This window comes from Nostoc sp., assembly GCF_036917435.1.
In the GTDB taxonomy this organism is placed as follows: Bacteria; Cyanobacteriota; Cyanobacteriia; order Cyanobacteriales; family Nostocaceae; genus Nostoc.
This window is the reverse complement of sequence record NZ_JBALDM010000045.1, coordinates 1-57,671: the sequence shown is the minus strand read 5'-3', so window position 1 is coordinate 57,671 and position 57,671 is coordinate 1. Positions and strand designations below refer to the sequence as shown.

The 57,671-nt window shown below is 41.0% G+C and carries 20 protein-coding genes and 1 tRNA gene; 18 read left to right on the top strand and 3 right to left on the bottom strand.

Annotated features, from left to right (window positions below; genetic code table 11):
• Nucleotides 1-310 precede the first annotated feature (310 nt).
• Both ctpA and V7K98_RS21870 read left to right on the top strand, forming a co-directional pair.
• Nucleotides 311-1,555, top strand: coding sequence for a carboxyl-terminal processing protease CtpA (gene ctpA / locus V7K98_RS21875; RefSeq protein WP_335025617.1), 1,245 nt, complete (start codon nt 311-313; stop codon nt 1,553-1,555).
• A 346-nt stretch (nt 1,556-1,901) separates the two neighbouring features.
• Nucleotides 1,902-2,363, top strand: coding sequence for a hypothetical protein (locus tag V7K98_RS21870; protein ID WP_335026058.1), 462 nt, complete (start codon nt 1,902-1,904; stop codon nt 2,361-2,363).
• Nucleotides 2,364-2,596: 233 nt separating this feature from the next.
• On the opposite strand, the gene V7K98_RS21865 is transcribed toward V7K98_RS21870, so the two are convergent.
• Nucleotides 2,597-3,400: a prohibitin family protein gene (locus V7K98_RS21865; RefSeq protein WP_335025615.1), complete on the bottom strand. Its 804-nt coding sequence runs from the start codon at nt 3,398-3,400 to the stop codon at nt 2,597-2,599.
• A gap of 379 nt (nt 3,401-3,779) precedes the next feature.
• On the opposite strand from V7K98_RS21865, the gene V7K98_RS21860 reads away from it, so the two are divergent.
• The 3 genes from V7K98_RS21860 to V7K98_RS21850 all read left to right on the top strand — a co-directional run bounded on the left by V7K98_RS21860 (nt 3,780) and on the right by V7K98_RS21850 (nt 5,346).
• Nucleotides 3,780-3,864: transfer RNA gene (locus V7K98_RS21860), tRNA-Ser, on the top strand.
• Nucleotides 3,865-4,023: 159 nt separating this feature from the next.
• Complete coding sequence (locus V7K98_RS21855) at nt 4,024-4,704, top strand: HEAT repeat domain-containing protein (protein ID WP_335025613.1); 681 nt, start codon at nt 4,024-4,026, stop codon at nt 4,702-4,704.
• Nucleotides 4,705-4,779: 75 nt separating this feature from the next.
• A complete protein-coding gene (locus tag V7K98_RS21850) occupies nt 4,780-5,346 on the top strand; it encodes a phycobiliprotein lyase (protein WP_335025611.1) in 567 nt (188 codons plus the stop codon).
• Between the two features lie 69 nt (nt 5,347-5,415).
• Here the strand turns inward: V7K98_RS21850 and V7K98_RS21845 are convergent, their stop codons facing one another.
• Entirely contained in the window at nt 5,416-6,939 is a 1,524-nt protein-coding gene (locus tag V7K98_RS21845; RefSeq protein ID WP_335026056.1) for a site-2 protease family protein, read from the bottom strand.
• Between the two features lie 274 nt (nt 6,940-7,213).
• Between V7K98_RS21845 and V7K98_RS21840 the strand changes: the two genes are divergently transcribed.
• The 4 genes from V7K98_RS21840 (at nt 7,214) to V7K98_RS21825 (ending at nt 25,698) form a co-directional block, all read left to right on the top strand.
• Nucleotides 7,214-7,948, top strand: a complete 735-nt coding sequence (locus tag V7K98_RS21840) for an MBL fold metallo-hydrolase (protein WP_335025609.1) — start codon at nt 7,214-7,216, stop codon at nt 7,946-7,948.
• Between the two features lie 365 nt (nt 7,949-8,313).
• Nucleotides 8,314-14,268 (top strand): trifunctional serine/threonine-protein kinase/ATP-binding protein/sensor histidine kinase, encoded by a 5,955-nt coding sequence (locus tag V7K98_RS21835; RefSeq protein ID WP_335025607.1) that lies wholly within the window; start codon nt 8,314-8,316, stop codon nt 14,266-14,268.
• Nucleotides 14,269-14,341: 73 nt separating this feature from the next.
• Entirely contained in the window at nt 14,342-20,188 is a 5,847-nt protein-coding gene (locus tag V7K98_RS21830) for a trifunctional serine/threonine-protein kinase/ATP-binding protein/sensor histidine kinase (protein WP_335025605.1), read from the top strand.
• A 125-nt stretch (nt 20,189-20,313) separates the two neighbouring features.
• Entirely contained in the window at nt 20,314-25,698 is a 5,385-nt protein-coding gene (locus V7K98_RS21825; RefSeq protein ID WP_335025603.1) for a trifunctional serine/threonine-protein kinase/ATP-binding protein/sensor histidine kinase, read from the top strand.
• Nucleotides 25,699-25,766: 68 nt separating this feature from the next.
• Here V7K98_RS21825 and V7K98_RS21820 read toward each other — a convergent pair whose 3' ends face one another.
• Nucleotides 25,767-26,483 (bottom strand): Uma2 family endonuclease, encoded by a 717-nt coding sequence (locus V7K98_RS21820; RefSeq protein WP_335025601.1) that lies wholly within the window; start codon nt 26,481-26,483, stop codon nt 25,767-25,769.
• Between the two features lie 85 nt (nt 26,484-26,568).
• On the opposite strand from V7K98_RS21820, the gene V7K98_RS21815 reads away from it, so the two are divergent.
• The 9 genes from V7K98_RS21815 to V7K98_RS21775 all read left to right on the top strand — a co-directional run bounded on the left by V7K98_RS21815 (nt 26,569) and on the right by V7K98_RS21775 (nt 57,535).
• Complete coding sequence (locus V7K98_RS21815) at nt 26,569-32,037, top strand: trifunctional serine/threonine-protein kinase/ATP-binding protein/sensor histidine kinase (RefSeq protein WP_335025599.1); 5,469 nt, start codon at nt 26,569-26,571, stop codon at nt 32,035-32,037.
• 121 nt (nt 32,038-32,158) lie between these two features.
• On the top strand, nt 32,159-38,059 hold the full coding sequence (locus V7K98_RS21810) for a trifunctional serine/threonine-protein kinase/ATP-binding protein/sensor histidine kinase (protein WP_335025597.1): 5,901 nt from the start codon (nt 32,159-32,161) through the stop codon (nt 38,057-38,059).
• A 73-nt stretch (nt 38,060-38,132) separates the two neighbouring features.
• Nucleotides 38,133-43,544 carry a trifunctional serine/threonine-protein kinase/ATP-binding protein/sensor histidine kinase gene (locus tag V7K98_RS21805; protein WP_335025594.1) on the top strand — a complete coding sequence of 1,804 codons (5,412 nt, stop codon included), beginning with the start codon at nt 38,133-38,135 and terminating at the stop codon, nt 43,542-43,544.
• Between the two features lie 265 nt (nt 43,545-43,809).
• Nucleotides 43,810-45,378: an ABC transporter substrate-binding protein gene (locus V7K98_RS21800; RefSeq protein WP_335025592.1), complete on the top strand. Its 1,569-nt coding sequence runs from the start codon at nt 43,810-43,812 to the stop codon at nt 45,376-45,378.
• 6 nt (nt 45,379-45,384) lie between these two features.
• Nucleotides 45,385-47,172 carry an ABC transporter substrate-binding protein gene (locus V7K98_RS21795; RefSeq protein ID WP_335025590.1) on the top strand — a complete coding sequence of 596 codons (1,788 nt, stop codon included), beginning with the start codon at nt 45,385-45,387 and terminating at the stop codon, nt 47,170-47,172.
• Between the two features lie 125 nt (nt 47,173-47,297).
• Nucleotides 47,298-49,580 carry an ATP-binding protein gene (locus V7K98_RS21790; protein WP_335025588.1) on the top strand — a complete coding sequence of 761 codons (2,283 nt, stop codon included), beginning with the start codon at nt 47,298-47,300 and terminating at the stop codon, nt 49,578-49,580.
• A gap of 67 nt (nt 49,581-49,647) precedes the next feature.
• Complete coding sequence (locus V7K98_RS21785) at nt 49,648-51,456, top strand: hybrid sensor histidine kinase/response regulator (protein WP_335025586.1); 1,809 nt, start codon at nt 49,648-49,650, stop codon at nt 51,454-51,456.
• A 156-nt stretch (nt 51,457-51,612) separates the two neighbouring features.
• Nucleotides 51,613-57,102 (top strand): trifunctional serine/threonine-protein kinase/ATP-binding protein/sensor histidine kinase, encoded by a 5,490-nt coding sequence (locus V7K98_RS21780; protein ID WP_335025584.1) that lies wholly within the window; start codon nt 51,613-51,615, stop codon nt 57,100-57,102.
• Nucleotides 57,103-57,262: 160 nt separating this feature from the next.
• Nucleotides 57,263-57,535, top strand: coding sequence for a hypothetical protein (locus tag V7K98_RS21775; protein ID WP_335025582.1), 273 nt, complete (start codon nt 57,263-57,265; stop codon nt 57,533-57,535).
• Nucleotides 57,536-57,671 lie beyond the last annotated feature (136 nt).

The following is a 57,671-nucleotide window of genomic DNA, read 5'->3' as shown; positions in this document are numbered from 1 at the left end:
TTTGGGATTTTAGTAAAGGCGAGTTTTTTCGTTTGCTTGTCAGCTTTCAGCGTGCTAAGAGTCTTCAGAAACTTTACACTCTGTAAAGAAGGAATATATTGCGATCTCTTTACGCCCCTGCACACAAAATGGTGGACACAAAGTAGATTTTATCCTTTCGTGAGTGGATACAACCCATCAGTTGACTGAACAACTTGATGAGAGAAATGCACCACTTCTATAAAAAAAGTAACATAATCGAGAGATAGATTTCATCAACAACAGGGCAACTGAGCATTTCTAGGCAATTTCGGTTGAGGTGGAATTGATAATGGGGTTCATGAATAAACAAGTCTTTCGGGTTGGATTTTCATTGTTAATGGCGTTTTGGTTGGCGTTTGGTACGCTTACCCAGCCTGCGATCGCTTTGACAGGCGAACAAAAGCTGGTTTCGGAAGTTTGGCGAATTGTTAATCGCACTTATCTAGATGAGACTTTTAATCATCAGAACTGGGCGGCTGTAAGACAAAAGGTTTTAGAGAAGCCTCTGTCAGACTCAAATGCTAGTTATGCGGCTATTGGGAAGATGCTCAAGAGTCTTGATGACCCTTTTACCCGCTTTTTAGACCCAGAGCAGTACCGCAGCTTACAAGTTAATACTTCTGGGGAATTGACTGGAGTAGGATTACAAATTGCCCTGAATGCTGAGAGTGGGAAGTTGGAAGTAGTGGCTCCTATAGCGGGTTCACCAGCAGATAAAGCGGGGATTAGACCACGCGATCGCATTCTTAAAATTGAAGGCGTTCCCACAAAAAATCTTACCCTAGATGAAGCTGCAACTAAAATGCGCGGGCCAAGTGGCAGCCTGGTAACTCTCCTGATTGAACGGGACGGAGAGGCAGAAGCAGAAATTAGACTAACGCGCGATCGCATTGCTCTTAACCCTGTAGTTTCCGAATTGCGTGTTTCCACAGAGGGTACGCCCATTGGCTACCTACGCCTCACTCAATTTAATGCCAACGCTTCAACAGAATTGGCACACGCTATTTCTAGTCTAGAAAAAAAAGGCGCTGATGCCTACGTTCTAGATTTACGAAATAATCCTGGGGGGTTATTGCAATCAGGAATTGAAATCGCCCGTCTGTGGTTAGATTCTGGTACTATTGTTTACACTGTGAACCGACAAGGTATTCAAGGTAGTTTTGAAGCCTTTGGGCCAGCCCTGACGAAAGATCCTCTAGTGATTTTGGTGAATCAAGGAACTGCCAGTGCTAGCGAAATTCTTGCCGGCGCACTCCAAGATAACGGTCGTGCCCAGTTGGTAGGTGAAACCACCTTTGGTAAAGGTCTAATTCAATCTTTATTTGAATTATCAGATGGTTCGGGTTTGGCGGTTACAATTGCTAAGTATGAAACTCCTCAACACCGGGATATTAACAAATTAGGTATTAAGCCAGATAAAGTGATTTCCCAAGACCCAATTAACCGCGAACAGATTGGTACGGAAGCGGATTTGCAATATCAAGCAGCAGTGCAACTTTTGCAGAAAGATTCGGTTGTGGCGGGAAAGGTTTAAAAGGTTAGAAGTGAGGAGTTTTGAGAAACCTCACCTGTCTTGAACTTTTGTTCAAGTCTGTCCCTCTCCGAGTCGGAGAGGGATACTTTTGCGTAGTAAAACCAGTGAGAGGTTTGAATATTTACGCTAATTAGGCGGTTACTATTAAGTACTAAAACAAAATTAATTAAACAAAAGTTAGACTGCACATTAGCGATCGCTTCCTCGGCTGTAATTTCGTATTTGCTGAAACTATGTATTGGTAAAACTTTCAGCAGTCAAAAGCTCAAGTTACATCATGACTGTACTAGACTTTGGCTTAGTTTATATATTAAAATACAGTAAGCCGATAGGAATAGTGTTTTTTATGGAAAGCATCCAAAACGTCAGTCAAGAATTGAATGTAACAGGAGAAACAGTCTTAGAGGATTTAAAACAATCTACACCACAAGAGTTTAAAAAAGACATTTTCAAAAAACTCAGAGGTGGATTTTTTCTGGTATTGGGATATTTATTGTCACCACTATGTTGGTGGAATGACCTACTATTCAATTTGCCAATAGCTTATGGTTTTGGGTATGCATGTAGTTTTCTTTCCCCAAAATTACTTCTACCTTGTTCAATTATCGGATACTGGCTCTCTAATATTGTGGGAATTCTCTTGATGCAATTCGGTTCTAAAGACATTTTTCAGAAAGAACCTCAAGAGCATAACCTCAAAAAAGAATTATTCACTGGTCTAATTTCTTCAACAGCTTATACCCTGCTGATTATACTACTTATTCAGTTGAAGATTCTCGATTCTCCTATTTTATTCTCTAACGGTTAATTTAGTCGCTCGAATTTCTACAGAATAAATAAGATACTCAGCTTCTTCAAGAAGCTAGGTATCTCAGTCTTTAGGTATAGAGCAAATTATTGAACTAAGTAGAGCGGCGTAAATAATTAAAGGTTTGTAGTGAGGACTTTAGTCCTAAAATGAGGGCTTCAGCCCTCACTAAAAACTAATTTCAAGATTTTTTACATTACTTAATTTAGTTTGATTTATTCTCGCATACTTACTTAGTCAAATTTTAAAAGTTCACTTAGATTCAACAATTTTGGAGTCTCCTTACTTACAATCAATGGTAGTTTCCCATTCCATTTTTCTATTGCTTGCCTTTGCAGGATTTCAGGAGTTAAACCATCACGTAATAATCTGTGAGCCTCAGCTTCTCCTTTGGCTAAATTAACTTTTGCTTCAGCCTCTTTTGTTGCTTTTAGCGCAATAAACTCTGCTTGTTTTGCTTCTTGTTCAGCAATCTGCTTCGCCTCTACCGCCTCACCAAATCTTTCTGAAAAATGGACATGAACTAGAGAAATATCATCCACTGCAACGTGATAGCTACCTAGTCGTATAGACAATGCATCATCTACTCCACCTTTGACTTCACCTCGTTTAGTAATAATTTCTTCAGCAGTATACTTTGCCATTATTGCTTTTAGTACTTCTTCAACTGCTGGGTTAATAATCCGCATAACTACAGCTTGTTCATCTCCAATTTCTTGGAAAATGACATTTGCTTCCTGGGGAATAATATGCCAATTGAGAGCTACATCTGTGAAAACATTTTGCAAATCTTTTGAAGAAGCCTCAGCCGAAATTTCCTGTTTTTGGACTCGAATACTCAACTTTTTTACAGTATTGACTACAGGAATAATTAAGTGAAGTCCTTCTCCTAATATCTGGTTTTGTACTTCGCCAAATTTCATCAATACACCACGTTCGCCTGCATTGACAATCACACAAGGCGTTAGGAAGAGAGTTATCAAGAATAAAAGAGCAGTTAGTTTACCGGCACTGTTAAAAGTTGTATTTTTTATCATCTGTGTGAAACATTAAACAAGGTAAAAAATCAATAGCAAGTTACTCAATGAGCCAGCATACAGGCATATAGGTAAGTCAAAAATGTGTAATTGACTACCTAAACTTGGAGATAGTAAAGGTTTGGATAGCTTTAGGTAATCGTAAATTACTGTAATGGTATCGAAAAGCAGTAGTATTTTAAAAGGTAAGTTTGCCTCACCGAAAAAAAGTAGAGGCAGTTTTTGCAGGAGAGACTAGTGAAGGAAGGGGGCGAAAATCAGGGTGAAGCGATCGCGTGATTGAGAGTAATGTTATAGTAATCTTGGCAATGCAGTAACATTTGCGTTAATTCACAACATTTGAATATAGAATAAATACTCAAATGTGTGAAAAATACCTGGAGAGGTGTCCGAGTGGTTCATGGTGACGCACTCGAAATGCGTTTTGGGGAAACCCAACGGGGGTTCGAATCCCCCCCTCTCCGTTAAACATAATCAAGTCAAGATAATCAGGTCAAGGCTTTTTAGTTTTCACTCATAATTGAGCCATTTTGTAAAGTCGCCAAACTCCTACTTCACTATGGCGACAGCCTGATGAACGGATCGGGTACATTAAGATAAGTAAAGAAAATGCTTTGAACTACATGACAGCTCTCAGCTTACAAGAAATTTCTACTCAGTTAGAAAGTCCGAACTTACGCGATCGCATGGTAGCTCTTGCTAATCTGCGTAATGTTTCTCCTGAAGATGCAGTCCCTTTGATTAAAAAGGTACTAGACGACGAATCTTTGCAACTGCGATCGATGGCAATATTTGCCCTTGGAATCAAGCAAACGCCAGAATGTTATTCAATTTTGGTCAGAATTCTCGAAAATGACCCTGATTATGGCATCCGGGCTGATGCTGCTGGTGCTTTAGGATATTTGGGTGATGCCAGAGCCTTTGAAGTGCTTTCACGGGCGTTTTATGAAGATACTGATTGGCTGGTACGCTTTAGTGCAGCCGTTTCTCTAGGTAATATTAAAGACCCTCGTGCCCGTCAAATTCTTCTTCAGGCATTGGATAGCAAAGAAGTTGTGTTGCAACAAGCTGCAATTTCGGCGCTAGGAGAAATTAAAGATATTGAATCTGTCGATCAAATTCTGCGCTTCGCCCAATCAGATGATTGGTTAGTCAGGCAGCGTTTGGCAGAAGCTTTGGGAAATCTCCCTACTCCCAAGAGTGTCTCAGCTTTAAAATACTTAGAAAAAGACAATCATTTCAACGTTGCTGAGGCAGCCAGAATTGGCCTCAAGCAGCTTGAGGAAATAGGCAATCAAGGTTAATAATATTAGAGCCTCCTGCTACCTTTTAATAATTAAGTGGCAATTTTAGCATTTTGATGCAGGGTAATTTCATTCATGAATATTGAAGAGTTTTTTCAGTTAAGTACTGGTAAATGGTTTTCTCATCGGACTAGTCAACATTTAGATTTTAATGAATCTGAAAATAGTAAATCAGATATCATCATTGAGACGCTGGCAGTAGATCATCCAGAAACGATTAAAGTATGTCAACAGTACAAAATTAATCCTAGTTCCGCCTCTTGTGCGATCAAAATTAACTGGAATGGCACAATGGAAAAGGATCAATCAAAACATAGTGGTTCATCTGTGTTAGTTTCAGTACCTGATGCAGATAATCCAGAACAAGGTAAGTTACTGCGGGAAACACTTGATGCCAAAAAGACTCCAGTTGCCGGAGACTATAAATTTGACAGTGATGGTGCATTGATTATAACTATAGAAGATGAAAACATTTGGTCAGAGGAGCGTCTGTGGTTTGCTAGCCCCAATTTGCGAATGCGGGTAAATGTCCTCAAGAGTTTTGGGGGATTTAGTATTACTTCTTTCACTTCTGAGATTCGTATGGGTGGTTTTCCACCTGCGGCGAAGGCTTCCGAGGCGGCTAATTCGGTATCCAGTTAGTTGTGAATAATGAGATACCCGACTTCTTAGAGAAATCGGGTATCTGAACTCTTGCTATTTTGATAGTTTTTAAATTTGTAAAAAGTTAGCGATCGCTTGCGGTAATGGCAAAATAATTACAATCAACAAAGCCATTGCCAGTAATCCCCAAACATCACGTTTGTTATCCAATTCAGTGACATCATTCAGGGCAGGTTCATCAATCAAGGGCATAAATAATAAGAGAATCGCCCACATCAAAAATTCTTCTCGAACTAACGAAAATAATAGCAAGAGGACGCGAGTAACTTGACCAATAGCGATCGCAGTTCGTTGTCCAAACATCGCATGGACAATATGACCTCCATCTAATTGTCCCACAGGCATTAAATTTAAGGCAGTGACAATTAGTCCCAGAAAACCAGCTACTGCAACCGGATGCAAATCAAGGGCTGATTTTGCCGTTAACTGACTTCCCAAAGCTAACTTCGACAGTAGCGCTAGTAAAATGGAATATTTGGGATTAACGGCATCAGGATTTAAAAATCGGGCTTTTTCTTCAATCAGGGGAACCACATCAGAATGAGCCAAGCCCCATATTAGTAATGGCAAGGTAACAACAAAGCCTGCAATTGGCCCAGCGATACTAATGTCAAATAAAGCTTTGCGGTTGGGAATCGGACTACGCATTTGAATAAATGCACCAAAAGTTCCCAAGAAGAAAGGTATGGGAATAAAGTAAGGCAACGTTGAGCGAATCTTGTACGATTTAGCTGTCAAATAATGTCCAAGTTCATGAATTCCCAAAATAGTCATCAGTCCTAAAGCATAAGGTAATCCTTTGAATAGGACATCTGGGTTAGATAGAACTTTAAACAAAGAGCCAGTTTTCCATAGAGGCGGAAGAGAAACACCAGCAATTCCCACTCCCACCAAAGTAGTAGTCATCAAAGTAACTAATACTAGTAGAAGTGCTAATCCTGGTCGAGTTAAGCGTTCTTGATTGTGTCGTGGTGTATTTTTCTCTTTCGCAGCTTGAGCGTTAGGAACTAGGACAAAGAAAGGTTTGCCGTTAAAACCTTCTTGAAAGATCAACACGAAGCGATCGCCAAATTGTGCTTCAATATTAGTCTTAATCTGCTGGTAGGCGTTGCTGGCTTGAGTTCGCAACTGACCACGGCAAATTACAGCTTGTGGTCGATATTCAATATTTTGAACGTAGTATACAGACCAAGGGAAACAATTTCGCAGTTGCGTTTCTTCTGTTGGCTCAATGTGACGCACTGTTGCTTCTGTGGTGGGTTGGATAGTCGGCTGTGATTCTGAAGCTTTGGCTTGGGCTTCGGTCTGTGTATCTGTTGGTACTCTCCTTCCCCATTGAAACAAGATCCAGTATAAAAGTGTGCAAACAAATAACGACGAGATGAACAGCGCTGGTGGTGGAGGTATTTTAGTCCCGTATCTCAACGTCCATCCACTCAACAGCAATGCTGGTGTCATTAAAACTAGCCATAACAACCATACTGGCGTGCGGGTGATGTTAGCGACGCTTTGCTGCACCATTAGATAAGTAGCAAGCCCCAGTAGGAGGAGAAACAAAAACCAAAATCCCATATTATCTTCAGTAATTTTGACAGAACGCCCCACCAGTAGCTTTAGCACCATAGCATTAACTACAAAGCAGACCTCAAACCCCAATTTTTCCGAACAGTTAACAGTGCTATAGAATTTAGGACTTACGCAAAACTACACGAGGTAGGGGCAATTCATGAATTACCCCTACCAGATAATCAAGGTTTGGGCTATTTTTTGGCGTAAGTCCTGGAATTTTTGAGAATTTTCCCACTGTAACTAGATTATCCACAACTCCTCAGTCGGTTCTTTTATTATGTGCCCTTTACCTGAACAGCCAAGTCATACAACTAAGCTACCAAGGACTGTGTTTGCTGACGAAGTTCGTTGCGGAAGTTCTCTGCAATCGGAATTCGCATCAGAGAGCATTTTTGCTTTTCCACCTAATCGGGACACATTAGGAGGAACCTCTTATTTCATTGTAAGAAACGAAGGCAATATCCTGATAGATTGCCCTGCATTAGACCAAACAAATCAAGATTTTTTAGCCGCGTCTGGAGGTGTGCGTTGGTTATTTCTTACCCATCGAGGCGCTATTGGCAAGGCTGCTGAAATCCCGCAAACCTTTGGCTGCGAAGTGCTGATGCAAGAACAAGAAGCTTATTTATTACCAGGCTTAACCGTAACTACCTTTAGTCGGGAATTCACTCTTGATGCTGCAACACAAGTGATTTGGACACCAGGGCATTCTCCCGGCTCATCTTGCCTATACTACAGTGACCTTGGAGGTATATTGTTTTCTGGCCGCCATTTAGTTCCTAATCAGCAGGGTGAGCCGATACCATTACGGACAGCTAAAACTTTTCACTGGCGGCGACAAATTAAGAGTCTTCAGTTCTTATTAGAACGTTTTACACCTGAAACTCTCAAATACATTTGTCCGGGAGCGAATACAGGCTTTCTTAGAGGTAAGCGATTTGTAGATAAAGCTTATAAACAGCTTGCATCTCTAGATTTATCAACTTTACTGCAAATACAGCTTTTACTGTGACGTAAGCTGTCGCGTATTTAATTTGCACAACCAGGGCGGGCAAGATGCCCACCCCACAAGAGATTCATTTTTTTGAGGATGCAAATTAAAATATTTTTAGCTTACCTACACTGATGCAAGCATACAGTGTAGGCTTCTGTGCGACTCTTCTATGAAGACATTGACTGAACTATGTTCAATACCAATACAAATACAGCGTATTGCGGGTAAATGAAGTACACGGGTAGGGGCACAACATGTTTTGCCCCTACGATGATCTGTACCTCACGCCTGTTGCAATCTGCTGTAAATTTATCTAGGGCTTGTTAAGCAAGATGTTTTATAGGGAATTCTAAGCCTGAGACAAGGAATTATGGTACAAAATTATGAGCGCAAAAGTTGATGAAACTTTAAATATTGCTGGCTACCACATTATAGAGCAACTTTATTCAGGTTCTCGGACTTATGTGTATCGGGCAGTAAGAGAACGCGATACCTTCGGTGGGCTTCGCCAACGCCAACCAGTTGTCATCAAGCTCTTAAAACGAGAATATCCTAGTTTTAGCGAATTAGTCCAGTTTCGCAACCAATATGCGATCGCCAATAACCTAGATATTCCTAGTATCATTAAACCTTATAACTTAGAACCTTATCATAATGGTTATGTCATGGTAATGGAAGACTTTGGTGGCATTTCCTTGCGACAATTTACCCAAGGACAACCACTAGCCTTAGAGCAATTCCTTCCTATTGCCCTGCAACTACTAGACACCTTACACCAGTTACATCAACAGCGTGTCATTCACAAAGATATTAAACCAAGCAACATCCTGATTCATCCTGATACCAAAGAAATCAAGCTGATTGATTTCAGTATTGCCTCACTCCTACCACGAGAAACCCAGGAGATCCAAAATCCCAACGGACTGGAGGGAACCCTCGCATATCTGTCGCCAGAGCAAACTGGACGGATGAACAGGGGCATTGACTACCGCAGCGACTTTTATTCATTAGGTGTAACTTTCTTTGAATTACTCACTGGAAAATTGCCCTTTGATTCCCATGAACCGATGGAGTTGGTGCATTGCCACATTGCAAAGCTTCCACCCTTTATCTGCGATTTCAACCCCGATTTGCCTTTAATGCTGGGGGAGATTGTCCGCAAACTGATGGCAAAGAATGCCGAAGATCGGTATCAGAGTGCGATGGGAATTAAACACGATCTATTGACTTGCTTAGAACACAGACAAGAAACAGGCAAGCACACCTGGTTTGATTTGGGACAGCGAGATATTAGCGATCGCTTTCTTATACCCGAAAAACTCTACGGACGGGAATCAGAAGTGCAAACGCTACTGGAGGCATTTGGCTATGTTGCCAATGGTGGCTCCCAATTGATTCTGGTGGCAGGTTTCTCTGGCATTGGCAAAACCGCAGTCGTCAATGAAGTACATAAGCCGATTGTCCGGTGGAACGGCTACTTTATCAAGGGTAAGTATGACCAATTTAACCGCAACATTCCTCTATCTGCTTTTGTGCAAGCCTTTCGTGATTTGATGGGGCAGTTACTCAGTGAAAGTGATACTCAACTTGAGCAATGGCAGAGAAAGATTTTAGCGGCAGTTGGAGAGAATGGGCAAGTTTTAATCGAGGTGATTCCTGAACTTGAACAGATGATCGGCAAACAGCCTGCGATCGCTGAACTATCGGGTGGTGCAGCACAGAACCGTTTCAATTTGCTGTTCCAAAAGTTTATTCAGGTGTTTACAACAAGAGAGCATCCCTTGGTGATGTTTCTCGATGATTTGCAGTGGGCTGATTCGGCATCGCTCAATTTGCTGAAGTTGTTGATGAGCCAGAGTGATAGCGGCTATCTATTGATTATTGGCGCATACCGCGATAACGAGGTATTTGCCGCTCATCCACTGATGTTGACAATAGATGAAATTGAAAAAACATCCTCCTGTGTCAGTACTTTGACTCTAGTTCCGTTGAGTCAAACAGATGTCAACCATTTAATCGCAGACTCCCTTAGTTGTACAACAGAAGAAGCATTACCGTTGACAGAGTTGGTTTATCAAAAAGCCAAAGGCAATCCCTTTTTCACAACTCAGTTTCTGAAAGCGCTGCATGAGGATGGGCTGATTACCTTTGATTGGGAAGTGGGTTTTTGGCAGTGTAATGTAACCCAAGTCAAAGCTTTGCTTCTCACCGATGATGTGGTGGAATTTATGGCCCAACAACTTCAGAAGTTGCCCGACATCACTCAAAATATTTTAAAATTGGCAGCCTGTATTGGCAATCAGTTTGATTTAGCGACATTAGCGATCGTTTCTGAAAAGTCGCAGACTCAAGCCGCTTCGGACTTGTGGAAAGCATTGCAAGAAGGATTTATCATTCCAACTAATGAAGTCTACAAGTTTTATCAAACTGAAGCTTCAGCCGCCACTATCCAAACCTCAACACAGAAGGTTGACACCTGTGTTTATAAATTTTTACACGATCGCGTCCAGCAAGCTGCCTATTCCTTCATCGCAGAGGAACAAAAACAGGCAACTCACCTAAAAATTGGGCAGTTACTCTTGAGTAACATCCCCGAAAGCAATCGGGAAGAACGTATTTTTGAAATAGTTAGTCAACTCAATGTTGCAGTTGAATTGATTGCCCAACCAGCAGAACGTCAAGCATTGGCGCAATTTAATTTGATGGCAAGTCGCAAAGCGAAAGCTGCAACCGCCTATGCTGCTGCTTGCAAATATGCCCAGGTGGGTATAGGGTTACTGTCCCAAAACAGTTGGCAGCATCAGTATGAGTTGACTCTAGCACTCCATCAAGTCGCTACAGAAGCGGCTTATCTGAGCGGTGATTTAGAACAGATGCTAGCCTTTGCGAACGTAATCCTAAATCACGCCAAAACTCCATTAGATCAAGTCAGCGTCTATGAGGTGAAGATTGAGGCATTCACCGCCCAGGGTGAATTTACCCAAGCGATCGCGGCAGCACTTACCATTTTAAAGCAATTAGGAGTGGAACTGCCCATAGCGCCAACTCAGGATGATATGGATGCTGCCTTTAGTACCGTCTCAGATGCAATTGGAGAGCGATTACCTGCTGAGTTACTCAACCTCAGCGAAGCGATGGATGCAAGCATTGTGGCAGCAGCTCGAATTTTGACATCAGTAGCACCCTGCGCTTATCTGTTCCGTCCACAACTGTATTTACTGGTGATTTTAAAAAAGGTTTATTTGTCTGTCGTCTATGGCAATGAATCAACCTCGACTTTTAGCTATGTCTCTTATGGAATATTGATGTGTGGTGTGTTCGGAAACGTTGAATTAGGTTATGAATTCGGTCAGTTAGCCCTCGATCTACTTTCACGCTATCAAAATTCTGAATTGAAAGGGAAAACTTTATTACTAGTTTATTTGTACACAAGACATGGGAAAATGCACCTGCGTGAGACATTACAGCCCTTGCAGATAGCCTATTGTAGTTGTTTAGATGTGGGCGATTTAGCTTTCGCGGGCTACTCTGCGTATAACTACGGTTTTTATTCCTATTTTGCCGGACAGAATTTAACGAAATTAGAGTCGGAAGTTGCCGGATATTGTGAAGCACTCAAGCATCTCAAGCAGAATACCAATCTCACTTATTCCCAGTTGATTCAACAAATTCTGCTCAATTTAATGGGGGATGCAGATAACGTGGTGGTATTGAGCGGTGCAGCCTACAATGAACAGCATCAACTTCCATTAAGTGAAGCAGCAGGCGATCGCACCGGACTAGCATTGCTGTGGATTAACAAACTGGTTGTGTCTTATCTATTTTCATTTGAACAAGCTGTACAAGAAGCTGTGCAGGCAAGACAGTATTTGGATGCTATCCTGGCTTTTTTCTATGTACCAATCTTTCATTTTTATGAGTCTTTAGCCTACTTAGCATGGTTTGAGCAACTTTCAACCCCAGAACAGCAGCAAAAAAAAGAATGCATCGCTGCCAATCAAGAAAAACTCAAATATTGGGCAATTCATGCGCCGATGAATTTCTTACACAAGTTTCATCTAGTTGAGGCGGAACGAGAGCGAGTGCAAGGCAACAAAGCCGAGGCAATAGATTTGTACGATCGCGCGATCGCTCTTGCTAAAGAACACGGCTATATCCAAGAAGAAGCACTTGCCAATGAACTAGCTGCTAAATTTTACCTCGACTGGGGCAAAGAACGCATAGCTGGGGAATACATGACGAACGCTTACTATGGCTATGCTCGTTGGGGTGCAAAAGCAAAAGTCGCCGATCTGGAAAAACGCTATCCCCGATTACTCGCCCCTATCCTCCAGCAAACCTCTTCTTCTCTCTCAACCAACGAAACTATCTTCGCCTTGGAGAGTGTCACGTCCACAAGTTCTGCCACTTCCAGCAGTAGTAGCACCTCTGTTGCTTTAGATTTAGCAACCATTCTCAAAGCTTCTCAAACCCTTTCTGGCGAAATCGAACTCGAAAAACTGCTCTCGGTATTGCTGCATATTGTCATTGAAAATGCGGGGGCTGATAAGTGTGTATTTATGCTTTTGGAATCAGGCCGTTTAATGATTCAGGCGCTAGCACAGCTTTCCTTTAGCCCTGTAAATAACAAGGAAATTGCTCATGTTAATTTTTATTCAATGTTGCTCAATCCAGAACCTGTTGAAGATTCTCAGGATCTGCCAATTGGCTTAATTAATACAGTTAAACGCAGCTTACAACCAGCAGTGATTGTTGATGCCACGATGCATCCGCAATTAATCAACGATTCTTACATTCAACAACAAAAGCCCAAAAGTATCTTGTGCAGCCCAATTTTGCATCAAGGTAAATTGCTTGGCGTGTTGTACTTAGAAAATAATTTAGCAACTGGAGCCTTTACCAGCGATCGCGTCGAACTACTTAATCTCCTCTGTGCCCAAGCAGCCATTTCTCTAGAAAATGCGCGACTTTATGAGCGAGAACAGGAAAAATCCCAATCGTTAGAAGCATCACTAATACAATTAAAACGGAGTGAAGCATCTTTAGCTAAAGAAAGAGAGTTCTTAAATGCCATCATTGAAACTATTACCGATGGAATTGTGGTTTGTGATGCTAGTGGCAAATTGACTTTATTTAACAAAGCAACTCATGAGTTTCATGGCTTACCAGTAGAATCATTACCACCAGAACAATGGACAGAACACTTCGATCTCTATCAGCCTGATGGACAAACACCCCTAGCTGTAACAGAAATTCCTTTATTTCGCGCTTTTCAAGGGGAAATAGTCGAAAATGTCGAAATGATCATTGCACCGAAGCATGGTTCTAAGAGAATTTTGTTAGCAAGTGGACAAGCAATCATTGATGCTTCGGGTAACAAACTTGGTGCAGTGGTTATAATGCGAGATATTAGCGATGCTCATCGGCAAGCTATGGAACGCAAACAATCAGAACTTGCTTTACAGCAAAAGTCAGTTGATTTGCAACAAGCGCTAAATGATCTACAAAATGCCCAATTACAAATAGTTCAAAGTGAAAAAATGTCTGCCTTGGGTAATTTAGTTGCTGGGGTAGCTCATGAAATGAATAATCCTTTAGGTTTCATTGCTGCTAGTCTTAAACAAGCTAAACCCACAGTTGCTGATATTGTTAAGCATCTCAGGTTATATCAAGAAAGCTTCCCTAATAAAAGTGATGAAATCGTTGAACATGCTGAAGATATTGATTTAGATTATAGCTTAGAAGACTTGCCAAAAGTGATTGATTCTATGTCTATGGCGTGCGACAGACTCAAAAATATCAGCACCAGCTTAAGAACTTTCTCCCGTGCTGATAGAGATTATAAAGTACCGTTTCATATCCACCAAGGCATTGATAGCACAATTTTAATTTTGAAACATCGTTTGAAGGCAAACGAACAGCGTCCCGCAATTGAAGTAATCAAAAACTATGGAAATCTACCTCAGATTGAATGTTTTCCTGGACAATTAAATCAGGTGTTTATGAATCTTTTTGCTAATGCTATTGATGCCTTAGAAGAATCGAATCATGGACGTACATTTGAGGAGATTCAGCTAAATTGCAATTGCATTACAATTACAACTTCAGTAGAAGATAAGTGTGTAAAAATTATCATTACTGACAATGGTAACGGAATTAATGAATTAGTTCAACAAAAGATTTTTGACCATCTATTTACTACAAAAGCTGTCGGTAAAGGGACGGGTTTAGGGTTAGCGATCGCTCGGCAAATTATCGAAGAAACTCACAACGGCAAATTGAGTTTTAATACTGTTTTAGGTGAAGGTACAGAATTTATTATAAAAATACCAGTATAATTTCTGTCTTGAATGTTAAACGGCTTCAGATATCTGGGAATACTAAACCTGGAAATCTTCAGCATTTAGCAATATGGTTAGCACAAGAGCCAATATTCCCGGATATCGCATCAGCGAAGAACTCTACAACGGTTCCAGAACCCTAGTTTATCGTGGTTATCGAGATAATGACTCATTACCTGTAGTTATTAAACTGCTGAAAAATCCTTATCCGGCTTTGGGCGAATTGGTGCAGTTTCGCAATCAGTACACCATTGCCAAAAATCTTAACTCGCCTCTAATCATCGCCACCTATAGCCTAGAACCCCATCAAAATGGCTATGCACTGGTGATGGAAGATTTTGGGGGGATTTCTTTAAAAGAATATTTCACTCGTGTAGAGACGTTACGCGCAACGTTTCTACACGAGTTTTTAGAAATAGCGATCGCACTCTGCAATGCCTTAGACATACTCTATCGAGAGCGGATTATTCATAAAGACATCAAACCCAGTAATATTTTAATTCATCCCGAAACCAAACAAGTTAAATTAATCGACTTTAGTATTGCATCTTTACTACCACGAGAAACGCAAAGCATCCTCAGCCCCAATATTTTAGAAGGAACAATCGCTTATATTTCTCCAGAACAAACTGGCAGAATGAATCGTGGAATTGACTATCGGACTGACTTTTATTCTTTAGGTGTAACCTTCTACGAATTACTCACTGGAGTTTTACCATTTCTATCAAATGATGCGATGGAATTGGTACATTATCATATTGCTAAATCAGCGCCTTTGGTTCATGCAGTTAACCCAAAAGTTCCATCTATACTCTCAGAAATCGTCAGCAAATTGATGGCGAAAAATGCAGAAGATAGATATCAGAGTGCATTAGGACTGAAATTTGATTTAGAAAATTGTTTACATCAGCTAAAAGAAACTGGTACGATAAATGACTTTGAGATTGCGCGAAGGGATCTGTGCGATCGCTTCATCATTCCTGATAAATTATATGGACGAGAAACCGAAGTAGAAACGCTACTCCAAGCATTTGAAAGAGTCAGCCTTGGTGCAACAGAAATGATGCTGGTTGCTGGTTTTTCCGGGATTGGTAAAACAGCAGTTGTCAATGAAGTTCATAAACCCATTGTTAGACAACGCGGTTATTTTATCAAAGGGAAATTTGACCAATTTCAACGGAATATTCCCTTTAGTGCATTTGTGCAAGCATTTCGGGATTTAATGGAGCAATTATTAACTCTAAGCGATCCTGAAATTAAAAAATGGAAAAGTAAAATATTGTCGGCTGTCGGTGAAAACGGACAAATAATTATTGAAGTCATCCCCGAATTAGAAATAATTATTGGTCAACAATCACCAGTACCAGAATTATCAGGAAGTGCCGCCCAAAATAGATTTAATTCATTGTTCCAAAAGTTTACACAAGTCTTTACCAGTGCTGAACATCCATTAGTAATATTTTTAGATGATTTGCAATGGGCAGATTCGGCATCGCTGAATTTAATACAATTATTAATGGCTGATACAAGTCATCTTCTTTTCATAGGTGCATATCGTGATAACGAGATCAATCCAGCCCATCCCTTAACCTTGACTTTGAGTGAAATTCAGAAAACAAATGCAACGATAAATACAATTATTTTAGCTCCACTCAGTCAAATACAAATAAATAAATTAGTTTCTGAAAGCCTGAAATGTTCAGAAGATTTATCCCTGAGTTTTTCTAAGTTAATATATCAAAAAACTCAAGGCAATCCATTTTTTGCTACCCAGTTTCTTAAAGCCTTACATCAAGATGGACTGATTCTATTTGATTTTGAATTAGGCTGTTGGGAATGTGACATTGCACTCGTAACTCAGCAAGCCGTTACAGATGATGTTGTTGCTTTTATGGCATTTCAATTACAAAAACTGCCTTCCTCAACTCAAAATATATTGCAATTAGCTGCTTGTATTGGCAACCAGTTTGATTTAATAACTTTGGCAATTGTTTCAGAACAACACCAAATCAAAACGGCGACTGATTTATGGAAAGCTTTACAACAAGGGTTGATTTTACCAATTAATGATATTTATAAATATTATCAGGAAGAGAGTAATGATAAATTGGTGCAGGAAAATGATAACTATGGTAAACAAATAGCTAAATATAGATTTTTACATGACAGAGTACAGCAAGCGGCTTATTCCCTGATTCCTGAGCATCAAAAAACAGCAACGCATCTGAAAATTGGACAGCTACTCGTCGAAAATTACTCTTTGATAGAACAAGAAGAAAAACTGTTTGATATCGTCGAGCATTTGAACAAGGGACAGGAATTAATTACTCAAGCAAATGAACGAGAAGCATTAGCAAAAATTAACTTAAGAGTTGGTCATAAAGCTAGAAATTCCACAGCCTACGCAGCAGCAAGAGATTATCTACAAACAGGAATTGAGCTACTAGATAGTAACTGTTGGGTTCATCAGTATGAATTGACTCTAAACCTCTACATAGCAGCTACTGAAGCTGCTTATTTGAATAAAGAATTTGACAAAATGGAACATCTAGCAGCAGAGGTGTTGCAATCAGCGCAGACAATTTTAGACAAAATAAAAATTTATGACTTAAAGATTCAATATCTTGTGCTACAAAACCGATTGTATAATTCCCTGGAATTAGGATTACAAATTCTAGATGAATTAAACGTTGAGATTACCAGTCCAGAATTAGTGAAAAAAGGCGTTAAATTACCTACACTATCTGATGTTGAAAGTATGCTAGAAATGAGCAATCCCTATAAAATTGCTGCAATGCAAATGTTGATCAGTGTTTTGCCAGCAGTATTTTTAACTACGAACAGATTTGAAGAATTTGTTCTCACACTGATTAACCTGTCTTTAAAATTTGGCAGATCAGAGCTTGCTTGTTATGTCTATGTTGCTTACGGTTGGCTCAAGTGTGGTCAAGGGGAGATCAAAGATGGCTATCATGCTGGGAAAATTGCCTTAAAACTCCTAGAAATTTATGAGAGTCGGGAGTTTAAGTGTAAAGTTCATCTCCTCTTTGCCGCTCATATACAGTATTGGAAAGAGCATTTCAATAACACATTACCATCATTATTAGAAGCATTAAAAGATGGATTAAATAATGGTGATACTGAGTACGCTGGCTATGCTGCAATGCATTTATGCCATCATCTGTTATGGGTAGGTGAATACTTACCAGAAGTTCATGTAAAACAAGAGAAATACATTCACATTGCTGGTAAAGAAATCGCACATGAGTTTTGCAGAGAATTCGGAAGCATTTGGAAACAGTTAACGGAAAATTTATTGAATATCGGGAAAGAACGAGTGTATTTGATCGGTGATAGTTTTGATGAACATCAGAGACTATCTAAACTAATCCACGACAATAGTCATAATCCTTTAGTTGCTGTTTATGTGTCCAAACTAATTCTTCACTATCTTTATGGTGAATATAGTCAAGCTCTCGAAAATGGGAATTTAGCATACCCTCATACCTTGGCAATTCCTGGGGTGTTTTCAGTATTTATCCACAATTTATATTGGTCATTGTCATTATTAAAATGTTCTGAAAATGCTGATGAAGATACACGACAAAATTACTATCAGCAAATAGATCATAATCAGCAAAACCTACGCCTTTGGGCAAATTATGCCCCGATGAACTTTCTGCACAAATTTCATTTGGTAGAAGCAGAACGACACCGCGTATTAGGTAACAAAGTAGAAGCAATAGACTTATACGATCGCGCCATATCAGGAGCCAAAGAAAATGGCTACATCCAAGAAGAAGCACTTAGCAATGAACTGGCCGCTACATTCTACCTGGATTGGGATAAAGAAAAAATAGCTCAACTATATATGCAAGAAGCATATTACTGCTATGCTCGATGGGGTGCTAAAGCCAAAGTCACCGATTTAGAAAAACGCTATCCCCAATTGCTTGCTCCCATCCTCCAGCAAACCCGTTCTCGTTTCTCTACTAATGAAACTATCTTTACTTTAGAGAGTGTCACATCCACTAGTTCCGCCAGTACCAGCAGTAGCGTCTCTGTGGCTTTAGATTTATCTGCCATTCTCAAAGCTTCTCAAGCTATCTCTTGCGAAATCGAATTTGAAAAACTGCTTTCATCGTTGCTTTCTATTCTCATCGAAAATGCTGGTGCTGATAAGTGTGTGTTAATGCTGATGGAGTCCGATAATTTACTGATTCGGGCATTGGCGGGGCTTGAGCTAAAGAACAATGGAAATACCAAAGTTGATTGTTCTTCAATGCTGACGAATCCACAGCCGGTTGAAGAGTCAACAGATATACCAGTTGGCTTAATTAATACCGTTAAACGCAGCTTAAAACCAGCCGTGATTATTGATGCTAGCGTACATCCGCAATTAATTAATGACCCCTATATTCAACAACAGCAGCCCAAGAGTATCTTGTGTAGTCCGATTTTGCATCAGGGTAAGTTGCTTGGTGTGTTGTATTTGGAGAATAACTTAGCCACTGGAGCCTTTACAAGCGATCGCGTGGAACTGCTAAACTTACTCTGCGCCCAAGCTGCCATTTCTCTAGAAAATGCTCGACTTTATGAGCATTCTCAGCAATATGCTCAACAGCTACAAGAGTCTTTTGCCCAATTGAGTGCGAGTAATTCTCGCTTTGAAAAACTTGTAGACAATGTTCCTGGCGTTGTTTATCAATACCAGATATCTGCTGATGGTGTCATGTCTCTGCCGTATATCAGTGCAGACTGTTATGAAATATACGAAATTACAGCCGAGCAAGCGATCGCTAATGTCCACTTTCTCGTCAAAGCGATACATCCAGATGATATCGCAAATCACCAACAGTCCATTCAGGACTCAATACAAACACTAACTCCTTTTGAGTGGTCAGGGCGAATTATTACACCATCTGGAATCATCAAGTGGATTCGCATTGAAGCTCGAATTCAAAAGCTTGCCGATGGAACTCTGGTTTGGGATGGATTAGTATTGGATATTAGCGAACGCAAAGAAGCAGAACTTGCCCTACAGCAGAAATCCTTTGCCTTAGAAAATGCCTTAAACAATCTGCAACAAGCCCAACTCCAAATAGTCCAAAGTGAGAAAATGTCAGCACTGGGCAACTTAGTCGCCGGAGTTGCCCACGAAATCAACAATCCCGTCGGCTGCATTATTGGCAACGTTGGTGCTGTCCAAAATTCTATCAATGACCTATTTGGGTTGATTGACCTCTACAACGATAAATTCCCTCAACCTGGGGCGGAAATTAAAGAGGAATTAGAGACAATCGACCTGGAATATTTACGAGATGATTTACCCAAGTTAATTAGAGCCATGAAAGATGGCGGCGATCGCATCAAATCCATCAGCAAGAGTCTTCGCACCTTCTCCCGTGCCGATAGCGACCAAAAACAAACCTTCAATCTTCACGAAGGCATTGATAGCACGATCTTGATTTTACGTCATCGCCTCAAAGCAAATGAGACTCGTCCGGCCATTGAAGTTGTCACCAACTATGGTAATATCCCGGCGATTAATTGCTTTCCCGGTCAGTTAAATCAGGTATTTATGAATCTTCTTGCTAATGCTATTGATGCATTAGATGAATCTAATCATGGACGTAGTTTTGAGGAAATTCAAGCCAATCTTAACTACATTACCATTCAAACATCGGTCGAAAATGAAAAGGTAAAAATTGCCATTCTGGATAATGGTAAGGGGATGAGTGAATCAGTCAAACAAAAGATTTTTGAGCATTTATTTACTACTAAAGCTGTTGGTAAAGGGACGGGTTTGGGGTTGGCGATCGCTCGTCAAATTGTCGAAGAAACTCACGGCGGAAAATTGAGTTGTAATTCGGTTCTAGGTGAAGGTACAGAATTTATCATTGAAATTCCGGTGTAAATTATTGAACAAAAAGATCCCCGACTTCGTAAAAGTTGTCGAGGATCTGAACCTCTCACAAATGATCAAGTAGGGCTATATCTGGGAATACTAAATCTAAAAGTCTTCAGGATTTAGCAGTATATATGATTAACCCTCTTGTCAATATTCCCGGATATCGCATCAGTGAAGAACTCTACAATGGTTCTAGAACCCTGGTTTATCGAGGGTATCGAGAGAATGACTCATTACCTGTAGTCATTAAACTGCTGAAAAATCATTATCCTGGTTTCAGTGAATTGGTGCAGTTTCGCAATCAGTACACCATTGCCAAAAATCTCAACTCACCTTTGATTATCAGCACTTACAGCCTGGAAGCCTACCAAAATAGCTATACCTTAGTGATGGAAGATTTTGGCGGGATTTCTCTAAAAGATTATTTTACCCATGTAGAGACGTTGCATGTAACGTCTCTACAGGAGTTTTTAGAGATTGCGATCGCACTTTGCAACACCTTAGATATTCTCTACCGGGAGCGAATTATTCATAAAGATATTAAACCCGCCAATATTTTAATTAACCCCCAAACTAAACAAGTTAAATTAATTGACTTTAGTATTGCATCTTTACTACCACGGGAAACCCAAACACTAATCAATCCCAATGTCTTAGAAGGGACACTTGCTTATATATCCCCAGAACAAACAGGAAGGATGAATCGCGGGATTGACTACCGCACAGACTTCTATTCTTTGGGTGTAACTTTTTACGAATTACTCACGGGGGAATTACCGTTTAAATCAAATGATGCTATGGAATTGGTGCATTGTCACATTGCTAAACCAGCACCGAATTTGACCAAAAAAGAGATTCCCCAAGTCCTTTGTGATATTGTCAGCAAGCTGATGGCAAAAAATGCGGAAGATAGATATCAGAGTGCATTGGGACTGAAATTTGATTTAGAAAATTGTTTACATCAGTTACAGGAAACTGGTAGGATTGAGCGTTTTGAGATTGGGCGAAGGGATCTGTGCGATCGCTTCATTATCCCCGACAAACTCTATGGACGAGAAGCCGAAGTAGAGACTTTACTCCAAGCATTTGAAAGAGTCAGCCTTGGCGCAACAGAAATGATGCTGGTAGCTGGGTTTTCGGGAATTGGTAAAACAGCAGTTGTCAACGAAGTTCATAAACCAATTGTGCGGCAACGTGGTTATTTTATCAAGGGAAAATTTGACCAATTCAATCGCAATATTCCCTTAAGTGCTTTTGTGCAAGTATTCCGGGATTTGATGGGGCAGTTGCTTAGTGAAAGCGATCGCGAATTACACATCTGGAAAACTCAGATTCTTCAGGCTCTAGGGGACAATGGGCAGGTAATTATTGAGGTGATTCCCGAATTAGAACGCATCATCGGTAAGCAAGCACCCGCGACAGAATTATCAGGAACGGCGGCACAAAATAGATTTAATTTACTGTTCCAAAAATTCATTCAAGTCTTCACAACTCAAGAACATCCCTTAGTGATGTTTTTAGATGATTTACAGTGGGCTGATTCTGCCTCACTCAATTTGATACAACTTTTGATGAATGAGTCGGAAAGTCGCTATTTATTGATGATTGGGGCTTACCGAGATAATGAAGTTTCACCGGCGCATCCCTTAATGTTGACCTTGGATGCTGTAGCCAAAGCCAAGGCTACAATCAATACCATTACTTTACGTCCCCTCAGCCAAGGTAGCTTAAACCAGCTAGTCGCTGACACCCTCAACTGCCATATTTTGACCGCTCAAACCTTGACAGAACTGATTGGCCTCAAAACAAAAGGTAATCCCTTTTTTGCCACCCAGTTCCTCAAAGCATTGTATCAAGATGGATTGATTCAGTTCGATCTCAACTTGGGACATTGGCAGTGCGATTTGGGAGAGATTCGCACTGTCGCCATATCCGATGATGTCGTGGAATTTATGGCATCACAGTTACAAAAACTGCCCTCTGATACCCAAGATATTCTCAAATTAGCCGCTTGTATTGGCGCACAGTTTGATTTGAAGACGCTGGCGATCGTCTCTCAGCAATCTGAATCTGATGCCGCCGTCGCCCTCTGGAAAGCCTTGCAGGAAGGATTAATCCTCCCCCAAAGTGAACTTTATAAGTTCTATGTGGGCGAACTGGATACAGCCCAAAACACACAAACTGAAACGCTCAATTATAAGTTCCTCCACGATCGCGTCCAACAAGCGGCCTCTTCTCTGATTCCCAAAGAACAGAAACAGTTGACTCATCTCAAAATCGGGCAATTACTTTTACAGAATACATCATCAGCCCAGCAAGTAGAGCAAATTTTTGAGATTGTCGGTCAGTTAAATTGTGGAATCGCACTCATTACCAAGCCAGATGAACGTCAACAATTAGCTCAACTAAATCTCAATGCTGGTCGCAAAGCTAAAGAAGCGATCGCTTATAGTGCGGCTCTACAATATTTCAATTATGGTATTCAGTTAGTCATTGATGATGGCTGGGAAAATGCTAATGATTTGACGCTAGATTTATATCAGTCTGCCGCCGAAGTTGCCTTTTTAAATCATGAATTTGAGCAAATGGAATCGCTGATTAGTATTGTTATTCAGCAAGGAAAAAGTTTCTTAGATAAGGTGAAGGTTTATGAGATTAAGCTTCAGTATTATCAAGTGCAAGGGCAGTTGCTTAAAGCAGTCGAGATTGGGTGTAAAATTCTCCAACATCTTGGAATATCCTTATCTGAATCTGTTACCCCTTCAGAAATTCATCAAGCTATAGAAAATACGTTGTCAATATTGGGAGAGCGCGAGATTGAAAGCTTAATTGATCTACCTTTGATGACTGATCCTCAAGCTTTAGTTGCTCTGAAAATTATGATCAGTCTCACTCCTTCTGTACATCAGTCGTCTCCTCACTTATTTCCAATTATTGCCTGCGAACAAGTTAATTTATCGCTTAAATATGGTAATACATCACTATCAGCACCAGGATATGCTGACTTTGCTATTGTTTTAAATGCAGTATTAGACCAGTTAGAAAAAGGCTATCAATTTGGGCAGTTGGCTTTGAAAATTATAGAAAAGCTGGAAGCAAAATCTGTTCAAAGCATGACTAATTTTAAAGTAGCTACATTTAATAAGTTTAACAATGCATCTGTTCGAGATGCTATCAGCTTATTAAAGGAATCTTATAATATTGGACTAGAAGTTGGAGATTTTGTCCATGTAGTTGTATCAAACTTTTTTCGCTTTTTTTACACCTATTTAAGTGGAGCAGAGAATTTAGAAATATTGCTAAAAGAAATCAAAATATCAGAGTCTAGCTTTGCAGATAGCAAATCTTTCTCGGTTCGATTTAGTATTCTTCGAGTAGCCATTGAACTGATCGCTGAATCTAATAGAAATTCAGATTTAGTGATTGATGAATCCTGGAATGAGGAAAAAATTGTAGCTGCTCTAATCAAAGAGAATGATGAGTTTACACTCCATGAATTTTACCTAATTAAGTTAATTTCTAGCTACTTATTTGATGATGCTCTAGCGGCAGTTAGCAATGCAGATAAAGGAGAGCGCCACCTCAAAGGTGGTACAGGAATGCTATCGGTGTCAGTCTTCTATTACTACGATTCTTTAGCTCGTCTATCTATCTATTCTCAAGTTGAACCTTCTGAACAAGCAAAATTGCTCTTGAGGGTTGATGAAAATCAGAAACACCTAAAAGTTCGGGCCACAGTTGCACCGATGAATTTTCAGCATAAGTTTGATTTAGTAGAAGCAGAGCGTTGTTGGGTTTTAGGTCAGCGATTTGAGGCAATTGACTTATACGATCGCGCGATCGCTGGAGCCAAAGCCAACGAATATATCCAAGAAGAAGCCTTAGCTAACGAACTAGCAGCTAAATTTTATCTTGACTGGGGCAAAGAGAAAGTCGCCGCAGGTTATATGCAGGAAGCCTATTACTGCTATGCTCGATGGGGAGCCAAAGCCAAAACTGATGATTTGGAAACCCGTTATCCCGAATTGCTACGCCCGATTTTGCAGCAGTTTGAACCCTCGGTGACAATGTTAGGCACACTAACAACGATCGCATCTCCCGCTTATTCCCTTCATTCCAGCACTCGCAACAGTTCTTCTAGTTCCAGCATTAATACAACCCTCGATTTTGCTGCCATTATCAAAGCCTCTCAAGCACTTGCGAGGGTGATTCAATTAGAGGATCTGCTCTGCCAACTGACGCAAATTATTCTCCAAAATTCGGGTGGCGATCGCTGTGCGTTAATCTTACCTAATGAGAATCAAGTTTGGGAAGTGCGGGCGATCGCCACACCCACCGCCACCGAACTGTACACCGAACCCCTGGAAAACAACCCCAATATCCCCGTCAAACTGATTCAATATGTCAAAAACACTCAACAAATCGTGGTGATTGACGATTTAGAAACCGATTTACCCGTAATTGAGGATTATTTGAGACTACGCCAGCCTAAAAGTATCCTGTGTTTACCCATTCTCAATCAAGGACATTTGGTTGGTATTTTGTATCTCAAGAATCGTTTAACCAGTGGTGTGTTTACCAGCGATCGCATCATTATTCTTGACTTTCTCTGCACTCAAGCGGCTATTTCTCTAGAAAATGCCCGGCTTTACAATCAAGTCCAACAGACTCTCACCGACTTGCAACAAGCTCAGTTGAAAATTATCCAAAGTGAAAAAATGTCGGCGCTAGGTAACTTAGTCGCTGGGGTAGCTCACGAAATCAACAATCCCGTCGGCTGTATTATTGGCAACGTTGATGCTGTCCAAAATTCCATTAATGACCTATTTGGACTGATTGATCTCTACAACGATAAATTCCCTCAACCTGGGGCGGAAATTGCAGAAGAATTAGAGACAATCGACCTGGAATATTTACGGGATGATTTACCCAAGTTAATCAGAGCCATGAAAGATGGCGGCGATCGCATCACATCCATCAGTCATAGTCTTCGCACCTTCTCTCGTGCTGATAAAGATTACAAAGTAGCTTTTAATATCCATGAAGGTATCGATAGCACGATTCTAATTCTCAAACATCGCCTCAAAGCTAATCAACAACGTCCCGCCATTGAAGTGATAACAAAGTATAGTAATTTACCCCAAGTTGAATGTTTTCCTGGACAATTAAATCAGGTATTTATGAATATTTTGGCAAATGCGATTGATGCTTTAGATGAATCAAATAATGGTCGAGATTTTGCAGAAATTAAAGCCAATCCTAACTGCATTACCATTCAAACATCGGTCGAAAATGAAAATGTAAAAATTGCCATTGTGGATAATGGTAAGGGAATGAGTGAATCAGTAAAATCAAAGATTTTTGAGCATTTGTTTACTACTAAAGCTGTTGGTAAAGGCACGGGGTTGGGGTTAGCAATCGCTCGGCAAATTGTCGAATCAACCCACGGCGGTAAATTAAGTTGTAACTCTGTTTTGGGTGAAGGTACAGAATTTATGATTGAAATTCCGGTGTAAATTTATTGAAAAATAAGATCCCCGACTTCTTCGAGAAGTCGGGGATCTGGACACCGCAGATTTTCACGTTACAAATTATCTGGATCGATACCTCGCTGTTGAAGGCGATCGCGCAAGTCTTGTAGCGCTTCTTGAGCCTGTTGAGTCTGTTGCCCTGCCTGTTCTATGCGTTCATCGGGGGTAAGAAAGCGATCGCCATCTCGATCAAACCAAAATAACCAGTCTCGCTCCCAACCTTTATGAATCCCCGCAGCTACCCCAATTCCCAACTGCAACTCCGGTATCCAAAACTGATCTTGCGACTGCAACACAAATTCATCATCAACCCGTTGATACACTTCAAAGGGAGCGTGATTATCTCGTTGCGAATATTCTGGATTGTAGATGACGTAATACAATACCCCTAAATCCAAATATTTGCCCATTTTAATATCGTATTCTCCACCGTATGTTTGAGAGACGATTTCGACAACCAAAATGGGTGGTGTCCAATTTTCTTCCCAAAGCACATAACTGAGTCTTCCATTCGGCGGTCGTCGCCGTCGTTCTACACCCAAGCTCAAAAAGCCATCGGGGACAATGGATTTTCTTGGTGCAGTTGGGAGGTAGTAGATACCCATGTCTACACCAAAGAACCAATCGGTGCGATCGCTCCAAATTGCGGACAAAATAGATAACAGTAAGTTAGGAATCAGGTTTTGGAGTTCGTTATCCACAGGAGTATCATCAGAATCGGGGAGTTCAGCCGAAGTTGGGAGCAGGGGTAAGGGAATGGAGTATTCCATAGGATAAATTCCCTCGCAACAATAAACCCATTTTACGATCTGGGAATACTAAATCCAGAATTGTCAAGATTTTGGTGGCTGAACAATGACTCTAGTTAGTATTCCCGGATATCAAGTTAGTGAAGAAGTCTACAATGGTTCTCGCACTGTGGTTTATCGTGCAGTTCGAGAAATCGATACCTTCGGTGGGCTTCGCCAACGAGAACCTGTAGCGATTAAACTGCTGAAAAATTCTTATCCTAGTTTCTCGGAATTAGTACAGTTTCGCAATCAGTATACGATCGCCAAAAATCTCAACTCACCCCTAATCATCGCCACCTATAGCCTAGAACCTTTCCAAAATGGCTATGCATTGGTGATGGAAGACTTTGGGGGAATTTCCTTAAAAGAATATTTTGCTGCTGTAGAGACGTTACATGTAACGTCTCTACAAGAGTTTTTAGAGATAGCGATCGCACTTTGCAACACCTTAGATATCCTCTATCATCAGCGAATTATTCATAAAGATATTAAACCCAGCAATATTTTAATTAATCCTGAAACCAAACAAGTTAAATTAATTGACTTTAGTATTGCATCTTTACTACCACGGGAAACCCAAACACTCATTAATCCTAATGTCTTAGAAGGGACACTTAGTTATATATCCCCAGAACAAACAGGGAGGATGAATCGGGGAATTGACTACCGCACTGACTTCTATTCTTTAGGTGTCACTTTCTACGAATTACTCACTGGAGAGTTACCATTTCCATTAAATGAGCCGATGGAGTTATTACATTGTCACATTGCCAAAGCAGCGCCTTTAGTATCTGAAATTAACCCACAAATACCGCCTGTACTCTCAGAAATCGTCAAAAAACTCATGGCGAAAAATGCAGAAGACAGATATCAGAGTGCGTTAGGACTGAAATTTGATTTAGAAAATTGTTTACATCAGCTAAATGAAACTGGTGAAATTCAGAGTTTTGAAATTGCACAAAGGGACGTGTGCGATCGCTTCATTATCCCTGACAAACTCTATGGACGAGAAACCGAAGTATTAACCCTACTCCAAGCATTTGATAGAGTCAGTCAGGGTGCGATAGAAATGATGCTGGTAGCTGGGTTTTCTGGTATTGGCAAAACAGCAGTTGTTAACGAAGTTCATAAACCCATTGTTAAACAACGCGGTTATTTTATCAAAGGCAAATACGATCAATTTCAACGCAATATACCTTTCTCTGCCTTTGTCCAAGCATTTCGAGATTTAATTGGGCAATTGCTCACAGAAAGCGATGCCCAAATTCAGCAATGGAAAAATAAGATATTAGCTGCTGTTGGTGAAAATGGAGAGGTAATTATTGAAGTCATCCCCGAATTAGAAAAAATTATTGGAGAACAGCCACCAGTACCAGAATTATCAGGAACGGCTGCACAAAATAGATTTAATTTATTGTTCCAAAAATTTACTCAAGTATTTACAAGTTTTGAACATCCATTAGTGATTTTTTTGGATGATTTGCAATGGGCAGATTCAGCTTCCCTAAAGTTAATACAGTTATTAATGGCTGATACCAGTTATTTGTTCTTAATTGGTGCATATCGTGATAATGAAGTCAACTTAGCACACCCGTTAATGTTGACTTTGAGTGAAATTGCTAAAACACAAGCACCGATTAATACGATTACCTTAACTCCACTCATTCAAAAGCAAGTGAATCAGTTAGTTGCTGATACACTTAAATGTTTAGATAAATTGGCATTACCTCTTTCTCAATTAATCTATCAAAAAACTCAAGGTAATCCATTTTTTGCTACGCAATTCCTCAAAGCATTGCATCAAGATAGGCTGATTAAATTTAACTTTGACTCAAGCTGTTGGGAATGTGACATAACACAAGTAAGTCAGCAGGCGCTTACAGATGATGTAGTTGAATTTATGGCATTGCAATTGCAAAAGCTACCATCTTCTACACAGAATGTTCTCAAGTTAGCAGCTTGTATTGGCAATGAGTTTGATTTAGTAAATTTGGCAATTGTTTCCGAAAAATTGGAGCTAGAAACAGCTACTAATTTATGGAGAGCCTTGCAAGAAGGGTTAATTTTACCGATTAGTGATGTTTATAAGTTTTATCAGGGAGAGAATCGGCAAGAATCGTTAATGGAAGGTGGGAATAGCCATAAAAAAATAGCTAAATATCGGTTTTTACATGACAGAGTTCAACAAGCTGCTTATTCCCTGATTCCTGATGAGCAAAAAACAGCAACACATCTGAAGATTGGACAGTTACTTTTGCAAAATTTCTCCGAGATAGAACTTGAGGAAAAAGTATTTGATATTGTTGGGCATTTGAATTTAGGACAAAAGTTAATTACTCAACCAAAAGAACAGGAAGAATTAGCTCAACTGAACCTAAAAGCTGGAGTGAAGGCGAGAAATGCTACAGCTTACGGGGCTGCAAGGATTTATTTACAAACAGGGATTGAGCTATTACAGCCAGACTCCTGGCAACATCAGTACAAATTAGCTTTGAATCTCCATGTAGCAGCAACAGAAGCTAGTTATTTGAATGGTGATTTTGAGGAGATGCAACAGCAAGTTGATTTGGTATTGCACGAGGCAAAGACAATTTTAGATAAAGTGAAAATATACGAAATTCAAATTGCCGCACAAACGGCTCGTAGCCAAATATTAGCAGCGATCGCAGTGGGCAGAGAAGCACTGAGTCAATTAGGGGTAGATTTACCCGATGCAACCGATGCAGCCCAAATCGGCAAAGCCCTGCAAGACTTGAAAGAGCAACTCCAGGGCAGAGAAATTTCTGGGCTAATTGATTTACCTGCCATGAGCGATCCCACAGCGATCGCTGCCATGCCACTGTTAGGAATGTTATTTGCCCCAGTGCTTCTGGGAACGCCAAGTTTAATGCCTTTTTTGAGCGCCACAATGGTGAGGTTGTCGCTCCAGTTTGGTAATGCCCCCGCCTCGACAGTAGGATATGCAATTCATGGCATGGTGCTGTGTGCCTTTTTGGGCGAAGTCCAAACTGGCTATGGATTTGGTCGATTATCACTCTTGTTGGTGGAAAAATTGAATGTTCAGGAGATGAAGTGCTTCACTCTCAACCTGTTTGGGGGTTTCATCCAACATTACCAGGAAGCTTTCAGAGCAGTACTTCCGACACAGAAAGAAAGCTACACAGTTGGGATGGAAACCGGCGATTTCCTCTACGCTGGCTACAGCATCCAAGGGTATGCCCATACAGCGCTATTCGCAGGAGTAGACTTGGACACATTATCAGCCGAATTACCTGCTTACAGTGCTGCTCTGGCGCACGTGAAACAAGATTCGTCGCGGATTTATTTGGATATGGAGCGGCAAACGGTGCAGCAGTTGCGGGAACCAGTGAGCCAACCCCATCGCTTAATTGGCCAACTCTACGATGAAACAGTGATGCTGCCGAAGCACCAGCAGGATAACGATCTCACGGGCATGGCCTTTGCCTACAGTGATAAACTACTGCTTGCATATCTCTTTGGCAATTATCCGGTTGCCCTCGACTACATCACCAAACTCAAGTCCTATTTCATGGCCATATCGGGAATGGTTCATATTCCCGTTTTCCATTTTTATGCTGCCCTTACCCACCTAGCACTATTGCCCAGTCAGCCAGAACCAGAACAACGAGAACTGCTAGCCCAAGCCGAAACCCATCAAACTATTCTGCACCAGTGGGCGCAAGATACCCCGATGAACAACTTGCATAAATGGTATTTAGTGGAGGCTGAAAAGCATCGAGTTTTGGGGGAAAAAGCTGGCGCTATTGATTGTTATGATCAAGCTATAACTCTAGCTAAGGACAATCAATTTATCAACGAAGAGGCGTTAGCGCACGAACTCGCAGGTAAATTTTATCTTGATTGGGGTAAAAAGCAATTTGCTCAAACTTACATCACAAATGCTTACTACGCTTATGCTCGTTGGGGAGCAAAAGCTAAAGTTGCCGACTTAGAACAACGCTATCCCGAACTATTAGCAAGCATACTTCAGCAACCACAAATCAGCCGAAATCTAGATAATTCCATTGGAACCTTGTCTGATAAAACTGTCTTTTCTAGTGGTACAAGTATTTCAAATATCCTAGATTTGACAACTGTTTTTAAAGCTTCTCAAGCCTTATCAAGTGAGATACAGTTAGAACAATTGTTATCAACTTTGATGCAAGTAGTAATTGAAAATGCTGGTGCAAACAAATGCGTTTTAATTTTATCTAAGAATCACAAATTAACTATAGAAGCAATTGCCATATCAAAAGCAAGTAATACAAAAATTGACACCAATTCACAGCCATTCTTACCCGTAGAATTAAGTCAAGATATTCCTGTGAGTGTAATTAACTATGTCTCTCGTACCAGTGAAAGCTTAGTCATCGATCATCCCATAGTTCAAACTTCCCTAGCATCTGATCCTTATTTTGAGAGGGAGCAACCCCAGAGTCTTTTGTGTACCCCCATCATCAACCAAGGAAAATTGATTGGTATTCTCTATTTAGAAAATAACTTAACCGCAGAGGCATTTACCAGCGATCGCCTACAAGTTCTCAATCTCCTCACGACTCAAGCTGCAATTTCTTTAGAAAATGCCCAACTTTATGGCAAATTAGAAGATTATTCCCATACTCTAGAGCAAAAAGTTCAAGAACGCACCCAGGAACTAAACCATTATTGCACTGAATTAGAATCAACACTAGAACAACTTTATTCTACTCAAGCCCAACTAATTCAATCTGAGAAAATGTCTGGATTGGGACAGTTAGTTGCTGGTATTGCTCATGAAATTAATAATCCTATTAATTTTATCTATGGCAACTTAGAACCAGCGAGTGAATATGTTGCATCCTTAATTGAATTAAATAATTTATACCAGCAATTATATCCCGAAGCATTGCCAGAAATTGCCGAAAAAATTGCCGATATGGAACTAGAGTTTCTATTGGATGATTTACCAAAACTGCTGTCATCGATGAAATCAGGAGCGGATCGGATTCGTAAAATTGTGCTGTCACTGCGGAATTTTTCCCGCCTGGATGAATCCGAAATCAAAACAGTAGATATTCATTCTGGGATTGATAGCACTCTGTTAATTTTACAGCATCGACTGAAAAATAATAGCAAACATCAAGAAATTCAAGTCATTCAAGAATATGGTCAATTACCTTTAGTTAATTGTTATGCTTCTGCTCTCAATCAGGTATTTATGCATATTATCAATAATGCCATTGATGCCTTAGAAGAAGTAGATGTTAATCGTCAAATTACGATTGTGATTCGGACTGAATTTCTCAAACCACAAAAGGTACTTATCCGCATTGCAGACAACGGTTTAGGGATAAGTGAATCCGTAAAAAATAAGATATTTAATCCATTTTTTACTACGAAATCTATAGGTAGTGCTACAGGTTTGGGATTGTCAACTAGCTATTCAATTGTGGTAGAAAAACATGGGGGACAGTTAAGCTGCATTTCTGTTCTCGGAGAGGGAACAGAATTTATCATTGAAATTCCAGTATAAATTATTGAACAACAAGATCCCCGACTTCGTAAAAGTTGTCGGGGATCTGAATCTCTTACGAATGATGAAGTAGGGCTATATCTGGGAACACTAAATCTGAAAGTCTTCAGAATTTAGCAGTATGGTAAGCAATCTAGCCACTATTACCGGATATCGCATCAGTGAAGAACTCTACAACGGTTCCAGAACCGTGGTTTATCGTGGTTATCGAGATAATGACTCATTACCAGTAGTCATTAAACTGCTGAAAAACCCTTATCCCACTTTCAGCGAATTGGTACAGTTTCGCAATCAATACACCATCGCCAAAAATCTCAACTCACCTTTGATTATCAGCACTTACAGCCTGGAACCCTACCAAAATGGCTATGCGTTGGTGATGGAAGATTTTGGGGGGATTTCTCTTAAAGATTATTTCACCTCTGTAGATCCGCGATATATCGCGTCTGTTCAAGAGTTTTTAGAGATTGCGATCGCACTCAGCAACACCTTAGATATACTCTATCGGGAGCGGATTATTCATAAAGATATTAAACCCAGCAATATTTTAATTAACCCCGAAACCAAACAAATTAAATTAATTGACTTCAGTATTGCATCTCTGCTATCACGAGAAACCCAAGCATTCATCAATCCCAATGTCTTAGAAGGAACACTTGCTTATATATCCCCAGAACAAACAGGAAGAATGAATCGGGGGATTGACTACCGCACTGACTTCTATTCTTTAGGTGTCACCTTTTACGAATTACTGACAGGAGAACTACCATTTTCATCAAAAGATCCGATGGAGTTGGTGCATTGTCACATTGCTAAACCAGCACCCAATTTAAGAGAAAGGGTCAAGAGAAAAGAGATTCCTCAAGTCCTTTGCGATCTTGTCAGCAAATTGATGGCGAAAAATGCTGAAGATAGATATCAGAGTGCATTGGGACTGAAATTTGATTTAGAAGATTGTTTATATCAGTTACAAAAAACTGGTAGAGTTAACGGTTTTGAGATTGCGCGACGGGATCTGTGCGATCGCTTCATCATCCCTGATAAACTCTATGGACGAGAAACCGAAGTATCAACTCTACTCCAAGCCTTTGAAAGAGTCAGCCTTGGTGCAACAGAAATGATGCTGGTAGCTGGTTTTTCGGGAATTGGTAAAACTGCGGTTGTCAATGAAGTTCATAAACCGATTGTCCGACAACGGGGTTATTTTATCAAAGGTAAATATGACCAATTTCAACGAAATATCCCTTTCAGTGCCTTTGTGCAAGCATTCCGAGATTTAATTGGACAATTATTAACTGAAAGTGATGGACAAATCCAGCAATGGAGAAACCAAATATTAGAGGCAGTTGGAGAAAATGGACAAGTAATTATTGAAGTTATCCCCGAATTATCAAGAATTATTGGTGAACAACCAGCCGCCATAGAATTATCAGGAACGGCGGCAGAAAATAGATTTAATTTATTGTTTCAAAAATTTATCCAAGTTTTTACCAGCTTAGAACATCCATTAGTGATGTTTTTAGATGATTTGCAATGGGCAGATTCAGCATCGCTGAAGTTAATGCAGCTATTGATGGCTGATACAAAGCATCTTTTGTTAATTGGTGCTTACCGTGATAACGAAGTCAATCCGGGACATCCATTGATGTTGACTTTGAGTGAGATTCAACAAAACCAAGCAACGATTAGCACGATTACTTTAGCCCCACTGAGTCAAGAGCAAGTAAATCAATTAGTTGCAGACACTCTGAAATGTACAGAAAGTTTAGCATGGACTCTTTCTAAATTAGTCTATCAAAAAACTCAAGGAAATCCATTTTTTGCTACACAGTTTCTCAAAGCATTGCATCAAGATGGGCTAATTGAATTTAATTTTGATTCAGGTTTTTGGCAATGTGACATTGTACAAGTAAATCAGCAAGCGGTTACAGATGATGTTGTTGCCTTTATGGGTTTTCAATTGCGAAAACTGCCACAATCAACTCAACAGGTGTTACAGTTAGCTGCTTGTATTGGCAACCAGTTTGATTTAGAAACTTTAGCAATTATTTGTGAACAATCCCAAATCGAAACGGCTTCAGATTTGTGGAAAGCGTTACAAGAAGGGTTGATTTTACCGATTAGTGATATTTATAAATTTTATCAAAATTCGTCATTAGTCATTAGTCATTTGTCATTAGAAAATAACAACCAAATGACAAATGACAAAGGACAAAGGACAGCTTCATATAGATTTTTACATGACCGAGTACAGCAAGCGGCTTATTCCCTGATTCCCGATGAGCAAAAAACAGCAACTCATCTCAAAATTGGAAAATTACTACTGCACAGTTCCTCGGAAGTAGAACTGGAAGAAAAACTATTTGATATTGCCCTACATTTAAACCAAGGAATTGAGCTAATCACCCAACCGCAAGAACGGGAAGATTTAGCCCGACTTAACTTTAAAGCTGGAGTGAAGGCGAGAAATTCTACAGCTTATACTGCGGCAAGAGTTTATTTGCAGACAGGGATTGACATACTGACAGCCAACTGCTGGCAAGATCAATATGAATTGACTCTGAATCTCCATGTTGCTGCTACCGAAGCCGCTTATTTGAATGCTGATTTTGATGGCATGGAAAAAATAGCAGCACTGGTGTTACAAGAAGCTCAGACGATTTTAGACAAAATCAAAATTTACCAAATTCAAATCGTCGCCCAGACAGCCCAGGGCAAGATATTAGAAGCGATCGCAGTAGGAAGAGATGCCCTCTTTCAATTGGGGGTTGAACTCCCCACTGCACCTGACGAAGCCAAAATTGCTCAAGCCCTACAAACCTTAGCCAGTCTTCAAGGTGACAGAGGGATTGAGGAATTAGTCGATCTACCTGTAATGAGCGATGGCCACACTCAGGCAGCTATGCAACTGTTAGGAATCTTATTTTCACCGATTCTACAGGCAATGCCCGGATTACTGCCCATACTAAGCGCAACTATGGTGAGTTTATCACTCCAGTTTGGGAATGCAGCAGGATCAACGGTGGGGTATGCGATTCACAGTATGGTGTTGTGTGCTTTTTTGGGAGAAGTGAAATCAGGGTATGGCTTTGGGCGATTAGCAATCAACTTGCTCGATCGATTTAATGTTGGGGAATTCAAGTCTAAAGTTCTACTTCTGTTTGCAGCCTGGGTTCAACATCATCAGGAATCTCTAATAGCAACGATGTTGACGATGAAAGATGGCTATGCAACTGGTATGGAAACTGGTGATTTTCTCAACGCTGGCTACAACTCCCTCAATTACTTCATTGCCAAACTTTTTGCTGGGGTAGAACTGGACATTTGGGAACCCGAAATAGCAGCTTACAGGGCTGTCTTAATACAGATAAAACAACATTCTGCCCTGACTTATTTGGATATGATGCAGCAGACTGTGGAGAACTTGAGGGAAGCCAGTATTCTGTCGGATTGCTTAATTGGCAGTGCCTACGATGAAACGGTGATGATTCCTAAGCACCATCAAGACAAGGATCTCACAGCGATCGCTATTGCTTACACTTACAAACTGATGCTTGCCTACTTTTGTGGTAACTACACGGTTGCCCTAGACTATAACGCCCAAGCCAAACAGTATTTAATGGCAGTATCAGGGATGATTTTTATTCCCATTTTTCATTTCTATACAGCCCTGACGTATTTGGCACTCTTGTCCACACAGCCAGAGTCGGAGCAAGGCGAATTTCTCCTCTTGGTGGAAACCCATCAAACTATTTTGCAACAGTGGGCGGAAAATGCCCCGATGAATCATCTGCATAAATGGTATTTAGTTGAGGCAGAACGGCAACGGGTTTTTGGCAATAAAGCCGAAGCAATTGAACATTACGATCGCGCCATCATTGCAGCCAAAGAAAATGGTTATATTCAGGAAGAAGCGCTGGCTAATGAACTAGCCGCAAAATTTTACCTCCACTGGGGTAAACAGCGCATTGCCCAGGAATACATGATTGAAGCCTACTATGGCTATGCTCGTTGGGGCGCAAAAGCCAAAGTCGCCGACTTGGAAAAACGCTATCCTCAACTCCTCGCCTCCATCCTCCAACAAACCCGTTCTCCTCTGTCAACTAACGAAACTATCTTCGTTTTGGGGAGTGTCACATCCACTAGTTCCCCTAGTTCCAGCAGTAGCAGCGTCTCTGTTGCTTTAGATTTAGCCGCTATTTTCAAAGCTTCCCAAACGATCTCAAGCGAAATCGAACTGGAAAAACTACTTTCATCGTTGCTTGAAATCGTCATTGAAAATGCTGGGGCTGATAAGTGTGTCTTAATGCTTTTGCGATCCGAACGCCTGCTGATCGAAGGGTCAATTACCCTGGGGACGCAGCCCGTCGTGTTGCAGCGCCTTCTGGTTGAGGATAGTCAGGATATTCCCCTGAAGCTGATTTACAAAGTCAAACACAACAGGCAGACTATTGTGCTATTTGATACAACTGGCGATCCCACCTTAGCCAATGACCCCTATATCCTTCGTCAGCAGCCTAAGAGTATCTTGTGTAGTCCCATTTTGCATCAAGGGAAGTTACTGGGCATTTTATATCTAGAAAATAATTTAGCAACGGGGGCGTTCACGAGCGATCGCGTTGAGCTGCTCAACTTACTCTGCGCTCAAGCTGCCATTTCCCTAGAAAATGCCCAGCTTTATGAGCGATCGCTAAAATATGCTCAACAATTAGAGGAGTCATTCGCCGAATTGAGCGGGAGTAATTCTCGGTTTGAGAGACTTGTAGATAATGTTCCTGGGGTTGTTTATCAATACTCCATAAGTGCCGATGGGGTCATATCGTTGACCTATATTAGTGCCAACTGTTACAGCCTGTTAGAAATTACCCCAGAGCAAGCCATGTCCAATTGGCAGTTTTTCGACAATCTGGTGCATCCAGATCATGTCTTGAGTTATCAGCAGTCCAACACTGAAGCCCTTCAAGCCCTATCTCCCTGGCAATGGTCAGGACAAATTATTACACCCTCTGGAATTATTAAGTGGATACACGGAGAATCACGCATCCAAACATCTGCTGATGGATCTATGGTTTGGGATGGATTATTTCTGGATATTAGCGAACAGCAAGCTGCACTTCGTCAACGTCAACTTGCAGAACTTGCCTTACAGCAGAAATCCCTTGCATTAGAAAATGCCCTGAACGATTTGCAGTACGCCCAACTCCAAATAGTTCAAAGTGAAAAAATGTCAGCCTTGGGGAACTTAGTCGCCGGAGTTGCCCACGAAATCAACAATCCCGTTGGCTGTATTATTGGCAACGTTGGGGCTGTCCAAAATTCCATTAATGACTTATTTGGGCTGATTGACCTCTACAACGATAAATTCCCTCAACCTGGGACTGAGATTGAAGAGGAATTAGAGACAATCGACCTGGAATATTTACGGGGTGATTTACCCAAGTTAGTCAGAGCCATGAAAGATGGAGGCGATCGCATCAAGTCTATTAGCAAAAGTCTTCGTACTTTTTCGCGTGCTGATAGCGACCAAAAACAAACCTTCAACCTCCACGAAGGGATTGATAGCACCATCTTGATTTTACGCCATCGCCTCAAGGCTAATGAGAATCGTCCAGCCATTGAAGTTGTCACTAACTACGGTAATATCCCGGCAATTGCCTGTTTCCCTGGACAACTCAACCAGGTATTTATGAATATTTTGGCAAATGCCATTGATGCATTAGATGAATCAAATAATGGTCGCACTTTTGCAGACATTCAAGCCATTCCCAACTGCATAACCATTCAAACATCGGTCGAAAATAAAAAAGTAAAAATTGCCATTACTGATAATGGTAAAGGGATGAGTGAGTCAGTCAAACAAAAGATTTTCGACCATTTATTTACTACAAAGGCTGTCGGGAAAGGAACAGGGTTAGGATTAGCGATCGCCCGACAAATCGTAGAATCAGCCCACGGCGGTAAATTAAGTTGTAACTCCGTTCTGGGTCAAGGTACAGAATTTATCATTGAAATCCCGGTATAATTTATGTCTTGAACGTCAAAGGACTTTAGATATCTGGGAATACTAAATCTGAAAGTCTTCAGGATTTAGCAATATGGTTAGCACTCTTGTCAGTATTCCCGGATATCAAATTAGTGAACAACTTTATAACGGTTCCAGAACCCTAGTTTATCGTGGTTATCGAGAAACTGGCTCATTACCAGTAGTGATTAAACTGCTGAAGAATCCATATCCGAGTTTCAGTGAATTGGTACAGTTTCGCAATCAATATACCATCGCCAAAAATCTCAACTCACCCCTAATCATTGCCACCTACAGCCTAGAACCCTATCAAAATGGTTATGCGCTGGTGATGGAAGATTTTGGCGGGATTTCTTTAAAAGATTATTTCACCTCTGTAGAAGCCTTACAGGGAAAGCCTCTACAGGAGTTTTTAGAGATTGCGATCGCCCTCTGCAATAGCTTAGACATATTGTGTCGAGAGCGGATTATTCATAAAGATATTAAACCCGCCAATATTTTAATTAACCCCCAAACCAAACAAGTTAAATTAATTGACTTCAGTATTGCATCTTTACTACCACGGGAAACCCAAACGCTAGTTAATCCTAATGTCTTAGAAGGGACACTTGCTTATATTTCTCCAGAACAAACGGGGAGAATGAATCGGGGGATTGACTACCGCACAGATTTCTATTCTTTGGGTGTAACTTTCTACGAGTTACTCACCGGAGTTTTACCATTTCCATCAAATGAACCGATGGAATTGGTGCATTGTCATCTTGCCAAAGCAGCGCCTTTAGTAGATGAAATCAACCCACAAATCCCGCCTCTTCTCTCAAAAATCGTCAGCAAGTTGATGGCAAAAAATGCCGAAGATAGATATCAGAGTGCATTGGGACTGAAATTTGATTTAGAAAATTGTTTAACTCAAATTCAAGAAACGGGTTCGATTGATAGCTTTGATGTTGGAACAAGGGATCTGTGCGATCGCTTCATTATCCCCGACAAACTCTATGGACGAGAAACCGAAGTATCAACCCTACTCCAAGCATTTGAGCGAGTCAGCCTTGGTGCAACAGAAATGATGCTGGTAGCTGGTTTTTCGGGGATTGGCAAAACAGCAGTCGTGAATGAAGTCCACAAACCCATCACCCGACAGCGCGGCTATTTCATCAAAGGCAAATATGACCAGTTCAATCGCAACATTCCGTTTTCCGCCTTTGTCCAAGCTTTCCGCAGCTTGATGGGACAACTCTTGAGCGCATCTGATGTAGAACTAGCTCGCTGGAAGGAGCAAATTCTGGCTGCTGTTGGTGAAAATGGACAAGTTCTGATTGAAGTCATTCCCGAACTAGAACACATTATTGGTTCCCAGCCCCCGATAGTTGAGCTAGTTGGTAGTGCCTCTCAGAATCGGTTTAATCTGCTGTTTGGTAAATTTATTCAGATATTTACTAAGAAAGAACATCCTTTAGTGATTTTTCTCGATGATTTACAATGGGCTGATTCTGCTTCTTTGAACTTGTTGAAATTGTTGATGAGCGAGTCGGAAGCAGGCTATTTACTAGTACTCGGAGCTTATCGGGATAATGAAGTTTTTCCAGCTCATCCACTGATGTTAACCCTCAATGAGATGAGACAACGAGGTGTCAATCTTAATACTTTAATCTTGGCTCGTTTGGAGGAATCAGATATTACCTGTTTAGTTGCCGATACATTGCTGTGTTCCAATGATATCGCTGCATCACTTTCGCAGTTGGTCTACCAAAAAACTCAGGGAAATGCATTTTTTACAATCCAGTTTTTATCTGGACTGTATGAGGAAGAATGTATTATTTTCAATCGTTTGTCGGGTTATTGGCACTGCAACTTCAGCCAGGTGACGCAATTAGCATTGACAGATGATGTAGTTGCATTTACTACCCGACGATTGCGGAGGCTGCCAGTAGCAACACAAGAAGTATTAAAGTTAGCGGCTTGCATTGGTAATCGATTTGATTTAGAAACATTAGCAATAGTCTGTGAAGCTAGTCAAGATAGTGTAGCAGTAGACTTGTGGCGATCGCTTCAAGAGGGGTTAGTCATCCCAGAAAACTCAACCTACAAGTTTTTCCAAGGGAATGAACATGATATTGAAGATATAGAAGCGATGAATAACCTCACTGTGAGTTATCTCTTTATCCACGATCGCGTTCAGCAAGCGGCTTACTCTCTTATTCCTGACGGTTTAAAACAAGCAACTCACTCCAAAATTGGCAACCTTCTGCTGGCTAATGCTTCGCCGGAAGAACAAGGTAGCAAAATTTTTGCGATCGTTAATCACTTAAATCATGGTTTCGATCTGCATCTAAGCCAGGAAGAACGTTCAGAACTTTTACGGCTAAACTGCATTGCCGGGAAAAGGGCTAAAGAAGCTACTGCCTATGGGGTTGCTGTAAACTACTTTACCGCAGCTGAACGCTGTTTGCCGACAAATAGTTGGCAGCAAGACTATGAAAAGTCCCTAGAGGTTTATTTCAATTTAGCAGAAGCTAAGTATTTGTCTGGAGATTTTCAATCTTCTCTAGCCATTATTGAAACAATTTCTAGCTTTGCCAAACGACAAATTGAAAGAGCTGAAGCCTTTAACCTGGCAATTTTGATGTTCACATTACAAGGTCATTATCTGCAAGCAGTTCAGTATGGACAAAAAGCATTATCTTGCTTGAATTTTGATTTATCAGAAATAGACTTACCAGAGAAACTTGAATCATCCCAAAATGAGATTCAATTAAAATTAGCCAATCGCCAGCCAGAGGATCTGGTCAATGAACCAGAAGCTACCGATCTAGAGAAGCACTTGATTATCAAAATCCTCAATAATTTAATCGTACCAGTTTATGTTCTACAGAAGGGAGAACTATACTTTCTCGTTGCGTTATCAATGGTTTCAGTATCTCTCAACTTTGGCGTAATAGCTGAATCAGGAAACGGATTTTCTGCCTATGGAATGTATTTGGGATATTATCAGCGTGACTATCAATCTGGCTATGAATTTGGAGTCCTCGCAGAAAGTTTAGCCAAACGATTTAAGCAAGCCGATAATCTATGCAAAGCTTGCTATATGCTTGGCAACAATCTCCTTTCTTGGGTGCGTCCTCTGCGTAGCTCAGGTTCGATTTTTGATGAAGGATTAATCGCTGGACTACAGTCTGGAGAGATGGTTTACTCAGGTAATCTTTTGATGTACAAGCTGCTCAATTCATTTTATGCAGGAGACAGCGTATTAGAAGTTCAGCAAAATCTTCCTGAATATTTAGGGTTTTGTGCTAAGAAACTTAACTATCAACTGGCTGTGGATGTGATCGCGGGATTAAATATTTGGCTGGCTGAACTTACAGCTTTTCCTGCGGAGAATCTCCCAACTGAGCAGCAGCATATTGAATCTTGTAGAGTCAATAACAGCGACTATGCAATTTGCCATTATTTACTCCTCAAAACTAAAGTTCTATGTTTTTACGGACGCTATAGTGAGGCTGTGGAAGCAGCACAGGGGGCTGAAGAACTTGTTGGGACTATTACTGGAAAATACCAAGTTGCAGCCATCAATTTCTATCAATCTATTGCGATCGCAGAATACTGTCGAACTCATGCTCTAGGTTTAGACAATAGTTACATTCAAAAAGTTGAATCAAACCAAGTTCAACTCAGTCTCTGGGCAATTAGTTGCCCGGAAAACTTTGCTCATAAATACGATCTAGTTAATGCTATTTTAAGTATTTTATCAGGACAGAAAGCAGAAGCAATTGAACTGTTCGATCGCGCCATTGCTGGAGCCAAAGCCAACGCATATATCCAAGAAGAAGCCTTAGCAAATGAACTTGCCGCCAAATTCTATCTTGACTGGGGTAAAGAGAAGGTGGCCGCTGGATATATGCAAGAAGCCTATTATTGCTATGCCCACTGGGGAGCCAAAGCCAAAACTGATGATTTGGAAAACCGTTATCCAGACTTGCTTTGCCCTATTTTGCAGCAGTCCGACCCCTCTATGATAATGTTAGGCACACTATCAACGATCGCATCTCCCGCTTATTCCCTTCATTCCAACACCCGCAAAACTTCTAGCAGTTCCAGCATCAATACAACCCTCGATTTTGCTGGCATTATCAAAGCCTCCCAAGCACTTGCGAGGACGATTAAATTAGAGGATCTGCTCCACCAGCTTACCCAAATTATTCTGCAAAATTCGGGTGGCGATCGCTGTGCCTTAATTTTACCCAATGAAAATGAAGTTTGGGAAGTGCGGGCGATCGCCACACCAAGCGAAACTAAACTCTACTCCGAACCCCTGGAAAATAACCCCAATCTCCCCGTCAAACTGATTCAATATGTCAAAAACACTCACAAAGTTGTGGTAATTGACGATTTAGAAACCGATTTACCCGTAATTGATGATTATTTGAGACTACACCAGCCGAAAAGTGTCCTGTGTTTACCCATTCTCAATCAAGGACATTTGGTTGGTATTTTGTATCTCAAGAATCGCTTAACCAGTGGTGTGTTTACTAGCGATCGCATCATTATTCTCGACTTCCTCTGCACCCAAGTGGCTATTTCTCTAGAGAATGCCCGGCTTTACAATCAAGTCCAGCAGACCCTCACCGACTTGCAAAACGCCCAATTACAAATAGTCCAAAGTGAGAAAATGTCGGCGCTGGGTAACTTAGTCGCCGGAGTTGCTCACGAAATCAACAATCCCGTCGGCTGCATTATTGGCAACGTTGATGCTGTCCAAGATTCTATCAATGACCTATTTGGACTGATTGACCTCTATCAAAAGGAACTCCCGCAACCCAGCCCCACCATTGCAGAGGAATTAGAGACAATCGACCTGGAATATTTACGGGGTGATTTACCCAAGTTAATCAGGGCGATGAAAGATGGAGGCGATCGCATTAAATCTATCAGTAAGAGTCTCCGCACTTTTTCGCGTGCTGATAGCGACCAAAAACAAACCTTCAACCTTCACGAAGGGATTGATAGCACCATCTTGATTTTACGCCATCGCCTCAAAGCTTCGGAAACTCGTCCAGCCATTGAAGTTATCACCAACTACGGTCAGATTCCAGCAATTGCCTGTTTCCCTGGACAACTCAACCAGGTATTTATGAATATTTTGGCAAATGCCATTGATGCTTTAGATGAATCAAATAATGGTCGCACTTTTGCAGACATTCAAGCCAATCCCAACTGCATAACCATTCAAACATCGGTCGAAAATGAAAGGGTGAAAATTGCCATTCTGGATAATGGTAAAGGGATAAGTGAGTCAGTCAAGCAAAAGATTTTTGACCATTTATTTACTACAAAAGCTGTCGGTAAAGGTACGGGTTTGGGGTTAGCGATCGCACGGCAAATTGTCGAATCAACTCACGGTGGTAATCTGAACTGCACTTCTGTACTGGGACAAGGAACAGAGTTTGTCATTACCTTACCAGTTAAAACTGTGGCATTGGATTCATAAGCGATCGCTAAAAAGTTTCTAGCTCCGTAAGTCAATACCCTTGGCTTTTTAAGACAGGCAGGGGGAGAGAAAAATAACCCAAGCGCAATAAAAAATTAATATACAGCGTATTGCAGGTAAATGAAGTACACGGGTAGGGGCACAACATGTTGTGCCCCTACGATGATCTGTACCTCACCAAGTTCCAATCTGCTGTATCTGGGAACAATAAATCTGTAAATCGTCAAAACTTGGCTTTTAATTGCCAGAGGGAAGGAATTATAAAATGTCTAATTGGCAAAACTTTTGCTCTTTGTGGGAGCGAGTTCGATATGGTCTGATTTTCCTGACAGCCCTCTGGTTCAGCTTAGGGATTCCGGGTTGCAGTTTCTTGCCACCCAATTCTCAAACCTCTTCATTGCCTGTGCAGACACAAAGTGGAAGCTCAACTCCACAGCGTTTTGACGGCATCACAATTAACTTTGCTAGTCAGGCTGATCTCTCTCCGACTGGAATTGAGCCACATATCTCCAAATTTGAAGCGCAAACTGGCGCAAAGGTTAATCTGACTCGTGTCTCAAATCGAGATGTGTACAAGACTCTCTGGAAAGATTGGTCTAGTGGTGCTTCTAAGTATGATGCAGCAACTTTAATTTCTCAGTGGATGGCAGATTTTGCCAAGGCTGGTTATTTGGAAGACCTAACGCAACGAGTCCAGACTGATACCGCCCTACAATGGCAGGATGTTGCGCCCTTCTTCCAAAAATTCAATGCTACTTACCAGGGACGAATCTACGCAATGCCTCTGGATGGCGACTTTCACATGGCTTACTTTCGTCAAGACCTCCTGGAACAGGCAAAATTAGAACCGCCCGCCACTTGGGAAGAGTATCTAGCAATAGCCAAGCGATTTCATGGAAAAGACCTTAATGGTGATGGTCAACCTGACTATGGATCTTGCATTGACAGAACTTGGGATAGGCAGAATGCTGCTTCCTTCTTTTGGTCAATAGTCAGTCCTTTTGTTCAAAGTCAGGGAACTACCCAAGGGACATTTTTTGATCTAGAGACAATGAAACCCCTAGTCAATAATCAAGCCTTTGCTAGAGCATTGGACATTTTCAAACAAGAAAGGGATTATGGATCTCCCAAAGTGACAACCCCACGCAACCTTGCCAAAGAATTATTTATTAGAGGACGATGTGCCCTTAGCGTTTATTGGGGTGACATTGGGACTATGGCAATTAGTCCAGCTATTTCTAAGGTAATTGACAAAGTTGGTGCAACCATTACCCCAGGCACAACCCAAATCCTCGATCGCAAAACTGGCAAGTTAGTCACCTGTGATAAGTTTACCTGTCCATATAGTATTCAAGGAGTCAACCACGCTCCTTATGCTGCTAGTGGTGGGTGGGTTGGTCTTGTCAATGCCAAAGCTAATTCCAAAGTGAAAGATGCAGCATATTCGTTTCTCTCCTTCATCAGTCAACCTGCACAATCAAATATTGATGTAACTATTGGGGAAACAGGCTTCAATCCTTATCGCATTTCTCAATTTAATAACCAAGAAGCCTGGATCAAGGCGGGTATGACATCGGGCGCTGCTGACAAATACTTGGGCGGGATTAGTGTCAGCCTTAATAATCCTAATATGGTGTTAGATTTACGCATTCCCCAAAATTACCGCTATCAGATAGAAGTGCTGGGGTCAGTTGTCATTGATTTCTTAACTGACAAGATAACCCGTGAAGAAGCGATGCAACGGATTGAAAAAGGCTGGGAGCAGATTACCAATGAGGTTGGGCGTGAGTCTCAACGCGCCGCTTATCGCGCCAGCCTTGGGCTAACCCCATAAACAGATTTGTTCACCACCAAAACCGTTGGCAATGGAATAGGATTAAGCAATTCAAAATTTAACAATTTCCCTCGTCAAATCATCGAATCAACCCAAAGTGGTAATGCCACTCCTTTTTTACAATCTCAGGGAACAACACAAGGAGCATTTTTTGACTCAGACACCATGAAACCCCTAGTGAACAATCCAGCTTTTGCCAAAGCACTCTTAGCACCCATGATTTTTTCTTTGCGGCAACGCTTGCACTCCTGGAGGAAACTATTCAAGTATCTGCCTGTCATGCTAACAGCATTATGGATTAGCATCGCCGTTTCTGGCTGTAGCCTCTTTCAATCCAATCCCCTAACGCCTTCATCCCCTGGGCTAACACAAACAACTTCCCAAACATCGCCTGCTCAACGCTTCGACGCGGTGAAAATTAATGTTGTTACCAATCCTGGAGGACTTCATCTAAAGGCTGGGACACATATTGCTGAGTTTGAGGCATTGACTGGAGCTAAGATCGAGCTAAAGGAGGTTCCTTTTATAAATTTTCGGAAATTGTTAGAGAAAAACTGGTCTGGCAATGCTTCCGAGTACGATCTAGCTATTATTTTGCCTCAGTGGCAAATCGACTTTGCTGATGCTGGCTATATAGAAGATTTAACCGGTCGCCGAAAATCCGATCCTGCTTTAGAGTGGGATGATATTGCACCCCTATTCCGAGATTTCAGCGCCAACTACAAGGGACGCACCTACGCAATTCCCTTAGATGGTGATTTTCACATGGTTTATTACCGCAGGGATTTGTTGAAGCAAGCGGGGTTAAAGCCTCCCGAAACTTGGGATAATTATCTAGCAGTGGCTAAACAGTTTCATGGCAAAGACCTTAATGGCGATGGGGAACCAGACTACGGCTCTTGTATCGCCAAGGTTGCAAAGGAAATCAGTACAACATTCTCGATCTCATTTTTTGCTTCTTTTCTACAATCTCAGGGAACAGCCCAAGGAATGTTCTTCGATCCAGAGACAATGAAACCTTTAGTAAATAATTCTGGATTTGGTAGGGCGCTAGAACTCTACAAACAAACCGTGAAATATGGAGTTCCCGACGATAAAAATCTGAATCTAGCTACAGCTAGAAAAATATTTCTGAGCGGGCGGTGTGCCATGACCGTTGACTGGGGTGATATTGGCCCCCTCGCTATTGATCAGGCGGTGTCTAAGGTGACAGATAAAGTGGGGGCTTCAATTACACCGGGGACGACTCAAGTGCTAGATCGCCGGACTAACAAACTAGTCGCCTGCGATAAGTTTACCTGTCCTTACGCCATTGATGGTGTCAATCACGCGCCCTACGCTGCTAACGGGGGCTGGGTGGGTGTGGTGGCAGCAAAATCATCACCAAAAGTAAAGGATGCTGCCTACGCATTTCTCTCTTACATGAGTCGGCCTGCTCAGTCCAATATTGATGTTACTCTTGGCGAAACGGGGGTGAATCCCTACCGCATTTCGCAATTTAAAAATTCCGATCCTTGGATTAAATCAGGGATGTCGTTTGAAGCTGCCAACAGCTATTTAGGAGCGATCGGTGTCAGCCTGAATAGTTCAAATATGGTATTGGATTTGAAAATTCCGCGAAGTCAGCAATATATCGAAACCCTTGATGCTATTCGAGCGGATTTCTTAGTGGACAAAATTACGAAAGAGGAAGCAATGCAGCAGATTGAACAGAGATGGGAGCAGATTACCAATAAAGTGGGACGTAAGTCTCAACGCGCCGCTTACCGCGCCAGCCTTGGGCTAACCCAATGATGGGGAAGAATTAACAACCAATGCCAATGCCAATTGTTCATTTGACAGATGAAATGGGCATCTTAGAAATAATTGGGCATGACTGATAATCTCAGTAGTTTGGGGCAGTAAAAGGAGCCACAATAGTGCGAAATTGGAACCTCAGCACAAAAATTATTGCTTCCTATTCAGTGCTAATCGCAGTGATGGCTGGGACAATAGCTTCAGGGATGTACTGGCAGTTGTACTCTAGTCAACGGCAGGCAATCCGTAATCGTCTTTTGGCGATCGTTAGTCTGGCAGTTCCTCAAATTGATAGCGATTATCACGGATTGGTTCTCCAGCGTAGCGATCGCACCTCAGCCTTTTACAAAATTAATCAAGATAAACTTGTATCTATTCAAGCAACTAGTAAAGATATATTACGTATTTATACAGTACGACAACAACAAAATAAAAAATTTGTCTATGTCTTAAACTACGATCCTTCCGAGCAAGGTAAAAGTGTATTGATTGGCATGGATTACACAAAGTCATTAGATGATTTGTCTGTAGCCGTTGCCCGTAACTTACCCTTTGTTGAGCAGGAATTTCACCAAACTGCAAATGGCGAAATTATTCTCTACGGCTATGCCCCAATTACCAATCTTCAGGGTCGGGTGAATGGATTTTTGGTGGTTGAATTAGATGCAAGTTCTGTAGTGCGGCAGGAAATTCGGGTTGCTGGATTTGCTCTGGTAACTTTTTTGGCTGTGTTGTTACTGACTGTAGCTTTAGTGCGTTGGCTATCGCGATCGCTTGTAGTGTTACCCATTTTACAACTCAATACCGCCGCCAAGCAATTAGAAACGGGGAATTGGAATGCAACTCTGGCAAGCAATCGCACCGATGAACTTGGAGAACTTTCCGCATCTTTTAATAGCATGGCCAAACAGTTGCAAACCTCCTTTGCTACCTTAGAACAAAAGGTAGAAGAACGGACGCTAGAACTAGCAGAAGCTAAAGAAAAAGCCGATACTGCAAACCAAGCTAAGAGCGAGTTTCTGGCGAATATGAGCCATGAACTACGGACTCCACTCAATGGCATCCTGGGCTATGCCCAAATTCTCCAAAATGGCGAACCTTTAACAGAACGAGGTAAAAAAGGTATAGATATCATCTATCAGTGCGGCAATCATTTGCTCAATTTGATCAATGATGTCCTTGACATCGCCAAAATCGAAGCCCGCAAATTGGAACTGTACCCGGAAGATGCCTATTTCCCCGCACTTCTGGAAGGCATTGCGGAGATGATGCGCGTTCGTGCTAATCAAAAAGGAATTCCCTTCACCTATGAACCTGATTCTGATTTACCGGTTGGCATTACAGTTGATGAAAAACGTCTGCGTCAGGTGTTGATTAATTTATTGGGCAATGCCATTAAGTTTACTGAAGAAGGTGGGGTGACGTTTCGCGTCAAAACTCACAAATTGGAAACTGGAACCTATCAAATTCGCTTTGAGGTAAAAGATACTGGGGTTGGCATATCAGCAACCGGAATCACGAAAATCTTCCAACCCTTTGAACAAGTGGGTGACATGAAGAAACAAGCAGAAGGGACTGGACTAGGACTCGCAATCAGTCAGCAAATCGTGACGATGATGGACAGTACCCTCAATGTAGAAAGTCAACTGGGAGAAGGTAGCACCTTCTGGTTTGAGGTCGAACTTCCCGAAGCCAAAGAATGGGCTACAAGTCTGCGAACTACCCAGCAAGGGAAAATTATCGGATTTGAAGGCAGCAAAGGGAAAGTGCTGGTAGTAGATGACCGTTGGGAAAATCGCTCAGTTTTGGTCAGTTTGCTAGAACCTTTGGGTTTTGAAGTGATTGATGTCAGCAATGGTCGAGAAGGATTGGCCAAGGCGAAGGAGATTCATCCCGATTTAATTATTACAGATTTAATGATGCCGGAGATGAACGGCTACGAGATGCTACAACAGTTGCGAGAGATTCCCGAATTAAAGCATATTCCCGCGATCGCTTCTTCAGCTAGCGTATTTGAAAGTAACCAGAATGATAGTATCACAGCCGGAGCCAGTGCATTTTTACCCAAGCCTGTAGAAGCCTCAGCACTGCTGAAGTTGTTAGAAAAATACCTGAATCTGAAATGGATTTATGAAGACAATTCCCCGGCTGTGGAATCAGTACTATTCAACTCAAAAGAAACATCTTCATCAAATTTAGACGATATTGTTCCCCCAGCTAATGATATTTTATTGCAATTATATACATTAGCCTTGCAGGGACGTTTGATGGCCATTGAGCAACAGCTAAAAACTTTGGAAAAAGCTGATGAGCAATACCAGCCATTTGTCAAAGCAGTCCGTCAGTATGCAGACAATTTTCAAATTGAAAAAATCCGAACATTTATTGAAAAGTATCTCCCTTGATTAGAGAAAGCAGCAAAAAATTCTTGTAATTCCCAATCCCCTTTGTCATCTCATTACTATTTTTGCCATGATAAAACTCTCTGGAAATTCGATTACATTTGACCATCACGTTACAAACTTGTTGGATAATGGCATTGTTCTGATCGTGGATGATGTGCCAAATAACTTGAAGGTGCTTTCAGACACCTTAGCCCACGATGGTTTTGAAGTGGCGATCGCAACCAGTGGTGAAAGTGCGCTACAACAGCTAGAACATACGACCGTATCTTTGATTTTACTGGATGTAATGATGCCGGGGATGGATGGCTTTGAAACCTGTCAGCGCATCAAAGCCAATCCTAAAACCCAAAATATTCCGATTATCTTTATCACCGCCCTGTCTGAATCGGTAAATAAAGTCACAGGCTTTGAACTGGGAGCCGTTGACTACATAACCAAACCGTTTCAACAAAGTGAAGTTTTAGCAAGAGTGCGATCGCACTTAAAGCTTAACCAATTGAGCCGCACACTGGAAGCTAAAAATATAGAACTACAACAACTTACTGAGCAACTAGAGCAACGAGTCACTCAACGAACCCAAGAACTATTTACATCAGTTGAAGCTTTCAAACAAACTCAACAATTATTGCGCCTAGTATTTGATACCGTCCCGCAGTGGGTGGCGTGGAAAAATCTCAATTCAGTTTATCTAGGTTGTAACGAGGGTTTTGCCAAGGTAGTAGGCTTGAGTTCGCCTGATGAAATTATTGGTAAAAGCGATTATGATTTACCCTGGAGCCAAGAAGAAGCAAATTTTTATCGCATCTGCGATCGGCGTGTGATCGAGTCTGGTCAAGCAGAATTCCATATTATTGAACAGTCGCGGCGAGTAGATGGTAAGCTAATTTGGTTAGATACGAACAAGATACCTCTATGCGATGCCGACGGTAATGTATTCGGGATTTTATTAGTGACAGAAGACATTACTGAACGTCAGCAAGCAGAAGAAGAACTCAAACAACAAAAACAAAATTTAGAACAAGCACTCGTTGAACTTCAACAGGCCCAAATGCAACTGGTGCAAAGTGAAAAAATGTCCGCACTAGGAAATCTCGTCGCAGGTGTAGCTCACGAAATTAACAATCCTGTCGGCTTTCTGGGTGGCAATATTCAACCCGCTTTAGATTACATCAAAGATATATTTGGTTTAGTAGATTTATATCAGCAAAAATATCCCAATCCTGATGCCGAAATTCAAGATGAAATCGCAGCCATTGACCTCGATTACATCCGCGAAGATTTACCCAAGTTAGTCGGTTCAATGCGAGAAGGCATAAAGCGAATTCGAGATATTAGCACTTCTTTACGAACTTTTTCTCGTGCTGATAGCGATCGCCCCATTGCTTGTAACATTCATGATGGTATTGAAAGCACTATTCTGATTCTCAAACATCGTCTGAAAGCTTCAGAAACTCGCCCAGAAATTCAAGTTATCAGAGAATATGACCAGCTACCATTAATAGAATGTTTTGCTGGACAGTTGAATCAGGTATTTATAAATATCCTGGCAAATGCAATCGAGGCAATAGAAGAATCAAATATTGGTCGCAGTTTTGAACAGATTAAAAATAATCAAAATTCTATTACAATTAGCACCAAACTTAGTGACTCTAAACAAGTAATTATTAGTATTAAAGATAATGGTTTAGGGATGAATGAAGAAATTAGACAAAAGATTTTTGACCACTTGTTTACTACAAAATCTGTCGGTAAAGGGACAGGATTAGGATTAGCGATCGCTCGTCAAATCATTGTCGAAAAACATAGAGGGTCAATTACTGTCAATTCAACCCTGGGAAAAGGGACTGAATTTGTACTACAGTTCCCGATTATTTGACTTGATTATGACTAATTTACAGCGTATTGCGGGTAAATGAAGTACACGGGTAGGGGCACAACATGTTGTGCCCCTACGATGATCTGTACCTCACCAAGTAGGCAAGAGGGAAGAGGCAAAAGCTTTTCAGCCAGTGTATCTCACCAATGATTAAGTATGGCTATCTCTGGGAACACTAAATCTGACAGCCTTCAGGATAAGTGCGGTATGAGAGTCAGTATTCCCGGATATCAAGTCAGCGAGGAACTTTACAATGGTTCCAGAACCATAGTTTATCGTGGTTATCGGGACATTGAACAAAAACCTGTAGTGATTAAACTGCTGAAAAATCCATATCCAAGTTTCAGCGAACTCTTGTTATTCCGTAATCAGTACACCATTGCCAAAAATCTCAACTCACCCTTGATCGTTCAAACTTATAGCCTGGAACCATATCAAAATGGCTATGGGTTGGTGATGGAAGACTTTGGGGGGATTTCTCTCAAAGATTATTTTGCTGCTGTACAGCCGTTACATATAACCTCTCTACAAGATTTTTTAGTTATAGCGATCGCACTCTGCGATACCTTAGATATCCTCTATCGCAATCGGATTATTCATAAAGATATTAAACCCGCGAATATTTTAATTAATCCCGAAACCAAAGAAGTTAAATTAATTGATTTTAGTATTGCATCTTTGCTTCCACGGGAAACCCAAGAAATTCACAACGCCAATGCTTTAGAAGGAACTCTCGCCTATCTTTCGCCAGAACAGACTGGACGGATGAACCGAGGGATTGACTACCGCAGTGATTTCTACTCATTAGGTGTGACATTTTATGAATTACTCACGGGACAATTACCATTTATTTCCAACGATCCGATGGAATTGGTACATTGTCACTTGGCAAAAACTCCTATACAAATCCATCAAATAAATCCTAATATTCCCTTAGTTTTATCCGAACTTGTTAAGAAGTTGATGGCGAAGAATGCCGAAAATCGTTATCAAAGTGCATTAGGAATCAAACACGATCTAGATATTTGCCTAAATCAATGGCAAACTACCGAAAGCATTGAATATTTTCCACTAGGAGAGCGAGATATTAGCGATCGCTTCATCATCCCTGAAAAGCTCTACGGTCGAGAACAGGAAGTGGCTCAACTATTAGCTGCCTTTGAACAAGTTAGCACAGGTAGTACAGAAATGATGCTCGTAGCAGGTTTTTCTGGCATTGGGAAAACTGCCGTTGTCAATGAAGTTCATAAACCGATTGTTCGCCAACGTGGTTATTTCATCAAAGGTAAATACGACCAATTTCAGCGCAACATCCCCTTTAGTGCCTTTGTCCAAGCCTTCCGAGACTTAATAGGGCAATTCCTTTCAGAATCAGATGCACAACTACAAACCTGGAAAACCAAAATTCTCAATGCCGTTGGAGAAAACGGACAAGTCTTGATTGATGTCATTCCATCACTAGAGGGAATTATCGGCAAACAACCCCCAGCCACAGAATTATCAGGAACTGCTGCCCAAAATCGCTTTAATCTGCTGATGCAGAAATTTGTGCAAATCTTCACGAGTCAAGAACATCCCTTAGTGATGTTTTTAGATGATTTACAGTGGGCAGATTCCGCATCACTAAAATTGCTGCAACTGTTGATGGAAGGAACCGGATATTTATTAATCTTGGGTGCATATCGGGATAATGAAGTATCACCTACTCACCCATTCATCCTGACTGTAGATGAAATCGTCAAAACTGGGGCAGTAGTTAATACCATTACACTGCGATCGCTAAGTTTAGTGGATATGAATCATTTTGTTGCAGATACACTAAATTGCAACTTATCCCTAGTTCAACCCTTGACAGAATTGGTGGTGCAAAAAACCAAAGGTAATCCTTTTTTTGCCACGCAATTTTTGAAAGCATTGTATGAAGATGGACAGATTACCTTTGATTGGGAAACACGATATTGGCAGTGTGATATTACTCAAGTCAAAGCCTTAGCCCTCACCGATGATGTGGTGGAGTTTATGGCACTGCAATTGCAAAAGTTGCCGAATGAGACTCAAAATGTTCTTAAACTAGCAGCTTGTATTGGGGCGCAATTTGATTTGCAAACTTTGGCGATTGTTTCAGAACAATCACTAGAAGTAACAGCGACTGATTTATGGAAAGCCTTACAAGAAGGACTAATTATTCCCAATACGGAAATCTATAAGTTCTTTATTAAGTCTGACAGTGCATCGGTTTATGATGCCGCAGCTAATCCAACTTATCGGTTTCTACACGATCGCATCCAGCAAGCTGCTTATTCCCTAATTCCCCACTCTAAACAACAAATTACCCATCTAGAAATCGGTACACTGCTACTTCAAAACAGTAGCGAAACCCAACTTCAGGAAAGAATTTTTGATATTGTGGGTCATTTTAACCTAGCCGCCGATCTAATTACCCTGCCTCAAGCCCGCTATGAATTTGCAACCCTCAACTTGCAAGCGGGCAAAGCTGCCAAAGCTGCCGCCGCCTTTGATGCTGCTTTGATGTTTGTTAGCACAGGCATTGAGCGATTACCAGATGGACAATGGCAAGATAACTATCCCTTGACATTGGCACTGCATGATTTAGGCGCTGGAGTTGCTTATCTATGCAGCCAATTTGAGCAAACAGATCGATTAATTGCCTCAATTTTGCAAAATGCTAGCAACTTACTCGATAAAGTTAGTGCCTACGAAACCAAAATATTGGCTGAAATTGCTCAAAGTCAGATGCAGGAAGCTGTTTATACTGCCCTAGATGTGCTGGAACAGTTGGGAATTCAGCTTCCCAAACAACCGACTAAAATCGATGTCTTACTGGGATTAGCGAAAACAAAGCTGATTTTAGGTATGAAAAAAACAGCACAGTTGATTGACTTGCCCAATATGAGCAATCCCAACGCGCTGGCCGTCATGCGAATTTTAACGAGTACTGCATCTGCAACCTATGTCTGTGCCCCCCAGTTGATGCCGCTATTCGTATTTGAGCGGATTAATTTATCAGTTCGCTACGGTAATACGGCCCTCTCAGCCGTTGCCTACGCTTGGTATGGAATGATTCTTTGCGGTGTGCTGATGGATATTGAAGGGGGTTATCAGTTTGGGCAATTGGCTCTGCAAGTGTTAGAGCGTTTTAACGCCACTGATTGCAAGGCACAAACTCTGTTCACGAACTCTACCTTTATCAGCCATTGGTGCGAACCTGTAAAAGACACCATTCCATCGTTATTGGAGGCTTACCAAACAGGGCTAGAAACTGGAGATGTAGAATATGCTACTTGGTCGGCGGTAATCTGTTCTTACAACCAGTATTGGATAGGAAACCACTTGAGCGACACCGAACAAATGATCCGATCGCTGATGGTAGCGATCGCACCATTAAACCAGAAAAATGGCTCGGTTTACCTACAAATCCATCATCAAGCTACCTTAAATCTTCTCGGTGATAGCAACAATCCCAGCCTCTTGTCGGGGGAAAGTTATCAGGTTGCCGACGCTATTCCCATGCAGCAAGCCATCAAAGATAACTCAGGGTTGTTTTTCAGCTATGTTAATCAACAATACTTACATTACTTGTTTGAGGAATATGCTGAAGCCGTTGAAAAATCAAAGCTAGCAAAAATTTACTTTGATAACTGTGTATCAACATTACCCACAGCTGTGCATTGCTTTTATGACTCCTTGGCGCGGTTAGCTATTTATCCAAATGTCTCATTTTCAGAAGGTAAGGAACTCCTTAAGCACGTCAAAGGGAATCAGCAAAAACTCAAGAAGTGGGCATTTCATGCCCCAAGTAATCACCAGCATAAGTTTCTACTGGTAGAAGCAGAACAATATCGGATACTGAAGAAATATTCTGCTGCCATTGAAAAGTACGATCGCGCGATCGCCCTCGCCAAAGAAAATCAATATCTCAACGAAGAAGCATTAGCCAACGAGCTAGCCGCTAAATTCTATCTCCATTGGGGCAAAGAAAAAATCGCTCAAGTCTACATGACCGAAGCGTACTATTGTTACACACGCTGGGGAGCCAAAGCCAAAGTGGTTGATTTAGAAACCCGCTATCCGCAACTACTGGCAACAATTTTGCAAAAACAGCAACCATCTTTTGCTGCCACAGAAACAATAATTCCTATCTCTTCTTACACACTTCAAACTTTGACCTCTAGTAATACTAGCCTCTCAGAAGCCCTCGATTTGTCCACTATTCTTAAAGCCTCTCAATCTCTATCGAGTGAAATTGAGTTAGATAAGTTACTCTCAACTTTACTTGAGGTAATCCTGGAAAATGCGGGGGCTGATAAATGTGCATTGCTCATGCCTTCATGCGATCGCTGGGTAATTGAAGCCCTCTCTGAACTTGAACAACCTGCCACTGTACTGCGTGCCGATGCCCTCTCGCTGCCCTTTGAGGAGCAGCAAATACTACCCATTACCCTAATCAATCGGGTTAAAAATACCCTCACCTTGGCTGTGATTGACAATGCACTCATGGAGCCAACCCTAGCGGCTGATCCTTATATGCTACACCACTCACCCAAGAGTGTTGTCTGTGCGCCAATTCTCAATCAAGGCAAATTGATTGGCATTTTGTATGTGGAAAATAAATTGACGGTAGGAGCTTTTACGCGCGATCGGCTAGAAATGTTGCATCTATTAATGTCCCAAGCGGCAATTTCCTTAGAGAATGCTCGTTTGTACACGGAACTAGAAGACAGGGTGAAAGAACGCACCCAGGAATTAAACCAAAAAAATGACCAACTGCAAACGACTTTAAAAGAATTACATCGCACCCAGACACAGATGGTACAAAGTGAAAAAATGTCGTCTTTGGGACAACTTGTATCAGGAATTGCCCACGAAATTAACAATCCGATTAGTTTTATTCATGGAAATCTGAATTATGTTGATCAACACACACAAGACTTACTGCACTTATTAAATGCCTATGAATCCCACTATCCTTATCCACCTAAATCCCTACAAACAGAACTAGAAACTGTAGACTTGAACTTCTTGAAAGAGGATTTACATAACATATTGAAATCGATGAAAGTCGGTTCTGAGCGGATTCGGCAAATTATTCTCTTATTACGTAACTTTTCGCGCTTGGATGAATCAGAATACAAGGCTGTGAATCTCCATGAAGGCATTGATAACACCTTAATGATTTTGCAGCATCGACTTAAAGCACAGGCAGAGCGTCCAGCGATTGAAATCGTAAAACAATATGGCGATTTACCGTTGGTAGAATGCTACGCCAGAGAAATTAACCAAGTATTTATGAATCTGCTGGTGAATGCGATTGATGCTGTAGAAGATGCGGTAATTAATAGAAAAACCACAGATAACCCGACAATTTGCGTGTTCACTGAATGCATAAATAACAAGATAGTAAGAATTCGTTTTGTCGATAACGGTTCGGGAATAACGCCACAGGTGCAGCAAAAAATCTTTGACCCATTTTTTACTACTAAGCCGGTAGGAAGTGGTACAGGTTTAGGACTATCTATTAGCTATGAGATTGTCGTAGATAAACACAAAGGTCAATTAACTTGCAATAGTACACCAAATAAGGGAACCGAATTTATCATTGAAATTCCAAACGGTATTGGAATATAAGTCACAATAGCGTTTACTGAAAATTCGCAGTGTCCAGATCCCCGACTTCTTTGAGAAGTCGGGGATCTAACTTTTCGTGATTTAGGACTGCTATACTACTAGCAGCAAGAAAAAATTTAATAATAGCTACAATAAAACTATTGAGTATTTTATTAGGAAAATGACAGATTTAACTCCGAATAGCACATTTTTAATAGCAGGAATTGTTTTTATAACGATCGCCGTCATCGGACAATCTAAATTAGGGTTTGTGGAAATTAATCCCGGTTGCTTTGGGAGATTTTTGGCTCTAATTATTGGTATTTCAAGCTTATTCTATGCTTTGGGATTACTCACTTTTTCAACTGAAAATATTGACTTATTAAGAACTTCTTTGACAGAACAAATTAAACAGAGTATACGTTCAATTAATGACCTTTTGCAAGGATCGTAATAGGTCAAAAAAATTTATTTCAGGGTGTATTTAAATAGCTTATACCAATTCTGTATGAAGATGCACAGAATATTATTAAACGAACCGCCAAGTACGCCAAGAGCGCCAAGAATAGAGAGTTACTCATTTAGTGCAG

Bases quoted from the DNA above. Each gene is read 5' to 3' on its own strand.
- ctpA (WP_335025617.1), top strand. From the start codon at position 311: ATGGGGTTCATGAATAAACAAGTCTTTCGGGTTGGATTTTCATTGTTA.
- V7K98_RS21870 (WP_335026058.1), top strand. From the start codon at position 1,902: ATGGAAAGCATCCAAAACGTCAGTCAAGAATTGAATGTAACAGGAGAA.
- V7K98_RS21865 (WP_335025615.1), bottom strand. From the start codon at position 3,400: ATGATAAAAAATACAACTTTTAACAGTGCCGGTAAACTAACTGCTCTT.
- V7K98_RS21855 (WP_335025613.1), top strand. From the start codon at position 4,024: ATGACAGCTCTCAGCTTACAAGAAATTTCTACTCAGTTAGAAAGTCCG.
- V7K98_RS21850 (WP_335025611.1), top strand. From the start codon at position 4,780: ATGAATATTGAAGAGTTTTTTCAGTTAAGTACTGGTAAATGGTTTTCT.
- V7K98_RS21845 (WP_335026056.1), bottom strand. From the start codon at position 6,939: ATGGGATTTTGGTTTTTGTTTCTCCTCCTACTGGGGCTTGCTACTTAT.
- V7K98_RS21840 (WP_335025609.1), top strand. From the start codon at position 7,214: ATGTGCCCTTTACCTGAACAGCCAAGTCATACAACTAAGCTACCAAGG.
- V7K98_RS21835 (WP_335025607.1), top strand. From the start codon at position 8,314: ATGAGCGCAAAAGTTGATGAAACTTTAAATATTGCTGGCTACCACATT.
- V7K98_RS21830 (WP_335025605.1), top strand. From the start codon at position 14,342: ATGGTTAGCACAAGAGCCAATATTCCCGGATATCGCATCAGCGAAGAA.
- V7K98_RS21825 (WP_335025603.1), top strand. From the start codon at position 20,314: ATGATTAACCCTCTTGTCAATATTCCCGGATATCGCATCAGTGAAGAA.
- V7K98_RS21820 (WP_335025601.1), bottom strand. From the start codon at position 26,483: ATGGAATACTCCATTCCCTTACCCCTGCTCCCAACTTCGGCTGAACTC.
- V7K98_RS21815 (WP_335025599.1), top strand. From the start codon at position 26,569: ATGACTCTAGTTAGTATTCCCGGATATCAAGTTAGTGAAGAAGTCTAC.
- V7K98_RS21810 (WP_335025597.1), top strand. From the start codon at position 32,159: ATGGTAAGCAATCTAGCCACTATTACCGGATATCGCATCAGTGAAGAA.
- V7K98_RS21805 (WP_335025594.1), top strand. From the start codon at position 38,133: ATGGTTAGCACTCTTGTCAGTATTCCCGGATATCAAATTAGTGAACAA.
- V7K98_RS21800 (WP_335025592.1), top strand. From the start codon at position 43,810: ATGTCTAATTGGCAAAACTTTTGCTCTTTGTGGGAGCGAGTTCGATAT.
- V7K98_RS21785 (WP_335025586.1), top strand. From the start codon at position 49,648: ATGATAAAACTCTCTGGAAATTCGATTACATTTGACCATCACGTTACA.
- V7K98_RS21780 (WP_335025584.1), top strand. From the start codon at position 51,613: ATGGCTATCTCTGGGAACACTAAATCTGACAGCCTTCAGGATAAGTGC.
- V7K98_RS21775 (WP_335025582.1), top strand. From the start codon at position 57,263: ATGACAGATTTAACTCCGAATAGCACATTTTTAATAGCAGGAATTGTT.